The following is a 57,671-nucleotide window of genomic DNA, read 5'->3' on the forward strand; positions in this document are numbered from 1 at the left end:
TTGATAATAATTAATATATATCTTTTTTTACAATTAAAATTTTATGGATTTATATAACACACTAAAAATGTAATATTATTTAATAATTAGAGATAAAAATAGGCGATAAATATAAATTTTATCGCCCACTTTCTAAAATCAAAATATAAGAGAAAGAAACTTAATAGCCACTATCCATATCAACCACACCAAAAGGAGTCTCTCCTTTTTCAATTCGTTGAATATTTTCAACTATAGTATCCATTGCAATATTTGGAATGGTAAAGGCCGCGATATGTGGTGTAATAGAAACTCGAGGATGAGTCCAGAATGGATGCATACCTGCTAAAGGCTCTTGAGCAAAAACATCAAGAGTTGCATCAGCAATGTATCCTTGGTCTATCGCTTCTAATAAATCTTGATCAACTAAATGTGCACCACGAGCAAGGTTAATTAAATAGGATGAAGGTTTAAGTTGTTCAAAAAGAGAAAAATTTAAAATACCATGAGTTTCCGGTGTATAAGGTAATAAGTTAATCAGTAAATTACTCTCTTTAAGGAAGTCATTAAGTTGCTCTTTACCATAAAAACTTTCAACATTCTTAATTTGCTTTTCACTACGGCTCCAGCAACGCACTTTAAAACCTAGTTCAGCGAGTTTAGTCGCGACACTCCCGCCTAAAGCACCAGCACCTAAAACACCAATCACAAAATCATCATAAGAGTGAGAAGGAAGCTGTTTCCATAAACGTTGTGATTGTTGGCGTTTATAATCATCCATACGACGAAAATAATACATTACTTTCGCAATCGCATATTCTTGCATTTGAAGCCCCATTCCGGTGTCTTCCAAACGCATAACAGGAACACCTGTTGGTAATGTGCCAGGCTTTTGTTGTTCTTGTTTTAAAATAGCATCAACACCCGCTCCTAATGCAAAAATACCTTTAAGGTGATTGCGACTTGCAAGCATTTCATAAGGAGGAAGCCAAACCATAGCATAATCAGCAGGTTGATTATCGCCTGGTTCCCAAATGCGTATATTGGCATTCGGCAAACGCGCCTTCATACCGTTGATCCATGTCTCTGCGTCAAAAAAAGGATGATAATAAATAATATTCATTGTGCCTTCCTCCAGCATTTTTATCATAGGGTGCGAGGGTTACGTTCTGATTTCAAGTCTCTTTGAATAAGTTGTTAATAAAAATGTTGAGAATGTTAACCAGTTAACGAAAATCTCAATTCTTTTTTCAATACGCTAACCTATTGCGTGAATTGGTTTACTACATAATTTGTCTAGCATTTGTGCATATTGTTTTTTATTTGACTGCTTGATACAAAAGTTAAAAGAAAAATGCATTTAGCTGTTGACGCTTATGCTCCTTTTCCCTATAGTAGCGCCCCGTTGAGAGATGTTAAGTACATATCCAACAACAATACGGTGAGATGTCCGAGAGGCTGAAGGAGCACGCCTGGAAAGTGTGTATACGGCAACGTATCGAGGGTTCGAATCCCTCTCTCACCGCCATATTCTAAGATAGAGCCTAGTTTTTTAATTAGGCTCTATTTTTTTGTAGAAAAAATATCAACTTTCATTCTAGTTATTTTTTCTCGCTTCCATCTATAGCCCATTTAAACTCATTTTTCGATACTATTTCTTTAGTATACAACACCCACTTATTTTATTTTGGCTTAATCGTTTTATTTAATAATTTTTTATCAGTTAACAATCTCTAATAATTAATTTTTAATGATCAAAAATAGCTTATCTAGTTGCTATTTAACTCTATTCGTATTTTTATGACAGAAAACGACTTTTATTATCTCTCTATAAATGACATTTATTCTAAAATAAAACGCTTTTTATAATTTTAAAATAAATTTAAACTTTATTTTCAAGCAAGCAACAGAATAAATACAATAAGATACATTGTATTATCTCTTTACGTTAACTTATTAGTTTAATTGATTTAATTTTCACTAAGCTTTAAGATATACATTAATAATTTGATGTATCACATTATTATCAGCGAATAAAAGCGATATCCTCTCTTTTCCTTATCGCCGTTATTCGGCATCTGACTTCTTATTTTGGTTTAAGCCTAAATGAAAACTCATAAAGTTAACCGGGTTCGCCCCTTTAGTGCATTTATTGATGCATGTGTAAAAGAGCCTTACTCTTTTGCACGTTTATTAAAAGATATTATTGCAGGGATCACCGTCGGAATTATCGCGATACCATTAGCCATGGCACTGGCAATTGGTAGCGGTGTTCCTCCGCAATACGGTCTTTATACCGCAGCTATTGCCGGTATAGTCATTGCTGTTTCTGGTGGCTCTCGCTACAGTGTTTCAGGCCCCACAGCAGCTTTCGTTGTAATACTTTATCCGGTATCTCAGCAATTTGGTTTAAGTGGTTTATTGATTGCCACATTAATGTCTGGCGTTATTTTAGTTGTTATGGGATTAGCCCGCTTTGGTAAACTCATTGAGTATATTCCTGTTTCTGTAACACTGGGATTTACCTCAGGGATTGCTATCACCATTGCGACCATGCAAATAAAAGACTTTTTTGGTCTTGAGATGGCGCATGTACCAGAAACTTATATCGATAAAATTATTGCCTTAGGTTCTGCATTACCTACCATTCACCTTGGTGATACGCTTATCGGCTTAACAACACTGTTTGTTTTAATCTACTGGCCAAAATTAAATTTACGCTTACCAGGGCATTTACCCGCTTTAATCGCGGGTACTGCAGTAATGGGTATTGTGAATATGTTCGGCCATGAAGTTGCAACGATTGGCTCGCAGTTTAGTTATCTACTTCCAGATGGATCAACTGGACAAGGTATTCCACCGATACTGCCTCAGTTTGTTTTACCTTGGAATTTACCAAGCACTGGGGCATCTCTTGAATTAAATTGGAGTACAGTTTCTGCTTTGTTACCGGCGGCTTTTTCAATGGCAATGTTAGGTGCAATCGAATCGTTACTGTGTGCCGTTGTGCTTGATGGCATGACAGGTAAAAAGCACCACTCTAATGGTGAATTACTAGGACAAGGTGTCGGTAATATTGTCGCCCCTTTCTTTGGTGGTATAACAGCAACTGCAGCGATTGCACGTTCAGCAGCTAACGTCCGCGCAGGTGCAACATCACCAGTTTCAGCGATTGTTCACTCATTGTTAGTGTTATTAACTTTACTGGTATTAGCCCCATTTCTTTCATATTTACCTTTAGCCGCAATGTCAGCACTACTGTTAATTGTTGCATGGAATATGAGTGAAGCGCGTAAAGTTATTGATCTCATTCGTCACGCTCCTAAAGATGATATTATTGTCTTAGTATTATGTTTATCACTCACCGTTCTCTTTGATATGGTCATTGCCATTACTATCGGTATTGTATTAGCTTCACTGTTATTTATGCGTCGTATTGCCAATATGACCAAAATAACTGAATCTCCTTATACCGATGATGATAAACAATTATTAGTTGTGCGTGTTAATGGCCCGCTATTCTTTGCAGCTGCTGAGCGTATTTTTAATGAATTACGTGAGCGTAGCAAAGGTTATAAAACCGTTATTATGCAATGGGATGCTGTGCCAGTCTTAGATGCAGGGGGCTTACATGCCTTCCAACATTTCGTAACTGATGTCAAACATGATACTCATGTGATTGTGTGTGATATTCCCTTCCAACCTTTAAAAACGTTGGCAAGAGCAAGGGTCACGCCTATTGAAGGAGAACTTAATTTTTATCCTTCATTACAAAAAGCACTGGATGATTTGGAATTAATTCAGTAGTTATTTAAATTTTTCAGATAAAAAACCAACGCCTTTAATTAATATTAAATAAAGATTAAAGGCGTTTTTTATTATGATTAATTATAAGATTTAATTTGAGAAATTATTAGTTTCAACATTTATTCTTAATATAAGAAATAATTTACTTAATAAGGAATAAACCCATTACCAATCCCACTTCCTTGCACACCTTTTTTTAATAAATCTTGATAAAGCGCATTCATACCCAGCCAGTGATTTTCACACCATTCAGGGGCAAGTAAGGTCGGTTTTCTCGCGCTGGCACAAACGCGGTGATAGATAATTTCACAGGGAGTATGGCGGATCATCTCACCCGCTGTATAAACATATTGTTCTTGCGTCAATGCATTAATACGCCCTGCTTTCCATGCCTTAGCTATCGTACTACCTTCAACAATATGCAAAGGATGTAATTTAAGCCCGTCAGTACCCGTTTCAACCACTCGTTCTAATGTCTGCATATTAAGCAGATGATCTTCTCGTGGTAACCCGACAATAAGGTGCGTACACACTTTTAAACCACGACGACGAGCCTCTCGCGTTGTCGCTTGATAACACTGAAAATCATGCCCACGATTAATGTGTTTCAATGTTTTATCATGAGCTGTTTGTAAACCCAGCTCTAACCACACTTCATAACCTTGATCGCGATAACCTTGCAATAAATCCAATACACTAACAGGAACACAATCTGGCCGAGTTCCTACACATAACCCTACTATATCAGCTTGTAATAGCGCGGTTTCATATAAAGTACGTAAGTATTCTACTTCGGCATAAGTGCTGGTATAAGCTTGGAAATAAGCTAGGTAACGATGTGCTCGGTTAATATTTTTGGCTTGTAACGCTATTTGTTCTTCTATCGAATGATATTGCGTTTGTTCATCAGCAAAAGAAGAGACATTACAGAAAGTACAGCCACCTCGTCCTAATGTGCCATCTCGATTAGGACAGTTGAAACCGCCATGGAGGGTGATTTTATGGATCTTTTCGTGATAACGGCGCTGAAGATCAGCGCCGAACATATTCACTACCGTATGCAGTTGCATAACAATTTTATTTGCTGGTATCTAACTCAGGGAAATTTTTTACTAAGTCATCAATGGCTTTAATTTGCGCTAAGAATGGCTCTAATTTTGCTAATGGTAAAGCAGATGGGCCGTCGCAACGTGCATTATCTGGATCTGGGTGAGCTTCAAGAAATAATCCTGCAAGACCTACCGCCATACCTGCGCGTGCTAATTCAGCGACTTGCGCACGACGGCCACCCGATGCAGCACCAAATGGGTCACGACATTGTAATGAATGCGTTACGTCAAAAATAACAGGTGCGCCCTGAGAAGCTTGCATCATGACATGAAAACCTAACATATCTACAACCAAGTTATCATAGCCAAAGTTACTACCACGATCACATAAAATAACTTGGTCGTTACCGCCTTCTTTAAACTTATCGACGATATTTCCCATTTGGCCTGGGCTAACAAACTGAGGTTTTTTTACGTTAATCACAGCACCTGTTTTTGCCATTGCTTCAACAAGATCGGTTTGACGCGCTAAAAATGCAGGTAACTGAATAACGTCAACGACTTCTGATACAGGTTGAGCTTGCGCTGATTCATGAACATCCGTAATAATTTTGACACCAAAAGTCTCTTTTAACTCTTGGAAAATCTTCATTCCTTCTTCTAAACCTGGACCACGATAAGAGTGGATAGAAGAACGGTTTGCTTTATCAAAAGAAGCTTTGAATACATAAGGAATATTCAGCTTTTGAGTCACAGTGACGTAGTGCTCACAAATACGCATGGCTAAATCGCGCGATTCTAATACATTCATGCCACCAAAAAGCACAAATGGTAGGTCGTTTGCTACCTTGATATCACCAATATTCACCACTTTATGTTGCATATTTATCCCTATACTGTTTGTAATGTACTGTGTTAATCAAGTACGTTGCGTAAACTTTTAATGTAGAACAACTGGATTTTGCTCTATCGAATGAATTTGAATTTTGATCATTTCTGAAATTGGATCTTCGGGACATTGCTCAACAAAATAGTTTAAGTCGGAAATGGCCACATGATGACACTCTAACTGAGCAAAAATCAGTCCACGATCACGTATCTCATAGGGATCTTCAGGATCAAACATTAATACCGTTTCACTGGCTTTTAACGCTTGTTCCATATTCTTTTCTTCCATTAAAGACACTTTCAAGGTATCTAGCAGCTTGCGAATAATGGAGCTGTATTCTGATTCTTCTAAATCGGCCTCTAGTAACACCGAATTATTTCCTACATTCCCTTTTAACCAAACTTCTAAGGTATGTTGTGATAGATATTCGCCATTTATTGGGTTTAAAAATAACGTTTTTTCATTGGGAATATCTATTCTGATGATAAGTTGTGTAGGAAAAATAACAGGAGCTAACGGCAGGTTTAACGCTTGTGCGATATAAATAAGAATCGAACCTAGTGAAACAGGAGAACCCACATGTGTCGCTAATACTTTATCTAACCATAAAGTATCGGAAAGACAATATTTACCACTTGCACCACTAAAGTGCCACTGCTTATAAAACAGTTTTAGTAATGCTTCTATTTGTTCTTTGATGTTTCCTTGCTTAGGAATTTCAGCTTCTGCTTGCTCAACAAGTTGTGCTAGTTGATAACCAACAGAAGTGGTCGGAAAATCAGGTCGAATAGCCTGAGAGATAAGGATCATGCCCTTCACTAAAGGGGCTTTATTAAATTCGTAATCAGCTATGGTTTCTATCATAATTCCAACGACCTACTGTCACTCGCTCATTACCGCCATAATCACGGAAAGTTTCCACACAGCAGTAACCCTTATCAGTAAAAATTTTGCGAACACCCTCACCTTGCTGCCAACCGTGTTCCAGTAATACCCAGCCATTATCAGTTAAAAACTGACGGGCGGTTTCGATGATAATTTCGATATCAGCAAAACCGTTATTACCAGCGACTAACGCGGTTAAAGGTTCAAAACGAACATCCCCCTGATGAATATGCTCATCATTTTCATCTATGTAAGGAGGATTACTAATTATCATACCAAATTGATACCCAGAGAGTGAACTAAACCAGCAACTTTCCATAAATTCTGTGTTGTTTAATGCTAAGCGGGTCGCATTCTCTTGCGCTAACGCCACGGCTTCGGCTTGAAAATCCACACCAATAATATGGCAATCAGGGCGCTCTGATGCCATAGCAAGTGCAATAGCCCCCGTTCCCGTTCCTAAATCAAGAATAGTTGTTGGCACTGTTGGCAGTTTTTCTAACGCTTGTTCAACAAGACATTCGGTATCAGGTCGAGGAATTAATGTTGCAGGTGAGACTTTTAAAGGCAGTGACCAAAATTCTCTTTCGCCTACTAAATAAGCGATAGGTTCACCTTTAATACGTCGAGTAAGTAGTTGCGATAATTGTGTTAATTCATCTTGTGAAAGCAACGTTTCATTAAAAGCCATTAAGTACGTTCGAGCACGTTGTGTTACGTGCCCAAGTAGAATTTCAGCATCACGTTTAGGGCTGTCACTTTCAATTAATTGCAAGGCTGCTTGACGCAGCCATTGTTCATAATTCATTAATTTAACTCAGAAAGTGCAGAAAGTTGGTCCGCTTGATACTCAGTGACAATAGGCTGAATTAGAGGATCTAATTTTCCTTCCATCACTTCATCTAAACGATAAAATGTGAGGTTGATACGGTGATCTGTAACTCGCCCTTGTGGGAAGTTATACGTTCTAATACGGTCAGAACGATCACCAGAGCCTAATAAGTTACGACGTTCAGACGCTTCTGCTTCTTGACGTTTTTGCATTTCAGCAGCACGAATACGCGCACCTAATACAGACATCGCTTTGGCTTTGTTTTTGTGCTGTGAACGCTCATCCTGACATTCCACCACAATACCCGTTGGAATATGCGTGATACGAATTGCAGAATCAGTGGTGTTAACGTGCTGACCACCCGCACCTGACGAACGGAATGTATCAATACGCAAATCGCTTGGACTAATATCAGGTAATTCAGCTTCTGGCACTTCAGCTAATACTGCAACCGTACAAGCCGAGGTATGAATACGACCTTGAGATTCGGTTTCTGGTACACGTTGAACACGGTGACCGCCTGATTCAAATTTCAATACCCCATAAGCGCCATCACCCACTACTTTTGCAATGACTTCTTTATAGCCACCATGCTCACCTTCGTTAGCATTCATGACTTCAATACGCCAGCGACGTGATTCTGCATAACGGCTATACATACGGAATAAATCACCCGCAAATAATGCGGCTTCATCCCCTCCTGTTCCTGCTCGAATTTCAAGGAAACAGTTAAATTCATCATCAGGATCTTTAGGCAATAACAGCACTTGTAACTGTTGCTCTAAATCATCGTTTAGTGCTTGCGCTTCTTTCAGCTCTTCTTGCGCCATCTCTTTCATTTCAGGATCATCAAGCATCATTTCTGCTGCTTCGATGTCGTCTTGCACTTTCCGCCATTGACTAAAACAAGCCGTGACGTCGGTTAATTGAGAGTATTCTTTTGAAAGCGCACGAAAACGCTCCTGAGAGGCAATCACATCGGCTTCTGACAGAAGTGCCTGAATTTCTTCATAACGCTCTTGTAGAGCTTCCAACTTAGCGACAATAGAAGGCTTCATTCGTAGATTAAGATCCTGTTAGACAAAGTTAATTATGGGTAATACCCAAACTTTCACGTAATAGATTCAGGCGTTCAATATCACCATCACTGGCAGCCTGTTGAAGAGATTTCGTTGGTGTGTGAATTAGACGATTCATCAATTGATGTGAGAGTTGCTGAATAACTTTTTCTGCATCTGCTCCATTTTGTATCAATGTGATGGCTTTTTCTGTCATTTCTGCACGTAACATTTCAGCGCTATCTCGATATTCTCGAATCGCACCCACGGCACCTTGCGCTCGTAGCCAATCCATAAATTGTCCACTTTCTTGTTGAACAATATGTTCGGCTTGAATAGCAGCCGCTTGGCGTTGTTCGCGGTTATGTTGAATAATCGCTTCTAAATCATCGACACTATAAAGGTAGACATTATTGAGTTTTTCAACATCTTGCTCAATATCTCGTGGAACCGCAATATCCACCAGCAACATAGGTTGATTGCGACGTTTTTTAAGCGCCCTTTCAACCATCCCTTTACCAATAATAGGCAAAGGACTTGCAGTAGAACTAATAACAATATCAGCTTGTGATAGACATTCATCAATCTCTGATAATGTAATAACATCCGCATCGACTTCATTGGCTAAACGCTGAGCACGCTCTTTAGTTCGGTTAGCAATAATGATTTTTTCAACTTGATGCTCACGAAGATGACGAGCGACTAATTCTATAGTTTCGCCCGCGCCGACCAATAAAATAGTCAAAGAGGATAACGATTCGAAGATTTGACGCGCTAAAGTACAAGCGGCAAAAGCAACAGAAACGGCATTGGCACCGATTTGTGTCTCTGTTCTCACTCTTTTCGCAACTGAAAAAGACTTCTGAAACAAACGTTCCAGCTCTGAAGAGAGCGAGTCATAATTTTGGGAATCGGCAAAGGCTTTTTTAACTTGCCCTAAAATTTGAGGTTCACCTAATACAAGAGAATCTAAACCACTTGCCACTCGCATTAGGTGGCTGACAGCTTGATTATCTTGATGCCAATAAACACTATTTTTCAGCTCACTTGGCTCTATTTGGTGATATTGACATAACCAGCGAATAAGCTGTTCATGGCTATTTTCTTTGTCTTCCATACTTAAATAAAGCTCAGTACGGTTACAAGTGGACAGCACAACACCACCTCTGACAGCAGGTTGCTGTAAAAGGTTATTTAAGGCATCACCCATGGTATCGGGAGAAAAAGAAACTTTCTCACGTAAAGCAACGGGGGCTGTTTTATGATTAATACCTAATGCTAATAACGTCATATCAACTATATCGAGTTATGAATAAATACCGCCTCGCGACTTGACTTAGTGTAAACCTAAAACAGCGCATTTAGTATGGACTCTTCATTTCCGCCATTCTACTTGATGAACAGATTCAATAAAAGAGCTTACTTGAGTGATAGGAGATTTCTATACACAATTTAACGAAATATCGTTATATCATAAGGTTTATGATACTCTTTTTTTTAACTAATAACGAATTAAAGGAATGTCTCAGCTATGCGTTCACGCTTTTTTTCAACCAAACAACTCCTGCGTATCATCCCGCTTACGGCGTTGTTGCTGAGTGCCTGTAATCTAAATCAGATAAAGACACAAGGCTCTGCGTCTGATAACGATGTGCAATGGCAAGCTCGCCAACAAGCATTAAAGAAAATTTCACAATATGAAACTCGAGGTGCTTTTGCTTATATCGAAGATACAAACAAAACCTATGCCCGATTCTATTGGCAAGACAAAGCAGATGAGCGTTATCGCTTATTGCTTACCAATCCTTTAGGCACAACAGAACTCGATTTAAATGTCATGCCAGGTGTCATTGAAGTTACTGACAATAAAGGTAAAAAGTATTATAGCGATAACCCAGCGGAGATGATTTATCAACTTACTGGCATGGTTATTCCACTGAAAAATCTACGTGCTTGGCTTGTTGGTTTACCCGGTGATGCAACTAATTTTGAGTTAGATGCAAATCACTTATTAAAATCTGTCACATTACCCGCCGCCGAAGGTGATTGGCTTGTGACTTACCAAGCTTATGATTCAAGCATTACCCCTAACCTGCCACAACGTCTTGAGTTAAAACAAGGCGAACGCATTATCAAATTAAAAATGGATAACTGGGATATACAGCAATGACACTAAGTTGGCCTTCTCCTGCCAAATTAAACCTTTTTCTCTATATCACAGGGAAACGTTCGGATGGTTATCATAATCTACAAACGTTATTCCAGTTTTTAGATTATGGCGATACATTAACGATTACTCCTCGTGATGATACCCAGTTAACTATCTTAACGCCAATTGATGGCGTAGAAGATAAAGATAATTTAATTATTAAAGCTGCTAAACTACTGCGTGATTATTGCCAACAACATCATATTCCTTTGAAGTATCACGGTGCAGATATCAGTATTGATAAAAAACTTCCTATGGGAGGTGGCTTAGGTGGAGGTTCATCTAACGCCGCAACCACATTAATTGCACTTAATTACCACTGGCAAGCGGGTTTAAGTGATGAAACATTAGCCGAATTAGGGGTAAATTTAGGGGCTGATGTTCCTGTTTTTGTAAAAGGTCATGCTGCGTTTGCCGAAGGCGTTGGTGAAATTTTGACCCCAGCGGAGCCAAAAGAGCAATGGTATTTGGTCGCACACCCCGGAATTTCCATTCCAACCCCGACAATCTTCACAGATCCAGAATTAAAACGTAATTCTCCTATTCGCTCTCTTGGCGCATTATTAAAGGCTCCGTTCGAAAATGACTGTGAAATGATCGCAAGAAAACGTTTTCGTGAGGTTGAATATCTGCTTTCGTGGCTGTTAGAATATGCACCGTCACGCTTAACTGGGACAGGTGCCTGTGTGTTCGGTGAGTTCGGATCACAAGTTGCCGCTAGTGAAGTGTTAATTAACGCCCCTGAGTGGGTGCATGGGTTTGTAGCGCAAGGCGTCAACATTTCTCCTCTGCATTTATTCCGCTCAAGGATACCTGTGTTATTGCACCCGTAAGATGATGTTTACAAACCCTATGTTCATAAACACGTTCTTTACAGGTCAACAATATCTCTCTCTGGACGCAAGCCTGAGGTTTTTCTCGTGCCCGATATGAAGCTTTTTGCTGGTAACGCAACCCCGGAACTGGCTCAACGTGTTGCCAACCGACTCTACACTAGCCTAGGAGACGCGGCTGTAGGTCGTTTTAGCGACGGTGAAGTCAGTGTGCAAATCAACGAAAACGTACGTGGTGGTGATGTATTTATCATTCAATCAACCTGTGCACCTACTAATGATAATTTAATGGAATTAGTGGTCATGGTTGACGCATTACGTCGAGCTTCCGCTGGTCGTATCACTGCTGTTATTCCTTACTTCGGTTATGCCCGTCAGGATCGCCGTGTTCGTTCAGCCCGTGTTCCTATTACGGCAAAAGTTGTTGCGGATTTCTTATCTAGTGTAGGCGTAGACCGTGTTTTAACCTGTGACTTACACGCAGAACAAATCCAAGGGTTCTTTGATGTACCGGTTGACAATGTCTTCGGCAGCCCAATTCTTTTAGAAGATATGCTTCAAAAAGATTTGGACAACCCTATTGTTGTTTCTCCAGATATTGGCGGTGTTGTTCGCGCTCGTGCTATCGCTAAACTGCTAAACGACACTGATATGGCTATCATTGATAAACGTCGCCCTCGTGCTAACGTTTCTCAAGTTATGCATATTATCGGTGATGTTGCTAACCGCGACTGTATCCTTGTTGACGATATGATCGACACAGGTGGTACATTGTGTAAAGCAGCTGAAGCGTTGAAAGAACGTGGTGCTAAACGCGTATTTGCTTACGCAACTCACCCAATCTTTTCTGGTAATGCTGTTGAGAACATCAAAAGCTCTGTTATTGATGAAGTGGTTGTCTGCGATACAATTCCATTGTCAGCAGAAATCAAAGCATTAAATAAAGTCCGTTCATTGACTCTTTCAGGCATGCTGGCAGAAGCAATTCGCCGTATTAGCAATGAAGAGTCAATCTCTGCGATGTTTGAACATTAATTTGTTATAACATTCATTGCAATTTGAGATAACTAAACCCGCTATAGCGTTTGTTATAGCGGGTTTTTTGTTAATGTTTTCCAAAAACAAGGTAGTTTAGGCAATAAAAAAACCCGCCATAATATCAACGGGTCTATTGGTGTGTATTACATTCATAATGATAGCGGTTATTCACTTAATACCAGTTTATCTTAAACTTAGTTATTATTTTTTATCTATTCTGATATTAATTGCATTAACAATATTATGGATAACGGTGATTATCATGGCGACGATAACGCTCATCATGATTACGTAACCACCAATATCTTTCTGCTATTGTTTCTCTACCACCGATACGGGCACCAGCTAGCCAAACCAGAGCACCAATAAAAATCCCCATTAAAGAGATATCTGCTAAAAATTCAGGCAATCCTAATGGGAATATATGACTAAGAAGCGTATAACCAAGACTACCGAGCATCACGACCATCCCCGTAGCCATACATAAATTACCAACTGCAAATGCATGTTTATATTTCATGTTGCACCTCCAAGCGCGTCGTCAGACGATTCAACAACAAAATACATCGAATAACTTTTATTCATTGTGGTTATTATAGCCATAAATCCTAAAAAGGTATTGTCGAAGCGATCACATCGTTCTGATATTTATTGACAAATCTTCACAAAAAATGTGTTTTTTTCTTTTCAATGTAGAAAATAACACTGTTTTTATCGTTTTCGCTCTTTTTGTTAAATTAAAATAAGGGTATTTCCTTGCCCCTGCATTTCTAAAAAACATTCTATGCAATCTATTTTGTGCTTCTGTGCTTAGACAGGTAAACTATGGGCTTTCTTTTAAGACGATAACAGTGAAAGGCTATTGTGAGTAAAATTAAACTTATCGTCGGGTTAGCAAACCCCGGTGCAGATTATGCCCAGACTCGCCATAATGCGGGTGCTTGGTATGTGGATTTATTGGCTCAACGTCATCAGCAATCTCTAAAAGAAGAGAGCAAATTCTTTGGTTACACCGCACGCATTAATTTAAACGGTAATGATGTTCGCTTATTGGTTCCGACCACTTTTATGAATTTAAGTGGTAAAGCGGTACAAGCAATGGCGAACTTTTATCGCATTGAACTTGATGAAATTTTAGTTGCACATGATGAACTCGATTTACCGCCCGGTGTTGTCAAAATGAAATTAGGTGGTGGTAATGGTGGCCATAACGGATTAAAAGATATTCAAAGTAAATTTAGCAATAATCCAAATTTCTATCGTTTACGCATTGGTATTGGTCACCCTGGTGATAAAAATAAAGTTGTTGGCTTTGTATTAGGCAAACCACCAATGAGTGAACAAAAATTAATTGATGACGCTATCGATGAAGCCCTTTCGTGCACAGATATTTTAATGCGTGATGGTTATGAGAAAGCAATAAATCGCTTACATAGTTTTAAAGCATAATCATTGCATTGATAAATTAAGTAATTTCAATATTCAGAGGGTAAAATGCCCTCTTCTTTTGTGCGATTAATTCCTGATGATTTAATCAAACAGGGATTTGCTCTATAATAGCGCCAAATTTTTTTTAACAGCACACAACAGGAATACTCCCTCCTGTTGTTTTTATGTGACAAGGTGAACGTTTATGGGATTTAAATGTGGTATCGTCGGTCTGCCTAACGTAGGGAAATCTACACTGTTTAATGCCTTAACTAAGGCAGGTATTGAGGCAGCCAACTTCCCATTCTGTACTATCGAACCAAACACAGGTGTTGTTCCAATGCCTGATCCTCGCTTAGATAAACTGGCTGAAATTGTTAAGCCACAGCGTATTTTACCGACAACAATGGAATTTGTTGATATTGCAGGCTTAGTAAAAGGCGCATCTAAAGGTGAAGGTTTAGGTAACCAATTCCTAACGAATATCCGTGAAACTGAAGCGATTGGTCATGTAGTTCGTTGTTTTGAAAATGACAATATCATTCATGTTGCGGGTAAAGTTGATCCTGCTGAAGATATCGAAACTATTAATACTGAATTAGCGCTTTCTGACTTAGATACCTGTGAACGTGCAATGCACCGTAATCAGAAAAAAGCAAAAGGTGGCGATAAAATTGCTAAAGCAGAAATGGAAGTGTTAGAAAAATGCTTACCGCATTTAGAAAATGCTGGCATGTTACGTGCTTTAGATTTAACGGAAGAAGAAAAAGCAACAATTCGTTATTTAAGCTTCTTAACGTTAAAACCAACAATGTATATTGCAAACGTTAATGAAGATGGTTTTGAAAACAACCCATATCTTGAAACTGTTCGCAAAATCGCAGAAGCAGAAGGCTCTGTGGTTGTTCCTGTTTGTGCCGCTATCGAAGCAGATATTGCTGAGTTAGAAGATGCAGAACGCGAAGAATTTATGCAAGATTTAGGCATTGAAGAGCCTGGCTTAAACCGTGTTATTCGCGCGGGTTACTCATTATTGAACTTACAAACTTACTTCACTGCTGGCGTTAAAGAAGTACGTGCATGGACAATCCCTGTAGGTGCAACAGCGCCACAAGCCGCAGGTAAAATCCACACTGACTTTGAAAAAGGTTTTATCCGTGCTCAAACTATCGCTTATAACGATTTTATCACTTACGGTGGTGAACAAGGCGCTAAAGAAGCTGGTAAAATGCGTGCAGAAGGTAAAGAATATATCGTTCAAGACGGCGATGTAATGAACTTCTTATTTAACGTGTAAGTTCTTCTATCTTTCATAATGCCAAACCACGTAAATTGAGAAAAACTCAAATACGTGGTTTTTTATTAATTACCTATGAACAAGATAAAATATATTTTTTATTTTTCAAAAAAACACTTATTCTTATTACTTTATCCAATGTAAAGGTATTATTTTACGATAAACCTGTTCAAAATATTTATTTGCGTATTTTTTTATTTTAGATAAAAACAATTTAAGTTCATTATTTTACGAAGATAAATTAGACAGTGTATTTTCCCATATTGTAAACTTTCGCCCCATTAGCTCTGGATTTAATTCATTTGCTTTATTCATCAATGTACAAGCATATTTCAATGGCATTTGATAGTAATCATTATCAATATTGAACATATATTTATCTACGTAGTTGATAATTAAGATAGCAATGCTCATTATTAAGTGAGATTTTCTTTTCTCTATCGTCTGGAATTACTAATATCTGCTCAAATATCGTTGATAAATTTTTATATTTATCTATACCAACTAATTTATCCTTAGCTGTAATAGGTACATCTACCCACGCTGACTGGAATAAATTTTGATACATACCAAGATTAATTGATGATAAAAAACCATCTATTTTAATTTTATTAATTGATGTATTACGATTATTTCTAAATTAAATATTAATTATTTACATTTTAATAAAGTAATCACTAATAATACATCCCCCTTCTCAAGAATAAAATAAAACATCAAATTATTTTAATCACTAAATCTTATTAATTAAATAAAAAACAATTATCTGTATTTAATTTATAAATACACAACTATCACGCACTATTCAATAACAATTAAAACATTTGAAATACTTATTAATTGGAGTAATACTTAATTTGATGCTCGATTAATGATCGATACTTATTAAATAAAGGAATAGTTTTACCATGAATACTAATTTTCAACCTAACATGCGAGATAATAGTGATATAAAACACAATAAAAATCATCATTGCCAATGTGGACAAGAAATAATAACTAACTTAAATAATTATATTACTAAACATCCCGAATGTACTATTTATCAAAATTCATTAATGAGTAGTTTAATTGCGGGTATATATGATAGTGATGTCACTATTGCTGATTTATTAAAGCATGGTGATTTTGGTTTAGGAACTTTTGAACAACTTGATGGCGAGCTAGTTGCATTCAACAATAATGTTTTTCAATTACGCTCTGATGGTAGCGCACGTAAGGCATTAAATTCTCAAAAATCTCCTTTTGCTGTAATGACATTTTTCAATTGTGATATTGAACATCACTTTTCTTATGGTGCATCGCAAAAAGAAATACACAATGTAATTAATCAGTATGTTCCTTCCGACAATCTATTTTGTGCGATCAGAATTGAAGGCGAATTTGAATTAGTTAAAACACGCACAGTTCCTCGTCAAGAACCTCCCTACCGCCCAATGTTAGAAGCTATCGAAAATCAGCCTATTTTCACTTTTCACAATGAAACAGGAACTATTGCAGGTTTTCGATCACCACAATTTACCCAAGGCATAAATGTTGCAGGATTTCATGAACATTATATTAATCAACAACGCCAAGGTGGTGGACATGTTCTTGATTACTACTTAAAAAAAGGCACATTACAAATCGGCATCATTTCTCGCCTTACCATTGATTTACCCAGCCAGTCAGCTTTCCTACAAGCTAACTTAATGCCAGATAATCTTCATCAAGCAATAGAACAAGCCGAAAATTAATTCAAAAGACCGCTTCACTTTATTCTAAATCCAATTTTTTATTCACTTGCAAAATTAAAGAAGGTTATATGAATACTCCTCATTGGAAATGTGGTGCAGATTTAGTTGTCAAACAATTAGAACAACATGGCATTAAACAAGTATTTGGTATTCCGGGTGCAAAAATTGATCGTGTATTTGATTCTCTTGTTGATTCCAGAATTAAAACAGTAGTTGTTCGCCATGAAGCTAATGCCGCATTTATGGCTGCCGCGGTTGGTCGTTTAACGGGTAAAGCGGGAGTGGCTATCGCAACATCAGGTCCGGGATGCTCTAATCTTGCGACAGGCATTGCAACAGCAACATCTGAAGGTGATCCATTAGTTGCGTTGGGAGGATCAGTAAAATCCTCTGATAGATTAAAACTGGTTCATCAAAGCATGGATACCGTGACCATGTTTAATCCTATTACTAAATTTTGCGCAGAAATTGATTCCTCAAAATCAATTTCCGAAACTATGGCTAATGCCTTTCGCCATGCAGAATCAGGAAGACCAGGCTCCGCTTTTTTAACTTTTCCAATGGATATTTTAAATAATGAAGTTAATAGCCCAATATTAATTCCCAAATCAAAATCCAATATTGGTAGTGCAAATAATGATGCCATCCAAGAAGCCGTTAAATTACTGCTGAATGCAAAAAATCCCGTTATTTTATTAGGGCTACAAGCTAGTTACCCTGAAAATGCATTAGCATTACAAAAGCTACTTGATATTTGCCCGCTACCGATTGTTGGCACTTATCAGTCGGCTGGTGCGATTGCTCAACGCCATTTTTCTTTATTTGCTGGTCGTATTGGTTTATTTAATAATCAACCGGGTGATGAGTTATTATCTCACGCTGATTTAGTAATTACTCTAGGTTATAGCCCTATCGAATATGAGCCGTCATTATGGAATCACAATAATGCCAATATTATTCATATAGACGAGATCCCCGCTGAAATTGATTTAGCTTACTGCCCTGATTTAGAATTAACAGGTAATATCAAATTAACAATTAATAATTTAACTCACTATTTTACTAAGCAATCTACATCTCAAATTACACTCTCAAATAATACTCGTCAGATTTTAGAGAAAATTCGTCACCAAAGAGAAATTCTGCAACAAAATAGTTATTTTCGACATGGTTCTCCTATTCACCCTTTAACCATCATCCATGAGATGCAAAATATTATTGATAGCGATGTAACACTCTGCATTGATATGGGAAGTTTTCATATATGGCTCGCTCGTTATCTTTATAGTTTTAGAGCAAGACAAATGCTAATTTCTAATGGGCAACAAACAATGGGTGTTGCATTACCTTGGGGGATTGGCGCTTCTTTTGTTCGACCTTCTGATAAAATTATCTCTATTTCTGGCGATGGGGGTTTTATGCAATCGTCTATGGAGCTAGAAACCGCAGTTCGGTTAAATACTAATATCTTGCATATTATCTGGGTGGACAATGCTTATAATATGGTCGAAATGCAAGAACAAGAAAAATATGGCCGTTATTCTGGTGTAAAATTTGGAGCTATTGATTTTAAACGTTACGCTGAGTCCTTTGGCGCTAAAGGGTTTTCTGTTGAATGTGCTTCTCAATTACGTTCCGTTTTACATGAAGCAATAGCTGTTGATGGCCCCGCGGTACTTGCTATTCCTGTCGATTATCGAGATAACGCTAAACTAATGGAACATATTGATTATAATTTGATTATTTAGTGTATTCTACACTCATCATATAAAAGCCCTCAATAGTATAAAACACTACTGAGGACTTTATAATATGGTACTACTGTTTATTTTGATTTAAATACTCAGCGACACGAGTTTCAATATTTTTACGCTCACTCTCTGATAAAGAATAGAATATAGCAATATTATTGACATCTACATTCAGTAATAAACCGTAATAATAAGCATTTTTCACATCACCTTTAAACAGAAATGCTTCATAGAGTTTTGAGAAAGAAGGCTCTGCAAAACTCATTTTTCCTAATCGAGTATGCATATCTGTCATATAGTCATTATTATTTTTCAGCGCAGAAATATACATATTTACTGCAGGATTTTGATTTACGCTCTCCATTCCATTGGAGTATATTTTATTTAGTTCAGTGTATATATGACTATCTATACCGAATGGATAATCTAAAGATAATTGATACCATTCAATGGCTTTATCTAAGTTTTTCTCAACTAAACAAGGCGCTTCTAAATAATAGTTGCCAATTATTCTAGCGCTATTATAGGTAAACTCGTTACTATAAGGTTTTTCTGTTTCTATCCACTCTTTAAAATAGTTCGCTGCTTTATTGATATTATCTTTATTTTTACAAATATTTTCCACATAGTAATTATAAAGATATTGGCTCGCTTTTTTGTTTCCTAAATTATACGATCCCTCTGCATAAATAAAACTTTTATCAATATCTTCACTAGAATAATACTTTGCTAATAACAATAAATTTTCTTGACTCTTATCTTCATGAATTAAAGAATTATATTTTTGTTGCACATATTCAAAATTACTTTTCTCTATAGAATATAATTCCAAATCAGTACTATTTAAAGGGACAGTGATGTGACTTTCATATTCTTTTGCTTTTTCAGAGTCTTTCTCAACTCCATCCTTTCCATATTTATAAATTAATGATAAGTCTTTCAAGCAAATATTATTACCCAAATCAGCACATTTATTACGCCAGAAAGAGCGTTCTTCCTTGGTGATATTTGTTAATCTATCAAAATTATAGTCATAAAAAATTCCATCTTGCATTAATTCATCATGATATATCCTTGTGACAATAAAATTCATTGCATCAACATACCCAGAATCAGCGAGTTTTATAATTTCTTGATAATATTCAATCAGTTTAGCCTCATCTATATTTTCAGAGTAAGATTCATGCTCAATATTCTTTATTATATATTTAAAATGGATTTCTTTATTTTCACTTAATAAAGATCTAATAATTAATTTAATCGAATCATCAAATAAAGATCTCTCTATAAAAAAATCACTAACCTCAGTATAATTAATTCCATATTTAAATAAAATATCATATACCTCCCGTCTTTTGGATGAACTTATTTTGCTATAAGTCGAATCACATTGTAGCCCTTTAACAAGGTTAGTTAAAATATCCTCATTCATTATTTTTTTATATTTCGTCATCGCAACCAATTGAAAAACATAACTACTGCAACCGTTACCTCTTCCTTGTTCATATAATGAAAAAGCATATTCATCATTATTAAAGGCATCTTGCTCCAAAAGAATGTCGGCATAATAATGGGCTAAGCGATAATCTATATCATAGGTGTTATCTCTATTAACACTATCTTTTAACATCTCAATAATATTTTCTTTTTCTATATATTCTGAAATATCAAAATGAAAATAAAGGCTGATAATTAAATATCTACTTTCTTTCAAAAATTGATCATTAGTAATAGTTTCCTTTAATAAATCAACTGCTTTTTTTAAATCTTTTTTTACACCAATACCATAAGCATATTTTTCAGCCAGATAAAATTTAACCTCAGCTGATGGCTGTATATCATAAGCTTTAAGCATTAATTCAAAAGCTTTTTTGGGATTATAAAATTCACTTTCCACATGCGAGTAAACTTTAGCAGCAGTGATAGTTGCTTGATAAGAATTAGGATATTTTTCTAATAATTTGATCACATATTTTTCAGGCGATTCAATAGAAGATTGTGTTCGTTCGCTATAGCCAATTAATAAACTTTCTATTTTCTTAATTAACCCATCATGATGATCTAAATCCGCTGATAGCTGTAAATAAACCTCAGCTGATCTTGTATCACTCTTCAAATTCTTAACTTCTTTATCACCGTTATACACTTGATAGAGAAAATAAACTGCATCAGGGTAATTAGCATTTGCTGAGTCTATAAGGAGACGAACATCCTGTGTAATTAATGTATATTTTAAGTACATAAACTTGGGATCTTTACTCTCAATAAAAGGATCTAAATAACCCTCTGTTTTGATAGATCTTTTTGATGAATTTGCATTATTTAAATATTGATATATTGCTTCTTTATTACCACCTTCAGCTAATTTTTCTAACTCTCTAAGTGTTGCTCTTTTTTCAAACCATGTTTGTTCACCATAAATTGGTAATAATCTACTTTCTAATTTTCCCGATTGGCTAGATTCAATTTCATTTAAAAATATTTTCGCCTCAGAAGAGCCTAAATCCACTGCCTTTGATAGAGAAGAAAAACCATGAATATCTTCAGGAGTACTCTCGATTAATTCATGATAGCGTAAATATCCTAAATTATAGAGAGCATCCCTATTTTCTAAATTTGCTGATTTAATTAACCACTTTCGAGCAATAAGGCGATCTTCTGGTACTGCAATTCCTTCCCAATACATGACAGACAAGCTAAAAGCGGCTTGAGAGTCATTTTCTGCATGTCGTGTAAAATAGTCTAAAGCTTCCTTATACTCCCCTTTTTGATAATAATTATATCCTTCTTGTAAAGGTGAATTTTCATTTCCTTTAAAATAAAAAAACAACCCCGCCATTAATAATATTATAAATATAGTTTTTATTTTTATCGACATAATCATCCTTTAATGTGTATATCTTTTAAAATCGCATGTAGTCAGTTCTAAATGAAGTTAATTTAACCTTTCTATCAGAAGTTAGATATCATCTAATTTTATAAAACTTACTAATCATTTATATTATCATTAATATTCTTTTATTTTTACTTTGCATGTAATTTAATTTACATTAAACAAAGTCAGCTTTAATTAATAAGTATCAATGAGAAATTAACATGTCATTAACTCGTTCTTTTGTTCTCATTTAATATTTACAAAGATAAATTTATCATTAGGCGATTTTTTACATTGTTAACACTTTTTTGTTTAAAAATCATTTACTGTCTATTCCCTATCTACTCTTTTCCATGAATAATAATAAAAATTACTTTGATACTTCGCTGATACTGATTAATGTCAACTTTCACTTATCAAATTGACTATTTTGATAGATGATATCGTTCCCCTGTTATATTGATATTTAGGACAAAACGCCCATGTCTCACACCTCATTATTTTCTTCTCATGCCCGATTTATTGCACTTCGCCTTCTCCCTAACGAGGATGTGATTATGGCATTACGACAGATTATAAAAGAACAAAACCTAAAATCAGCATTTATTGCAGGTTGTGTGGGAAGTTTAACAGATGTGGTATTACGCTTTGCAGGACGCGAAGAAAATCGCTATCTTACAGGTAAATTTGAGATTGTTTCATTAATTGGAACATTAGATAGTCAAGGTGAACATTTGCATTTAGCAATCTCAGATGAAAATGGATTAATGTGTGGTGGACATATGATGCCAGGTTGTACAGTGCGCACGACGCTAGAGCTCGTTATTGGTGAGTTAGAGCAAGTGACTTTTAGCCGTCAGCCTTGTGAACACTCTGGTTATGAGGAGTTGGTCATCACACCGCGTAAATAGCTTTTTTATAAAAAATAGCTATGTATGCAAAACAATAAAACCAATAGTCACTATCCTTTGTAAAGGTTTTTAAACTATGTCTACAACTCCTCAAATTTCGAGTCGTACACTCGTACTCATTGTTGTATCTATTGCAATAAATATGATCGGCGGCCAAATTACCTCAATGGTAAAACTCCCTATCTTTTTAGATTCTATCGGTACACTGATTTGTGCCTTATTAGGTGGCCCATGGGTCGCATTATTCACTGGATTATTAACCAATCTATTATGGGGATTAATTAGTGGTCCAATGGCGGCTGCATTTGCTCCAGTAGCCATGATGATAGGATTAAGTGCAGGTTTATTGGCTCGTGCAGGTGGTTTTCGTTCTTTAATTCGCGTTATTGGTTCGGGAATTGTCATTACTTTAGCGTTAATGATTGTCGCCGTTCCAATTCGTACTTATTTATTTGGTGGCGCAACAGGTAGTGGTGCTGATTTCTTTGTTGCTTATTTTCATGCTGTGGGTGAAGGGCTTATTGAGTCTGTTGCCATTACTGTATTAGGTGCAAATCTCGCAGATAAAATATTATCAGCGATTGTCGCTTGGTTATTAGTGCGTCAATTACCACAACGAACACAACGTAATTTTCCTTCGATTGCCAAGGTTCGCTAATAATGCATCCATTTACCTCATTGGCATTATGGCTTTGGCTAAGTGCTAGTGTACTTTTTTTATCATTAGGCTTACCACTGCTGATAATCAGCAGTGGTATTTTTATTAGCTTATTGATTTGGAAAGCATCTCGCTGGCGTTGGCGTTTTATTGCTTGGTTAATGATCCCAATGGCAATCGGATTATGGTTAGTCCATAGTGGTTGGTTAGCTTATTGGTTAGTAGGTGGATCTTTAGATACTAGTAAACAAACTATGGCAATAACGCTATGGTTAAGATTATTAGCAATAATAAGTGGTGCTCAATTGTGGTTACAACACTCATCAACAGAGCAATTTATTAGAGCGCTATTTGCTAGCCGTTTACCTATGAGCCTTTCCTATTTATTAGCAGGGCCTTTGCTACTTGTAGAACAATTACGCCAACAATTACACAATATAAGAGAGGCGCAATTAGCGCGAGGTGTTCCTCTTGATGGATCATTTTGGCAACGATTCATCACATTACCAGCGATTATTTTGCCTCTTATTAGTCACGTATTAAGTGATTTAACGATTAGAAGTGCAGCATTAGATATGCGAGGATTTCGTATTATTAAAAAACGAACAACCTTATACCCACCAACGGATACATCACTTCAAACAATGCTTCGCTACTTGATTTTATTGCTTATTTTGGTTGAAGGAGGTATTTGGCTATGGTACTAAATCTTCAGCAATTGAGTTTTACCCCCAAAGGTGACGAAAAATCTATTCTTGGCCCTATTGATTTACAGTTAAAACAAGGGGAATGGCTTGTGATTTTAGGGGGCAATGGCAGCGGAAAAAGCCTTCTTGCGCAATTACTAGCCGGTTGGTACCCCGATTTATTAACAGGTTCAGTGCAAGGCATGGGAATTGTACAAAACATTGCCCTCGATAAAAGCCGATTAGTATCGCTAGCACCCGGACGACAGCTCGTTCAACAATCGCCACAATTACAACTTTCAGGATGTGCATTCACTGTAGAGCAAGAAATTGCCTTTGGCCCTGAAAATTTGGGGTTGAGCGATAATGAAATTCGATTTCGAGTAAAAGAAGCTATGGCATTAACACAATGTGAATACTTGCGTTTTCGTCACCCTTCAACCCTTTCTGGTGGTGAGGCTCAACGTGTTGTCATAGCTAGTGCGCTTGCTATGCACCCAAAATTATTATTACTTGATGAAGCTTTTAGTCGCTTAACGCCCTATGCAACCCAACAATTACACCAACGCATAAAACATTATGCAAAAGAGCATAAATGCAGTGTAGTTATTTTTGAACGCAATTTATTACCTGCAATAAGTCTGAGTGGGCAATTTTTATTATTGGAAGCAGGAAAAATGAAGGCAAAAGGTACTTTAGACTCTATTTTTCCGTTCTTATTTTCAACAATTAATGCTCCTGATGCATGGCAAGCTTTACATTGGTTAATTGAAAACCATCATTGGAATAAGAATATTGTGAATAATGATAAAGCCTTACTTAATGCTTTTAAGGAATTTTATGTTACAGCTCAATAATGTGACTTATCGCTGGAGTGATGATGTTCCGCCTTGTATCTCTCAATTATCCTTAACGTTAAATCAAGGAGAATGGATAAGCTTAGTCGGCGATAATGGCGCTGGTAAATCTACTTTATTGCGATTAATTGCAGGACTATTAACTCCCAACGAAGGTGATATAACACTCAATAATCAGTCACTTGTTCAACTAAAAGCACAGCAACGCGCTCATTATATTGGGGTATTATTTCAAGAGCCTGAACGACAAATTTTTCATAATACTGTTGAGAAAGAGATCACGTTTGGTTTAAAGCAACGTAAATTTCCGAAAGAAGAAATTAAAAAATGTTTAGATGAAACACTGTCGCTTTGTGGTTTAAATGATGTTGCAGATGTTCATCCTTTAGATTTACATGCTGGCCAACGTAGAATGGTTGCTGTTGCGAGCTTAAGTATTTTATCACCTCAAATATTATTACTTGATGAACCCACCCGTGATTTTGATGCATATTGGTTAAGCTGTTTTGAGAATTGGCTTCAGGTACAAAAAACATTAGGTACAACGGTATTGGCTATTAGTCATGATCTTGATTTTACTGCTCGTCATTTTCAGCGTGTTATCCATTTATCCTCAGGTAAATTAATTGCTGATGGTTCCCCTGATAAAGTGCTAATGAATTCAACACTGCAATCCCTTTCTGATATTCCTGCGCCTACGCTATACTCATTAAGTCAGAAACTGAAATTGCCAATTAAAAATACACCTATTGAATGGGCGACAATGTTAGTTGAAATGAATAAAAATTCTAAAATAACCTCATAATAATCTTAATATTTATCACTATTATTATGTTTATTTATAAGTAGTTGGAGATAATTAAATGGAAATTATTCACACTTTATTCGACTCCTTGAGTCACTTGTCTCCTATTACCCTATTCTTATCTATTATTTTAATCACAGCAGGCAAATCAACCATTGGTATTTCTTCATTTTTGCCCCCTGCTTCTTTAATGTTGATCTTTATCTTTGGTGCTTGTTTACCACTTTATTCTCCAATCTTTCTTTGGCTAGCCACCAGTTGTGGTGCTCTATTAGGATCAATTTTAAGCTATGAGTTAGGGCGCTCTATCTATCGTTTTCCTCGCCTTAAAATATGGGTTAATCGCTATCAGTCAAAAATTAATCGCACTCAACAATTATTAAAAAATAAAACTCACTATATTTTGTTTATTTCTCGATTCTTAGCTGTCTTTCGCTACTTAACTCCCTTTAGTGCTGGCTTATTAAAACTACCTGCATATGGTGTTTATATCACCAGCGCTATTTCTGCTTTAGTTTGGTCTGCAATGTTTGTTTTAATCGCAACAGGTGTACTTACTTTTGCTTTATAAGTGGCGAATTAACACTTAATTTTAATCTTTCTATTAATACTAAAAGTGGCCTATTTTCTTTTTACATAATCATATTGTTTAAATATTTTCTGCCCCCTCTTTTTTTCATTTTATTTTTAATTATCGATAAATAGACTATTTTTTAGCTTCTTTTATCTTTTCTTCCATGCTTTATTGATATTTTCTTTCGCATTTTGTGCCTATCACCATAATTATGATTAAAATTTGCATAATTACTATATCGATCACAATTTGTTATCTTCTTGTTTTAATTTCATTACGCCACGTCACAATTTCTTAACATTCCTTATTTCTATAAAAGTTGTCATGTTGTATACAAGTTGGTGTGAAACATTCACCTGCGTTTTTATGTACAGGAACAACATCATGAGAATAAGAAAAACAAAGCTTGCCATCGGTATTGTTGCTGTTATTGCGGTTGTCTCATTAGCAATAGCTGGCAAAAAAGAGAATGCGAATAAACAATTTCTCTCTGTAGCAACCGCTTCAACAGGAGGAACGTATTATCCGATGGGAGTGGGATTAGCAAACGTATGGAGTACACACCTTAAGGATAGAGGCGTTCAAGTAACAGGCCAATCTTCGGCAGGATCGATAGAAAACATCTATTTAATGCAAAAAAATGAAGCTCAGCTCTCTATTTTGCAAAGTCTTTTAGCTGTAGAAGCTTATGAAGGTGTGCGCAATTTTGAAGGTAAACCAGAAAAAAATCTGCGCTCAATTTCTATGTTGTGGCCCAATGTTGAACACTTTGTTTTAATGAATGACAAAGTAAAAACCGGCACATTAGATGATATTCGTGCGACAAGTTTTTCTGTTGGCCCTCAAGCTAGCGGTACAGAACAATCCACAATTATCATTCTTAAAGGTGTTAATTTAACTAAAAAAGATATTACCCCTGAATATCTTGGATATGGAGACACTGTTTCTGCCATGCGAGACGGCCGTCTTGACGGTGGCGCCTTACCTGCTGGCGTTCCAGCTTCAGCCGTCACCGACATGTATGCTAGTGGTGTCAGCGCAAAACTACTCGAAGTCACAGATAAACAACTTGATGATATCAATCATGTGGCAAATTCATGGTTTCGTTTTGAAATACCCGCGAATACCTATCCTCGTCAAACTGAAATAGTCAATACAATAGCTCAACCTAATATTTTAATGGCCACAACCAGTATTGATAATGACTTAGTTTATGAGCTAACAAAAACTATGTTTGAGAACCTTCCTGAGGTTCATCAAGTTCATAGCGCAGCTAAATACATCACCACAGAAAATGCATTAAAAGGTGTTTCTGTGCCATTACATTTAGGGGCTTACCGCTACTACAAAGAAATCGGGTTAGAGATCCCTGATTATCTTATTCCACCAGAAGCTCAAACGCAGATTAATAATAAATAACAGGAGTGAGTTATGACTAATAATGACCACCTAACTCCGGTAGAGCCACCTGCATTAGATAAAGAAGCAAGCTCTGGCAATCGCCAACTTGCTGGCATTTACCTGAAAATTACCACGACTCTTGCAATATTAATTTCACTTTATGCGATTTACTCAAACGCATTATCAAATACTCAAGAGTTTTACCGCAATACTATTTTTCTTAGTGGTATTTTAATTTTAGGCTTTATTTTATTCCCATTCTCTAAGCGTTTTTCCACACCTAAATTTAATGGATGGGATTATCTTTTTATTGCTTTAACATTAATCAGTTATGGCTATTTCTTCTTTAATTATGTTGATCTTCATGTAGTAAGAAAAAGTATTCCAAATACTACTGATTATGTCATGGCTATATTAGGGATTATCGTACTGTTTGAAGCAGCAAGAAGAACTACTGGTTATTTCATTCCAGGGCTTGCAACTTTTGCCATTATCTATGCTTTATTTGGTCAGTATTTTATGGGTATTTTCGGTCATGCAGGATTTTCTGTAGAAAGATTGTTATACCGTTTATTTATGACCAGTGAAGGGATTTTTGGTATTACTCTTTCAACGGCCTCCACCGCTATTGTGGTCTTTATTCTCTTTGGTTCATTCTTGAGTGTCAGTGGTGCTACTGCTTTATTTAATGATTTAGCGCTGGCTATCGCAGGTCGTCGTCGTGGAGGGCCTGCCCAAGTTGCGGTTATTTCATCTGCATTAACAGGCTCTTTAAGCGGAAGTGCTGTTGCTAACGTAGCAACAACGGGTACTTTCACCATTCCTTTAATGAAAAGTATTGGGTTAACTCCGCGTTTTGCTGGGGCTGTAGAAGCAACTGCATCAACGGGTGGTATGATCATGCCTCCGATTATGGGTGCAGCTGCATTTATTATGGCAGGCTTTTTAGGAATTTCGTATACCACCATTGTTATTGCAGCCATTATTCCAGCACTGTTGTATTACGCCGCATTAATTATGGCCATTGACATTGAAGCCAAGAAACAAGGGTTAAAAGGGCTAAGCAAAGAAAATATTCCACAAGTTAAAGCCGTATTAAAAGCCCGTGGCTTACTGTTATTACCATTGGTTATTGTAATTGGAACCTTATTAGTAGGTAAAACACCTATTTATGCTGGCTTCTTAGGTATTCTAACCATTATTGTTGCAAGTTGGATAACACCTGACAAAACTGTTCGTATGACTTTAACGAAAGTGGCTGATGCCTTAGCTGAAGCGGCTCGCGGTTCAGTTCAAGTAACTGTTGCTTGTGCGGCTATTGGCGTGATTATCTGTGTAGTTACAATGACGGGTATCGGGGCAACATTAGCCTTTAATATCGTCTCAATGACGGATAATACACTATGGATGATCTTATTAGTTGTTATGCTAGTGTGTATTGTATTAAGTATGGGGCTACCTTCAACGGCTTTATATATTGTCGTTGCCGTTACAGTGTCACCAATCTTAATTAAAGCGGGTGTTATGCCTTTAGCTGCTCATTTCTTTGTATTCTGGTTTGGGGCACTATCCAATATTACACCTCCTGTTGCCTTAGCCAGTTATACTGCCGCAAGTATTGCAAGAGCAGATCCGATGCAAACATCATGGGATGCAGTTCGTTTAGCCCTTCCCGGCTTTATTATTCCGTTTATTTTAGTCTATAACCCTGCTTTACTGATGCAAGGTGATAATTTAGGTGTACTTTCTATTGGATTAATGATTATTACTGCATTAGTCGGAATTTATGCACTAAGTATCGCAACAGCAAACTTTTGGATGATTAAAACAACGTGGTTTGAACGAATTGCATTTGCAGCAGCGGCAATTCTAATGATTAAACCGGGCTTATATACCGATCTTTTAGGTGTTGCCTTGATCCTATTAACTGGTGCATTCCATCTATTACGGTCTAAAAAACAGTTAGCTAATATGGAGCATGCATCTGGAGAAAACTAGATGATACAAAAGATCTCACGCAAAAAAGCGTCGCATCAAATTCTTGAGCAAATAAAGCAAAATATTAGTAACGGAACATACCCTATTGGTGAAAAGTTACCTTCTGAAAATGTACTCGCTGATGCCTTTGGCGTCAGTCGAGTCCCGATCAGAGAAGCATTAGGTGTTTTAGAAGCCAGTGGCATTGTGACTTCACGCCAAGGAGGCGGTCGCCGTGTCATTGACCATTCTATACTCAGTAAATATGAACCATTAGTCATGGAAATTGCTTGCCCTGAAGAGATTGATTCACTGCTTGAGATGCGAGAGGTCATTGAACATGAAGCGGCAGCTATTGCCGCTTTACGTCGAACACCAGAAGAATTACGCGCTATCGAAAATGCCCACGATGCCTTTGTTTTAGCAACAAGACAGAATAAAAGTATTGGTCATGAAGAAGACTATCAATTTCATCGTTCTATTATGGTTGCTGCACACAATCCTTTTTTTGTCAGGATTTTAGATAATATGCATGAGCTTTATCTTGGTGTCTTAATGTATTCATTAAGTCAAAATAAAGGGCGAGAAACAGAAACAGAGCGTGTTATCGCAGAGCATGAAGCAATTGTTGAAGCAATACGCCAACAAGATCACGATGAAACAAGCCATAAAATGCGCCTTCACTTAACTAATGTACGTGGCAAATTAAAGCGCTTACAACAAGAACCTTGTTAATTTAAAATTTATAAAATGGATAAGATTATGACGTATGACGTGATTATTATTGGTGCGGGATTAGTCGGATTAGGGGTTGCAAGTGCGCTACAAGAAAGTCAACCTGAACTAAAACTACTAGTGATTGATAAAGAATCTGGCCCTGCGGCTCATCAAAGTGGACATAACAGTAATGTTGTTCATTCTGGTATTTATTATACTCCAGGGAGCCTTAAAGCAAGGCTGGCTAAACAAGGGAATATCACCACTTATGCGTTTTGCCAACAACATAATCTTTATTACGATCGTTGTGGCAAAGTGATTGTCGCTACCAATGAAAAAGAGCTAAATGCGTTAGAAAACATTTATCAACGTGGCATTGATAATGGGCTTGAAGTTATCAAAATGACTGAAAGTGAGCTTAAAGTTAGAGAGCCTTATGTCAATGGTATTGCTGCCTTATTAGTTCCTGATGCAGGTATTGTGAATTACTCTGAAATTGCAGCAAAACACGTTGAAATTATTCAATCTCGTGGCGGTGAATTTATATTTGGACAAGCGGTTACAGCAATTAATGAAACCGATGATAGTGTCACTGTAACGACATCCAATGAACGATTTACAGGCAAATGGTTGATTAATTGTGCAGGGTTATTTAGTGATCGTATTGCTAAAATGGCAGGTTATGACACTGGTATGAAGATAGTCCCATTCCGTGGTGAATACTTTATGCTTAATGCCAATAAAAACTACTTAGTCAACCATCTAATTTATCCCGTTCCTAACCCTGATTTTCCATTCTTAGGTGTACACTTCACGCGCATGTATAACGGACATCGCGATGTTGGGCCTAATGCGGTATTAGCGTTTAAACGCGAAGGTTATAAAAAAAGCGATATTAACTTAAAAGATCTCGCTGAAGTGCTCACTTATAAGGGCTTTTGGAAAATTGCAGGTAATTATTTAGGCGAAGGAATGGCAGAGCTTCGTCGTTCATATTCCCGCAAATTATTTACTGCGAATGCACAAAAATTAATTCCTGATTTACGTGAAGCAGATATTCATCCGGGTCCTGCGGGAGTTCGAGCTCAAGCATTAACTCGTGAAGGAAAACTAGTAGATGATTTCCATTTTGTAAAAGGTAAACGTTCATTACATGTGTGTAATGCTCCATCACCTGCAGCAACAGCATCTATTGAAATAGGCAGAGAAATCGTTAGAGAACATTTTTCTTTGTAATTAAAAAATATACGACGAGTAAAAAATAATAAATAGCACTGACATTAATCAGTGCTATTTATTTTATATCACTTACTACACTCTTTTAGCGCTTCATTCATTAACCATTGCTGAAATATTTCCATTGATGCGGTCATTGGTTTTGATTTTAAATACGTTAACCAATACTTACCCATTTCAACTTCTATTTTAAAAGGTTGTATTAGTTGACCACTTTCTATTTCTCTTGAAAACATCTTTGCAGGCGCTAATGCAACTCCGTCTTCATAAATCGCGCTTTCTACCATTAAACGTGAAGAATCAAAAATAGAACCTGTTATTTTTATTGGTGGCATATCTGCTTTTTCAAACCATTGTGACCATTCATCTTCTCGATAAGAACGATATAAATTTTCATTTATTAAGTCAGTTGGATAATGTAGTCGTTTTGCTGTTGTTGGTGAGCACAAGACCGTTAATGGTGCAGAAAATAAGGCTTTATTATGAGTTAAAGGCCATAACCCTTCGCCAAATCGAATGGCAAAATCAAGTCCTTCGGTTGCCAAATTAACTACATTATTATTTGTTCTTAAATTCACTTCTATTCTTGGATATTGTTGCTTAAATTCAGCCAATCGAGGTAATAACCAGCCAACAGCAAATGTTCCCACAGTGGCAATCGAAACAACGTCACGGTATTCACCTCGCTCGAACTGTTTAAATACTCGTTCGATATCACTAAACGCGGTTGTTAATACCGAAAATAAGATCTGTGCATCATCTGTTATCTCCAAACCACGGGGTAAACGCTTAAACAGCATCACGCCCAAACGTTCTTCTAGCATTCTCACTTGTTGACTCACCGCGCCTTGAGTCACATAGAGTTCTAATGCAGCTTTGGTGAAATTAAGGTGTCTTGCGGATGCTTCAAAAGCGCGTAGTGCATTGAGAGGAAGATGTGTTCGCATAATATTATGAGCCATTAGATTTTCTATAGGCTAAGGCGATTTATTATCGATTGTCAATAAATCAATTAAATAGGATATTGCACCTAGTAAATAAATAGCATTATCTCTTGTCGATAACCATCTATTTATATTGAACTTTCTTTATTAAATTAATATGAGCATCAATTTCTATGTTTAAAACAACATACCGTCAAATTGCAGTGATCGCAGTTTCATTAATATCTCTACTGGCTTCACCAATGCTATGGGCTAAAACAAATAGCACTATTGAAGAACAATTAACAATACTTGAAAAAAATAGCCAAGGCCGTTTAGGCGTTGCGTTAATTAATACTAAAGATAACTCACAAATAACTTATCGTGGTGATGAGCGCTTTGCCATGGCTAGTACCAGCAAAGTTATGGCTGTAGCCGCCGTTTTAAAAGAGAGTGAAAAACAAGCAGGATTGCTTAATAACTATATAACCATCAAAAAAGCCGATTTAGTCCCATATAGCCCAATTACAGAAAAACATTTAGCAACTGGAATGACATTGGCTCAATTAAGTGCGGCTACCTTGCAATATAGCGATAATACGGCAATGAATAAAATCCTAGATTATTTAGGAGGACCTTCCAGTGTTACTCAATTTGCACGTTCAATTAATGATGTAACTTATCGCCTAGATCGCAAAGAGCCTGAATTAAATACAGCCATTCATGGTGATCCTCGTGATACCACCTCTCCAATTGCGATGGCTAAAAGCCTTCAAGCATTAACATTAGGTGACGCATTAGGTCAATCTCAACGCCAACAACTTGTTACTTGGTTAAAAGGTAATACAACAGGCGATCACAGTATTAAAGCGGGTTTACCAAAGCATTGGATTGTTGGAGATAAAACCGGTAGTGGTGATTATGGCACAACTAATGATATAGCCGTTATTTGGCCTGAAAACCATGCACCATTAATTTTAGTCGTCTATTTCACACAACAAGAACAGAATGCGAAATACCGTAAAGATATTATTGTTAAAGCAACTGAAATTGTAACAAAAGAATTTTCCAATTTATCTCAAACAAAATAAGTTTCTTTATTGATAATCTAAACAAGAAATCAAATATAGTAATAGAGCTATTTATTGGCTCTATTACTATAAGTACACAAAAAATAATATAAATAACTTGCAGATAAACAATTAGATTATAATAAACAAGCACAATATACTGATTTCAATTAAATGGATTTATTTTAAGGAAGAAAAATGGCCGATCTTTTTGAATTAATTGGTGAATTATTATCATGCGCGGGTCAAATCACGCTCACTCAGATCAGGCTTTGTATCGTTATTCTTACCATATTAATGCTAATTATTGTCTCTTTATGTACTTGGTCGTTTTATCTCTATTTTATTGGTGCCTCATTATTTTTCTGTATGTTACTTTATACACCAGAGATATATCGGTTTATTAAAAGCTGGATAGTTTAACTTATACCAATAAAAAAGCCTCTGTTAAGATTTAACTTGAGGCTTTCTCTATTAAATATGTCTGTGATAATTAAAAATAAAATAATTCTAAATATTTAGAAAATTAAAGTGGTAAAGCAAAACTCACTTTTACCGTTTCCATTGGTACTTCTGTTTTTATACTTTGGATGCTTGGAATTTGTGTTAAATAATCGGCATGAAAACGACGATATGTTGCTAAATCTTTAGTCACTATCCGAATTAACGCATCACACTCGCCGGCCATTAAATGGCACTCAACCACTTCAGGTAACACCTTAATGGCCGTTACAAATTCTTCTATGGTTTCTGCATCCTGTGCTCTAAACCAGATCCTTGCGAATAAAGATAAACCTGCATCAACCATACTACCATCTAATACAGCAACATAACGCGTGATCACTCCCGACTCTTCAAGTAAACGCACTCGGCGAAGACAAGGTGACGGTGAGAGCCCAACTTCTTTTGCTAGCTCAATATTTTGGATTTTGCCATCACGTTGAAGCACCTGCAAAATATGTTTATCTATCTTATCTAATTTTATTGACATCAAAGATTAACCTTAATTCTATTTGTGGAATTTTATTGCCAATTAATTCTTTTTGTTAGCAACAAAGCAACCCGATTTTTTCGAAAACATCATATAATCTTTCCGCTAAATTTCACAGCAAAAACGATGTTTCTCTTAATCTATCTCTATCAGGTGAAAAGATGGAATTTAACACTTTATTATTATTCGCACTGACTGTTCTACCGCTTATCTGTACACCTGGGCCTGATATTCTTTTTATCTCATCCCAAGGGTTATCAGGGGGAATGAAATCAGCATGGATTGCGAATTTAGGCGTGATATCCGGTTATTTAACCCATGCGTTATTGAGTGCCTTAGGGCTTGCCGCCTTAGTATCTACATCTCCCATTATATTTCACTTACTCAAATGGGTCGGTGTTGCCTATATCAGTTATCTTGCCATTAAAATGTTGATATCAGCCTGCAAAAAAGGAAAGTTAGTCCTTAATGCCACTAAAACTTCATCTCTATTTCGTAAAGGTTTTTTAACCAGTTTCCTTAATCCTAAAGGCTTATTAGTTTATCTCGCTATTTTACCAAACTTTATTGATAATCATAATGATGTCGCAACACAATCATTGCTGTTATCTGGGATATTTATCACGACTTGCTTAATTATTTATGGTCTTCTTGGTAGCTTCTTTGCTTATATCGGCTTAAAAGGCGGTTTAAGTGATAAACGTCGTCGTTATAACGATGGTATTGCCGGTGGATTACTCACTTTTGCCGCCGTTAATCTGGCTTTTAATTAGCCATAATCCTAAGCATCATTTATTATTTCAGTCAGTATTTGACCACAAAAAATACCTTTATTTTAGTGGTCGAATATCTGCCCATAATAATTGGCAATTTGCGGTTAACGGCCTTATCTCACCTTCTCGAATATCAGGTAACCACCATGCACCTTGCCCTTTTGATAAATGCTGACAAGTAGCGCCAGTTAAAGTCCATTCACCTTGCGTTATATAAATAAGTCCCGCATGAGAACTTGGTAATATTAGTGGTTGCGTTACTAATGTGGTTTCTGCTTTCCAGCATGTTCTGCGTACCATAATATTTAAACATTTTACGCCTCCTTTAATCAGCTCTGATTTAACATGAATATCACCTGAAAAATCAAAAGGTTGATAAGGATCAGTGACAGAGTGACTCAGGAATCCCGCGCTATTTAAATTAAGTCCATTGCCTTCTAATAGCACCATTTGCCGTTCTATATCAGGAAACTGCCCTAATGAGCCATTATCTTCGATAGATGTTAAACACGCTCGCCATGAAAAATCATTATTCACTGGCCAACACACAATTTCTTGGGTTGTGCCTTTTTGATTACTCCATGGAATAAACGGTAACTCTTGTTGATCAAAACAACGTAGCTTCATTGTGTCCTCCTGCAATATCTGGCTAGTCAGTCTGATAATGAGGTTAAGAATTAATCATTGGAGATTACCGTTCATAAATCAATATATAACTTTTAAAAATGTGCGCTAACGTCCGCTATTTACGTCGTAATTTTCTACATCCTTCACCGATAATTTCCATTCCTTTTTCTGTCCTGCTATTCCATTGAAAAGAAGAATTTAAACGAAAGGCATGGTTAAATTGAGAGCTGGTGGAAAACATAGAACCCGGTGCAATACTGACCCCTCTTTCCAATGCAAAGTGATACAGTTTATTTGCATCAAATGTTGATTCAAATTCTAGCCAGAGAAAATATCCGCCTGTCGGAATATTCACTTTTACATCTTCAGGTAAATGTGACTGTATGGCTTGTAACATACGATAACGCCTTTGTTCTAATAATAATCTTAATCGACGAAGATGCGTATCATAGCCTCCTTGAGATAGGTAGTCCGCAATGGCTTGCTGTGTCGGCATACTCGCAGAAACTGTACTCATCATTTGTAGCTGTTGTATTTTTGTTGCGTGTTTTCCTGCAGCAACCCAACCTACGCGAAAGCCTGGAGCCAAACATTTAGAAAAAGAAGCACAATGTAATACGCTATTCGTTTTATCAAAGCCTTTTACTGGCATTGGTGCCTTTTGACTGTTATAGAGTTCTCCATAGACATCATCTTCAATTAACGTTATCTGTTTTTTCGCTAATATCTCCACCAGCCTTATTTTATTTTCATCAGGCATTGTTCCACCTAATGGGTTTTGGCAATGACTCATCAACCAACACGCTTTTATATCGTATTGATCCACTACTTTTTCGAGTTCATCTAAACAAATTCCTGTTACAGGATCTGTTCGAATCGCAATGGCTTTTAAACGTAAACGTTCAATAGCTTGTAACGCGCCATAAAATGCGGGTGATTCAATCACAACCCAATCACCTGGTTCGGTTACAGCCTGTAAACTAAAGCTCAATGATTCCATTGCACCCGCAGTAATAACAATGTCATCTGGAGAGACGTGAATGCCTTGCAATGCATAGCGTTGTGCAATGTTACGGCGTAACTTTTCATTTCCTGGTGGTAAATTAATTACTGAACTTTGAGGTGCTAAATGCCTTGCTGCCGATGCTAATGCACTGCTGAGTTTAGGTTGGATAAATAAACTAGGATCGGGAAATGCTGAACCAAAAGGAATAATCTCAGGATCTTTACATGCTTGGAGCACATTAAAAATGGAGGTACTAATCTCAACATTTTCACTCATGTGTAGTCCTTTACTGGCTGTCACTTGACCAAAGCGTGTATTACGATGCGCAACGTAATAACCTGATTGTGGTCGCGCGGTTATCCATCCTTGGCTTTCTAATAACTGATACGATTGTAAAACAGTCATTAAACTTAAACCTGATTGTTTTACCGTATCCCGCAATGAAGGTAAACGGTCGCCAGATTGCCAGATATTATCTTCAATCTGCTGGCGTATTTGCGCTGCAAGCTGTTCATATCGAGTCATATAAAACTGTTCACCTCAAAACTGTTATAGTCATTTTTAAACTTATTGTCACTATTATAGCTTACTGTCATATGGTCTACTAATCCACACGATTTACCTGCAATTTACATATCAATAAAACGAGGTTTTTATGCTTGGGTTAAGTGCCTTCGATTTGGCGCGTATCCAATTTGCGTTCACAGTTTCTTTTCATATTATCTTCCCCGCAATTACTATCGGACTGGCTAGTTTTTTAGCTGTATTGGAAGGTTTATGGTTAAAAACTCGCAATAAGGATTATTTAGCGTTATTTCATTTCTGGTCAAAAATATTCGCTGTTAACTTTGCTATGGGTGTTGTCTCTGGTTTGGTTATGGCCTATCAATTTGGAACCAACTGGAGCTTTTTTTCTGACTTTGCCGGCTCAATTACAGGCCCTTTGCTGACTTATGAAGTGCTTACCGCTTTCTTCCTAGAAGCGGGTTTTTTGGGTGTAATGCTATTTGGTTGGAATAAAGTGGGTGAAAAACTTCACTTTTTCGCAACCTGTATGGTGGCATTAGGCACATTGATGTCAACGTTTTGGATCTTGGCATCAAATAGCTGGATGCAGACACCACAAGGATTCGAAATCATTAATAACCAAGTTGTACCCGTAGATTGGATTGCGGTTATTTTTAACCCCTCTTTCCCTTATCGTCTCGCTCATATGGGTGTTGCCGCATTCCTTGCTTCTGCTTTCTTTATTGCAGCTTCTGCAGCGTGGCATCTCCTTAAAGGCAATAAAACATCAGCAATGAAAAAGATGCTTTCAATGTCTTTGTGGATGATTTTAATTTTAGCACCAATTCAAGCACTCATTGGTGATGTCCATGGTTTAAATACCTTAAAACATCAGCCTGCAAAAATTGCTGCTATTGAAGGCCATTGGGAAAATAAACCGGGTGAAGCAACACCGTTAATTCTTTTTGGTATGCCTGATATGGATGCTGAAGAAACGAAATATAAGATAGAAATCCCTTATCTTGGCAGCATGATCTTAACTCACAGCTTAGAAAAACAAGTTCCGGCATTAAAAGAATTCCCTAAAGAAGACCGACCTAATTCACTTATCGTTTTCTGGTCTTTCCGCATTATGGTTGGCCTAGGGATGTTAATGATTTTAGTGGGTGTTTGGGGAACTTGGCTGCGATATAAAAAGAGACTTTATGAATCTAAGACCTTCTTACGTTTAACATTTTTAATGGCGCCATCAGGTCTTATCGCTATTCTTGCAGGTTGGTTTACAACAGAAGTAGGTCGTCAGCCTTGGGTTGTTTATGGCATACAGCGAACACGAGACGCCGTCTCTGCTCATGGTGAAATGCATATGAGTATAAGCCTACTGATCTTCTTTGTTGTTTATGGTTCTGTGTTCGGTGTTGGATATGCCTATATGTTAAGACTGATCCGTAAAGGTACTTCGGAGGTTCATCATGGGAATTGATTTACCCGTTATTTGGTTCATCATCATCGTATTTAGTACATTAATGTATATTGTAATGGATGGCTTCGATCTCGGTATCGGTATGCTCTATCCATTTATTAAAAGCGACCAAGATCGTGACTTAATGATGAATACCGTAGCCCCAGTGTGGGATGGTAACGAGACATGGTTAGTCTTGGGGGGAGCTGCATTATTTGGTGCATTTCCGCTTGCTTATGCTGTTATTCTTGATGCATTAGCAATGCCTTTAACTTTAATGCTTGTCGCGCTGATTTTCCGTGGTGTTGCCTTTGAATTTCGTTTTAAAGCAGATAACAGTCACAAAAGCTTTTGGGACAAATCCTTTATTTTCGGATCAATACTAGCAACCTTTATGCAAGGCGTTGTCGTTGGTAGCGTTGTTCAAGGTCTACCTGTTGTTAATCGTACATTTGCAGGTAGCTATTTTGATTGGCTGTCGCCTTTTGCACTCTTTTGTGGTTTTGGTTTAGTTATCGCCTACTCCTTATTAGGATGTGGCTGGCTAATTATGAAAACCGAAGGCCATTTACAGCAAAATTTATATAAAGTTGCTAAACCACTGACACTGGTAATGCTTGCTGTGATCGCTGTTGTTAGTGCATGGACGCCACTAGCACAACCTGCCATTGCTGAACGCTGGTTCACGTTACCTAACTTGTTCTTCTTTTTGCCCGTTCCACTTTTAGTGTTATACAGCTCATGGCTGATTTTGCGTTCGATAAAAAAACAAGGACATTATCTTCCTTTCTTTGGAGCATTGGCTTTAATTTTCTTAGGTTTTGCCGGATTAGGCATCAGTATTTGGCCTAACATTATTCCGCCTGCCGTGAGTTTTGTAGCAGCTTCTGCACCACCAGAAAGCCAAGGATTTATGCTAGTTGGCGCACTCTTTATTATTCCAATTATTCTCGTTTACACATTCTGGAGTTATTACGTTTTCAGAGGAAAAACCAATTATGAAGAAGGCTATCACTGATCCACAAATACAAAGCAAACCCTCATTATTAAAAAAATGGGGCTGGCTAATTACAATTTGGTTTTGTAGTGTTTTAGCTTTATTTGCGGTTTCTTCTCTTTTTCGATTCTTAATGACGCTTGCGGGAATGAAAGTGAAGTAAAGGCAAAACACACACAGCAATATAAAACATAGTACCGCACAACGGTAAAATAAACACAAAGGGCTGATATTATTTTAGCCCTTTCTTATTTCCCATAATTAACTAAAATTAAATCAAACGCATTGATAAAATAACTATAAATACATCATTTTTGATTAATAGTAAGGGATAAAATCTTTTTTATTCTGTTATGACGATAAATAAAGATATAAAAAATCCTATAAAAAGCCATCTTCACTAGAAATAAAATAGAGTACTTGTTGAATTCAATTTCTAAAGTAATTATGATACCCGCCGCTTAGCACTCCACACCTGTATTAGTTTATAAAGACGTATATTGTGCATCATTTAGATATTACCTATTTGATTAACTTAAAAATTAAGCTTATATCCCTATGAAATAGAGGGAATGACCATAATGTCTTTTTAAAAAATATATTTTGATAATTTAGAATTATCTTAATTGCTAAGAAAGATCACCTAAACTAGGCTTACGTATTGTTGCTACTAAATTAAGGATGAAGTCATGAATTGGTATTTGGAAGTCATTAAAAATAATTACGCTAACTTTTCAGGTCGTGCTCGCAGAAAAGAATATTGGATGTTTACTCTGGTAAATACCATTATCATTACTGTTCTATATGCTATTTTAATGTCATCAATAGACATGAACACTGGTGAAACGAGTTCATTAGGTTCGATTGTAGGTATTATTATCGGTATTTATTCTTTAGCTATTATCGTACCTAGCCTTGCTGTAACTATTCGTCGTTTCCACGACCAAGATAAATCAGGTTGGATGTTCTTACTTGCATTTATTCCTGCTGTTGGTGGATTAATTGTTTTTGTCTTTATGTGCCTAGAAGGAACTAAAGGCGACAACAGATTTGGCCCAGATCCTAAAGCTTAATCTATTACTGGCGTCATATAAAAATACAGTGAGTATACTATTTTAAGTTTACTCACTGTATTAATTGATTTTTCTGCCTTTATTTCAACTATCTAAAACTATTTCTTTCTTCAAATAAAATAATACCAGCCCCCGCCTACCACATTGTATTTTAGTGTTTTTATTTTCTTCTAATTTCTCTAATTAATGCCTCTGAATTATTACCACAAGCTTATTACATTGATTTTTAAGTTTTTTTCTTTATCGTAATTTGAGCCTAATCACACAATGATAAGTAAAACATACACCTCACTTTACTAAATCAAAGTTAATGTTGATAATGACTATCATTATTAATTGAAAATGATAATATCTACATCGAAAAAACAATTAAATGAGTCAGGTAAAAAAACGTGAGTAACCAAAAAACACCTCAAGAAAAAAACATTTATAAACCAGCGCCTCCTCGCCTAGTTCAAGTAAAACGTATTACTGATGTCACGCCAGGAATGCGCTGTATTACCTTTACTAGTGATGATTTAGATACTTACCCTGCTGATACAGCGGGCGCACATCTAAAAATATTTTTACCATTAGAAGGTCAAGTGAAGCCTACAGTACCGGGTTTTTCTGAAAAAGGCCCTAAATGGCCTGAAGGCGAACCAAGATCGATTGTACGAACTTATAGTGTTCGTGCTATTCGCCCAGAGCAAAAAGAGTTAGACATTGAATTTGCCGTTCATGACGATGTTGGCCCAGCTATTCATTTTGCACTAAATGCTAAGCAAGGCGACTACATTGGGATCACTAATCCAGGTGGCCCTGATCCCCTTTTAGCCCCTGCGTCACATTACTATATGGCAGCCGATCCAAGTTCATTACCTGCTTTAATGGCTTTAATTGAAACCATGCAGCCTAATGTTCAAGGAAAAGTCGTTATCCGAGTAGAAGACGAAACGCATCGTCAAGAAATTAAACGTCCTAATGGATTAGAAATAATCTGGCTGATTGGCTCAGTTGAAGAACAAACTGAAAACTTAATTAATGAATTTATGTCATGGGAATTACCTGCTGAAGATGTGGCATTTTGGATTGCAGGTGAAGACAAAATTATTCGTGCATTAAGACGTCATATTCGTCGTGATAACGGTTATGATCGTAGCTTAATTTATGCCATTCCTTATTGGCGTTTTGGTTATGACGAAGAAGGTTATCACGCTGAACGTCACCATGTTATGGATAATGAAGACGTAAGCTAAGCAATAAATTAAAGATTAAACGTTGGCTGTACAGGCTGCATATTAACTCCCTCAATAATATGCAGCCTTTTTTACTTTATAAAAAATTTCTTATGCCCAATTTAATCATTATAAGCAGCTAATACATGATGACATAATGTAGATCGCACACAATCTTCCTGCATAAACTTAATCACACCTACTCGACTATTAGCCTCAAATCGAATAAGAGCATCCGCTAATCCAGACGGTACACCAGAAGGTAAATCACACTGTGTAATATCTCCATTTACCACAACAGTGACATTCTCACCCATTCTAGTTAAGAATAGCTTCATTTGATTCACAGTAACATTCTGTGCTTCATCTAAAATAACAAATGCATTTTCAAAAGTACGACCTCGCATATAAGCAAAAGGTGCAATTTCAACCTTGCCAATTTCAGGACGTAAACAATACTGTAAGAATGAAGCGCCTAAACGTTTCACTAATACGTCGTAGACAGGACGAAAATAGGGTGCGAATTTTTCCGCAATATCACCAGGTAAAAACCCAAGATCTTCATCTGCCTGCAACACTGGTCGAGTAACAATAATACGTTCTATTTCTTTATTAATTAAGGCATCGGCAGCCATTGCAGTACTGAGAAAGGTTTTGCCACACCCAGCTTCCCCTGTAGCGAAAATAAGATCTTGATGTTTAATTGCATTCATATATTGGCGTTGTACTTCATTGCGAGGAGATAACAAGCGTTCATCACGCTTTTCTCTCGCCATACCAATGGTATCAATATCCCCAAATCCTGGTAAAACCATAACATTATCTCGATGCGCCCCATTACGTTGTTCTTTACGTGAGGTGCGTTTATTTTCTCGGCGTAAACGTGTTGCTGCTTTTTGTCTACTCATAGTGGTATTTACCCTTGTTAGTCTTCAAAAAGTCATCGACATCTCTATTTGTATTCCATTCGCTTACCGATGAGTCCCCTTCAGACTCTGTTTAGTCGCAGAAAACAAAAAAACCGGTCACAATCCTGAACATTAAACATCAATGAACGGTTGTTGCCGGTTTTCTGTGAGTAACGAGATATTTCCATTGCTTCTATCATTCATATTCCCCATCATGGAGTTAGAGTGAAAATTAACGAAGCTTTATGACAGTATAATGACAAAAGAAAAATATTTTCAATACTGAGTCGATCTATAACGAGATGAACTTAACATAAAAATAACAATAAATGTTATTTTAGGGGGAGTAAATGAATTTCTTACGATTACCTTTTATTTATTGGTTACTACTTAACCTAATTCCATTTATTGGTTTTGAACTTCATTCAGGCTCTCTGAATATGGGTTTCTTTTTTTATTTAGGTTTACTCACGATTACGACTTCTGGGATCTGGCTTTTTTATTGCCTCTCATTTTTTATTAAACAAAAAACATCTCCTAATCCCAATCACACACCTCGACAATTAGTGACAAGTGGCCCTTATAAAATTAGCCGTAATCCTATGTATCTCGGTTTTTTGGATATCAGTATTGGACTGTTTTTTATTTTTGGTAATTGGGGATTTTTGGGTGCTGCGATTGCGTTTTACTTTATTACTGATCGCTATACGATAGTACGTGAAGAAAAGATCTTAAGTGAGTTATTTCCACAAGCGTGGCAACAATATTGTCGCCACGTTCGTCGTTGGATGTAATCTCAATAATAACCCTTAAGGCTGTTTGCAATTATTTGCTAAACGATAACCAGCCTTAATAGCCTCATTTTCTGTTTTAAAGAAGACAGCATTTTTATCTGACATGGTTTTATAACCAGAGCAATGGGCAAAATGATAAATCTTGCTATTTATATTACCCTTAATACTTTCAGATTGTGCTGTACTTACTTGTTTAGGTGTTTCAGTTTTAGCTTTAGTGACAGGTGCATTATTTGTTGCAGATAATCCGGCACCACTATTTTTATGTCCTAATTGCCACTTCACTTCTCCCGTTACAAAAGGATTATGATATCCAACGACACGAGCAATGCGATTATCACGCTCTTTTTCCCATACCGTTGGTGGATAAGCCTTATCCCAAGCCATTAATAATTGTTGTTGCTGACGTGACATTGAGAGGTTATAGCGGTCATGTAAATAGAAATAGACCCTTGCTACTTGACCTTTCACTTCATTACGAGGCTCAAAGGTGCGTGAAGCAAAATCAACACGGCTACGACATTGGCCATATTGGTAAGACGCTTGAGCAGGTAATTGCCCAAAGCTGAAATTACTACGATCGCCATTAACTTCACCAATAGAAGGCGCTAAATTATGTAAATCAGCTTCGATCTTGCCAAACACAGGATCGTTTTTCACACAATTAGCTCTTCCTCCATTTTGCCAGCATTGACGCTGATGCCCAAACACCCATGCAGGAACAATATGTTCCCACTCAATACGTGCAGCTCTTGTTTGTTGTGTTCTTACTTGATAGCCACAACTAGCTAAATCAACACGACCACCTGATTTCCCTACCCATTCCCAATCACAGCCACAATAAATCGTTCCTTGTGATTTTTGATTTTGATCATAATAGATACGTTCTTTTGCTATCTCTTTTGCTTTTGTAAAATTTTCTGGCGCTTGTGCTTGAACATTTAATGTAAAAATAAATAAACCCAACACAACCGCAGTATAGTGTAATATTTTTCTCAAAGTGGTATCTGCCTTACGCTTTATTTTATTAAACCCAATAAGAATTATCTTTAATAACCAACTGATAATCTTATTTTTATTTTTCTTTATTTTACCTTTTTTAAATTTATTTTGGGCAATCTTTCTTACTATTTTTTATGTAAAAAATAAAACAATAAGCGTGAATGGGAATAGAAAAAGCCGTTATTCTCGACATTAACGCAAAAGGGATTTGCTATGGTTTAGTCCATCAATGATTTGGAGAAATTTAAAAATGAATGAGAATATGCTGAATTTGATGGATGAATTAGTCGAGATCACAAAAAAGCATGCGAATAACGAAGATGTTAAAGCGCATGCAAGTTTGGAGTCTGAAAACAAATTACGAATTCAAATTATTATTTCTGACAAAAATGAACTGGATATTACATTAAATTCACTACAACACGCGATGTAAGAAATTATACACTCGGACGCTTGCGATATAACCATAATCCCGGCAAGGATAGCCCGATAGAGAGCGCACCGACAATAAATGAAGCTTTAAGGAAATTAGTAACTAAAGCTTCAAAAATCTCCTCGCTATAACCGATTTGTGTTAATTTCACCACAGAGATCATCGCGATATAAGCATTAATTCCGGGGAACATTGGAATAACAGCCGCGACAGTGAAAACTTTAGGATGCGCAAGCCACCAACGTGACCATTGAATGCCAATACAACCGACTAAAATTGCAGCACAGAAACTTGCCCATTCAATATTCATTCCACTCATAATCAGTACAGTACGTGAGCCATGCCCTATTGCCCCTAATAACGCGCAATATTTTAAAGCACGTAAAGGTACATTAAATACCATTGCGAAACCCACCGCAGGAATGGCTGCTAAAATCATATCTTCAATAAGGGTAAGAATAATCGTTATTATGCCCAATCTCTTAACTCCCATACTGCCATGGCTAAAATAACCCCTAAACAGGTTGCCAATGTTAACATTGTTGCCATTGCCCAACGCGCTAAGCCCGTATTAACATGACCTTTAAACATATCAGCAACAGCATTAATTAAAGGAAATCCGGGAACCAGTAATAAAACACTGGCGGCCATTGAAATAGTTGCGGTTGTTTGAAAATAAGAGAGTTTTAATAATAAACCTGAAACAGATGTGGCAACAAAAGCGGTAATACAGAAATTAATTAGTGGATTCATTTGGCGATGCGTTAATACTTGGCGTACAAACATACCAAGACCGCCACCAATAGCTGAAACTAAAAAACCATCCCAATTGCCACCATTTAATTTAGAGAAACAGCCACAAGATAAGGCAACCATAAAAATAATCGCCCAACGTGGATAACGTAATGGTTTTATATGCTCAAAGCGTTTTCTTGCTTCATGGATATCTGCAAGGTGATGTTCAACTAAAATAACAATATGCTGAACTTCTGTCACAACATGCATATTAATGCCACGATCAACTATCTTTCGTGTTGATGTCTGGCAATGTCCATTAACTATCGTCGTTAATACAACGGCATTAGCAGAAATTGCACTTTCGACTTGATGTACACCTAAAGCTAAACCTAAACGGGTTGAAAGCTGTTCAACCAGCATACTTTCTGCGCCATGTTGCAATAGCAATAACGCAGTTTGAATACATAACTTGGTAATTTCACGCTGTTTATCTTGTGAAATGGCAGTGCAGTCCGCCATTATCTCATTATCCATACCATGCCTTAGTTTTAATCACAAACGAGCCATTGCTAATATAAAGTTTATCAGCATAGCTCATTTTTCGCTCTATTATCTTTCAATACTATTATGAACAAATAAAATATTTAAGGCAGTAGGTAGATCAATCTTTATTTACTCACTCGCTCATTCGTAGATTTCTTCTTTAGAAAAAACCATTAAATAATATGTGATCTAAATCATTCTAGGTATAGCTAGCCAATAAGTAGCGCTTTTAGGATACGAGCAATGGTATATAACTTGCGCTAATAGACGCCGTCGTCTATAACGCTGTAATTTGAAGTATGACGAGTATATAAAATAATAAAGGTGCCAAAATCGCTGGCACCTCAAATAGCTTTTTCGTCATTTTATAATGAAGTTTAATTACGCAACCAACTCATTAGCTTTAACATACGACTCATCCAGAGTTTCTGCAACAAATACGGGAACACCATAAACAGCTGAAATAACAGAAGAGAGTTGTACCAGTTGCTCTTTATCATTTTTTTGTGGATCAGCAGTCATTATCATACCAGCACAATATTCACTAAGAAGTGCCTTACCCTCTTTTAGCCAGCGTCTTACTGCTTTCATCCCTTCCATATCTTCTTTTTTATGCTCTTTCTCTTTTTTATTAATGGACGGATATACCAAAACAAATTTTTTCTTTTCGTTTAGTACTACATCCATTTCAGCTGTCCAATTGTTGGCATCTTCCAAAGTTTCTGGGAATATTTTCATAGTAACAACAGGAAATTGTCCAACATCCATGACAACAAAATTTTGGTTATTCAACATAATACTCATCTCTCATTAAAAAATAACAGTCTCTACTTTAGAATGCCTATCATTCTCAATCAATGAAGTTCCTTATGTTTGCATAAAAACCGCATTAATAAACAATTGCGCCCTATCTATATTTTTTATCTAGTATTGAAGTGAAAATGTATATCCAAAATAATAAATAATTTTTTATAAACTAAAGCAAAAAAGCCCCTAAATAAATAATTTAGGAGCTTTTACTATTTTTACTTTTATGAGAAATTTTAGCGGACAACTAAAACAGATTGCTTAGCATAAGCAACGATACCTGACGCATTTGAACCTAATAAGTGTGTTGAAATACTTGGACGACGTGAACCAATCACAATCAAATCAGCATTAATTTTTTCAGCTAGCTCTAAAACTTTATCTCTTGCAGAGCCAAATACGGCTGAATACTCAACTCGTTCATTAGGCAAATCGATACTATTAGCTAATTCTTGCAGTTGTTCTTGTACACGTTCAAGTGCTTTGTTGGCAAAAGAACTTAACATGTCATAGTGATAGCTATAGCTAATAGAAAAACGTGAAATATCAGGAATAGCATGAAAAAGATGCAGTTTCGCCCCTTCTAGTTTGGCAATATAAACTGCGTGTTGTAAGGCTTTTGTTGTTAACTCATCTTCTGAAATATCAACAGGTACTAGAATTGTCTTGTACATAGCAACTCCTCATTATCAGATTATTGTCTGTTTATTATTGTAGCGTTAAACCCACAGCTTGCTTATTTAATCTTCCTCAAGATGCCATTTATGCAATTGTCGATGAATAAACGGTGTGACAACCAGCCCAATTGATAAAATAAAAACACACTGAAGAAACAATCCATAAATTGCAATAAAAAAGCGCCCTGTTGGGGTTGCAGGTGCTGGCTCTACAGGTTGTCCACTCAGCATAGAAATTGCATTTAATGCGGACTCCATAAAGCTATGCCCTTCAATTAAATAGAATCCTAATACACCGGGTAATAACCCTAAAAAAAAGAAAATAGAGCCTATTACATAATAGCGTAAGATGCGTAGAATAAAATGATCGAGCCTTAAAAGTTCTTGGGTAAATTTTTCCATTCTTATTCACTCTATAGAGTGTCGATTCAATAAATGGCTTATTAAATAAATAAGATAAACTACGCAAAATAAGAATATGCTACGAGGAATACTCATAGCATATTAATGAATATATTAACGAACAACTAGCACTGAAATTTCCGCGTAACGAACTACGCCTGCAGCTGTAGAGCCTAATAAATGAGTGCTAATATTAGGTCTACGTGAGCCAATGACAATTAAGTCGGCTTGAATATCTTTTGCTGTAACTAAAATCTCATCACGAGGTGAGCCAAAAGTAACCGTATAAGCGACCTTTTCAGCAGGTAAATCCACCGAATCTACCAACATTTGCATATCATTTTCTGCTTTCACTGTCGCTTTATCTTTAATTTCTGGATAACCCAGTGAATAAGCATTAATGATTGCCGAAGAGATAGGAAGAACATGAATTAAATGTAAGTTAGCTCCCGTTTCTTTTGCTAAATACACTGCATGTCGTACTGCTTTACTGGTTAACTCTTCTTCTACAATATCAATAGGCACTAAAATCGTTTTATACATAATAACTCCTCTCAACTCTCCATTTACCTTAATCCTACCGCAATAACCCAAAGATTACTGTGAGTGAATTAACTAAAAACAATCTAATCTTAATATAAACCTACTTTAATTATTAATACGTTATACGAAAAAACAAAAGATCTTATTCAAAATAATCGGCATTATGTTTTTGTGTTCTCGCCCATATTTGATTACGAACATCGCGGACAGTATCAATCAATTCTGAAGCTGTTAAGCCTATTGGTCCAATACCTTTTTCAACTAAAATATCGGCAGCTATACCATGTATCCAAACCGCACTTTTAACTGCATCAGACATTACCATTCCTTGCGCTAAAAAACTCCCCATGATACCAGTTAATACATCCCCACTTCCTGCTGTTGATAATCCACTGTTACCTGTTCTATTAATTATTATCTCCCCTGTAGGAGAAGTAATAACTGTATGTTGTCCTTTGATTATTGCCCAACAGTGGTAAAGTTTTGCCACTTCTTTGGCTGCTTGTTCTCGGTTATTTTGAATATCACTCAATGTACAATTAAGTAAAATAGCGGCTTCTTTGGGATGTGGCGTTAATACACAATGTTGATTAAGTGAGATTTGTGATTTTAATTTTGCCATCAACACTAGCGCATCTGCATCAAAAACATAAGGCTGATTTTCATTCCGCTGAGCTAATACATTTAATAAAATATTTTCAGAATTTGCTGACAACCCCAACCCACAACCAACCGCCCAAGCAGAAATATCTTGCCTATCCACTAACTCAGACGCTGTTTTTAGCATGAGTTCTGGTGCACTATCAATAAAAGGAAGAGGAAGTTGTAACTGTGCGAAACCAAGAAAAATTTTTCCACAGCCCGCTTTTAATGCACTTTTACCAGCCAAGACAATGGCACCACTCATTCCTTCAGCGCTACCAATAATACCAATTGTTCCAAATGTACCTTTATGTGTATTTCCTGTTTTACGCTGATAAAGTGCAGGGTAATGTGTTATTGCATGTAATAGTTGCTCTTTTTTCATCTTATTCTCCTCCACCATTTCCTGCATTTTTTCTTATTATTAATCGCAATAGATATACAAACTCTCCTTCACGATTGATATTCAAAGTATAGCGTGATTTTAGTAAGTAAATGTGTGAGCTTACTATTTTGCCTAATTGTCACTCTAACGATCCCAATCTGATAAAATGCTTAAGGCTATACTATTCATCCCTCATCAAGACTTTGCTATTCTATCGGCCTAATTTGATATCATTGGCCAATTAAACACAAAGGAAGTAGATAATGAACGAAAAATTTAAAACACAAGCAGATGTTGAAACATTGGCAGAAGAAGTGGCTTGCTTAAAAACTCTTGTCACTTATATGTTAAAAGCATTAGGCCAAGCAGATGCAGGACGTATTATTTTAAATATTGAACGCGCGATTGCAGAAGTTGATGACGAAAAACAAGCAGAGACATTCCGTAATACTATTAGCCAAATTAAAACTGTTTATCGCCAATAATTTATTTATTTTGGATTGGGTACTAGTACATATTTTTATTCTATTTTCTGAACTTTTTGTGCTGCACAAATAAACAAAAATTAGTTTTAAATTTCTATATACTTAATCTCGAAATAAACCATTCTTTATTCATTTAGCTACCCCTCTATCTTTATAGAGGGGATTTTTTTCTCTTTCATCCCCATTTTTTAACTCTCCCATTAAAAAATTTTTCATATTTTATAAATGATAATTATTTTGTTTATTCATTATTTTAGCTAATAATCTGAATAATAGATTCTTTTTGTTAAGAATTTTTAATGTTATTTGAATTAGAGAAAAAGATAAAAAATCTTATACCTTTAGTGTGGTGATTACAAATTAACCTATAGAATACAGTAAATTAAGTTTAACTTAGTATTATAGGTTATCATTTTATCCTTATTTTTATATTTAATTCTCTATTTTTTATTATTAACGTAAATAAAAATCAACATCATAAAATGTAAATAAAGATAAATCCTAATATTATTAAATTTATGTTATTTTATTTATTGTTAATTATAATTTTCCTTTGAAAATAAAAAGCTAGCTTATTGTCCTTAAACACAATTATAGCTATGAAATTAGATTCAATCGGATTAAAAAAATTAACGTTTTATATTTTTTACACTTATTCTGATTTATCGTCATCCCTGTTTATATGTTACACTCAATGAGTACGTACCAAAAAATAAACATGAGGCTAAAATGAAACCACTTCTCTTATCTCTGCTATTATTGCCCGCAGTTGCTTTCGCTAACCCAACAAAAATGGCTGATGATTACTGCGATACTTTTAAAGATATCTCAATTAAAGCTTATGATACAAAAGAGCCAGCAGAGAAAATTGCCAAAGATGCAGTAGCCTCTTTAAATGCAAAGAAATTTGATTTTGCAAAATTAGAAGCAACTGAAGCACAATTTACTGAAGGCACTATCGAAGTTGTTAACTCTTTACGTGATGCAAAAGCTGAAATTGGTTCTCGAGCAGAATTCCAAGAAGGCCTAACTCAAATTGTTGCAGCTTGTAAAATTCAAATGATCTCTGCATTAGAAGAGCAAAAAAAATAATCTTCTCATTAAGAAATGAGTAGTAATCAATTTAAAGAGTAGAAATTATCCTGCTCTTTTTTATTTCGCCCTCTCCATCACTTATTCTTCTTACCTTTTGCTTTTCCCTTGCTTTTTTCTCTTTCTCTATAACTAACTCTCTATACTCTAAATAATTCGAGGAATCACTAGGAGCATACAATACGAATGGATCCAGTCACAACGCTACGGCTTGAAGTATGACGAGTATCAATTATAGAGTATCTATCTATCAATATTAAGGTTTATAATACCTCGGTAAATACTTGTTAGTACTGGCCATAAAAAGGAGATATTGTGAGCAACGAACAATCCATCCAGCGTTTAAGAAGACTACGCCAGTCAGAAAACCTGCGCGCTCTCTTTCAAGAAACAACCTTAACTAAAAATGATCTCGCTCTGCCTATTTTTGTTGAAGAAGGGCTTGATGATTATCAGCCTATTAAAAGTATGCCGGGTGTGGTTCGTATTCCTGAAAAGCGTCTTGCTTATGAAATTGAACGCATTGCCAAAGCTGGCATTAAAACTGTCATGACTTTTGGGGTATCCCATCATCTTGATGAAACTGGGAGTGATGCTTGGAAAAGTGATGGCTTAGTTTCTCGTATGTCTCGTATTTGTAAAGATGCAGTCCCAGAAATGATTGTGATGTCTGATACTTGTTTTTGTGAATACACTTCACATGGTCACTGTGGCGTTTTACATGGTGAACATGTTGATAATGATGAAACTATCTATAATTTAGGTCTTCAAGCTGTTGCAGCCGCGCAAGCTGGTGCAGATTTTATCGCTCCATCTGCAGCAATGGATGGACAAGTCGCCGCCATTCGTGCAGCACTTGATAAAGCAGGCTTTAGTGATACAGGCATTGTCTCTTATTCAACTAAATTCGCTTCCGCCTTATATGGTCCTTTCCGTGATGCAGCAGGCTCTCGTTTAATTGGTGATCGCAAAACTTATCAAATGAATCCAATGAATCGCCGTGAAGCTATCCGTGAATCATTAATTGATGAACAAGAAGGCGCTGATATGCTGATGGTAAAACCTGCAGGCGCTTATTTAGATATTATTCGCGATGTGCGTGAACGTACGTTATTACCTTTAGCTGCTTATCAAATCAGTGGTGAGTATGCCCAAATTAAATTTGCGGCATTAGCTGGTGCAATCGATGAAGATCGTGTGGTCATGGAAACTTTAGGTTCAATTAAACGTGCAGGAGCAGATTTAATTCTGTCTTACTTTGCACTTGATTTAGCTGAAAGAAACCTACTTTAATCATCTTATGCTCAAAATGATCTAAGGTGTATAAGGTACAGCTATACACAATGTTTCATTTGTGTACATACAGTAAAGAACTTGTTGAAGATGCTCTAAATAATTCAAGGTGTAGCTAGGCAACAACGCTACACTTTGAAATATGACGAGTAATTTTATTATGGGGCTACTATGGATAACTGTATTTTCTGTCAAATCGTAGCGGGAAAAGCACCTTGCCATAAAATTTGGGAAGATGATCACCACCTCGCTTTTCTCTCTATATTTCCTAATACCAAAGGCTTTACTGTTGTTATCCCTAAAAAACACTATCCAAGTTATGCGTTTGATTTAAGCGATGAAGCCTTAGCCTTACTCGTTATTGCGACCAAAAAAGTTGCTAAAATCTTGGATAAAACATTCCCTGATGTGTCTCGTTCAGGAATGTTTTTTGAAGGCTTTGGTGTTGATCATGTTCATAGTAAACTTAGTCCAATGCATGGTACTGGTGATATGACTAAATGGGCACCTATTGAAAATAAGCAGAAGATTTTCTTTGATAAATATCCGGGTTATCTTTCATCTCACGATTTTGAACGTGCGAGTGATGAAGAGCTTGCACAATTAGCAGCCTTGATCAGAAAAAACAATAAATAAATAAATACAACAAATAAAAATTTGACTTATTTTTTATACTCAAAGCTTTCAAATATAAAAAAACGCTCAGCCTTATATTTTAAGTTGAGCGTTTTTGATCAAGATAAATAAATTATTTAGTTGAAAGCTTTGCTTCCATCGGTAAATAAGGCTGAACTTTCTGTTCAAGGAGTTCAATTAATGCCGGATCATTAAAGCAATAATTATCAGGTATTCCCAATACATGGGCTTTTTTATAGCGCATGATTGCAGGAAAATGTGCAGATAAACGATTTAAATGTTTAGATTCCATGACAAGCACTAAATCAGCCCATTTTAGCAATTCATTATCAACAACACATTGTGCATCTTTGCGCGTACCTGCTGAAAGTGTATTAATTCCTTCTCTATCTGCAAACAATAGTTCAGCGGTTGGGCTTCGCCATTGGTTTTTACTGCAAATAAATAAGATATTCATTATTACTCACTATCAGATAATGCATTTAATCGACGCTGACTACGAGAAATTCTTGGATATTCAATTCCTAGTTGTGCAGCTCTGGTCATTTTGAGTGATCGAGTATATAAATTAGACCATTTTTTTTCTGGTTTAAACATCACTCGTGAACACCCCATTTCTTGATGTTTATTTTTGCGGTTAACACATTGGCGCCAACCACGATCTCTTTGTGTAGACATAAAAACCTCTCAGATTAAAGGGATAGCAGCCGCAGTAATACGGAGAGGGTCTAACCATATGTATAATACATGATAAAAATAAAATTCTAAACTTAATAATAAAAGATATCTTTTGTCTCTATACGCAATTATCCTTAATAATTAAATTATATTATTTAAAAATAGAAAAACAAAATATTATACTGAACATTTAATATAAAAAGAGAATAATGAACACAGTAACCATGGTGTTAAATAACTAACTGGTTTAATCTATTATCATTGAATAAATTTAACTCGAGAATAAAAAATGAAAAAAATAGTATTCTTCTTTTTCAGCTTATTAATTTTAAGTACCACTGGATGTGTAACAGGTGCTGTTTGGTATAGTAATCCTGTCGTAGGTTCAGAATACAAAAAACAGGCCAGTGTAAATGATAATATAGTAGGTGCTTTTGAATATAAAAATCTCAGAGTTAAATATAATCAAAATAATGAAAATCTAGCGCCCATTCAATTACCAGGATCTGGGTATGGGTTCTTAGGTGAAAATTATATTTATATACTAACTCAAGGTGCTGATGAACTAATGCAATTAAATGAAATCATTAAAACAATCCCATTGAAAGCATTTGATAATTCTGAAGGTATCATTAGACTAAAACTTACCAAAAAAAATGATAATGTCATTGAATTTAAAGAAAATTACCATGTTTATATCAGTAAAAAATTCACATTAACTGACAAACAAACAGAAGTATTAAAAAATTTAGGATTTAAAGAAACACGTAATTCTGATGACAGTTCATGGGTGAAAACAATACCTATCAAAGGATATGTATTCCAGAAAGACGTTATGGAAATGCCTGCGACATTGAAAGACAAATTAAACGAAAATTATAAAGTCGAACTGTATACTTATGAAAAGAGCAACTCATTTAAACCAGGTAATTTAGCTAGTAATATTATCATTACCCCACTCACGCTTGTGGCAGATGTGATCGCTACCCCTGTGATTATGTTGGCCTTTTCGGATTATATTTGGCGATAAAAAATTTGGTGATAATGGATCAGTTATTATTTACTGATCCATTATTAAGATAAATTAAAAATTACTTGTAAGTAATTCGAGTTGGCTTATCTAACATAATTTCTGTTTTTGCTGGCTCTGTTTGTGCAATAACTTTACCTTGGCGAATAGAATAACGCACAGGTACTTGACGACGTAAAGCATCAAATCCGTTATCTGCTGGCAGAATAATAAAGTTTGCACTATTTCCTACTTCAACACCATAATCCGTTAACGCCAATGTTTTAGCACTATTATGACTAATCAACTGTAATCCATTATCAATTTGGCCATAGCCCATTAATTGGCAAACATGCAATCCCATATGTAAGACTTGGAGCATATTTGCCGTACCTAATGGATACCAAGGATCAAAGACATCATCATGACCAAAACAGACATTAATATTACTTTCTAGCATCTCTTTTACGCGAGTAATACCACGACGTTTTGGATAAGTATCAAAGCGTCCTTGCAAGTGAATATTAACCAAAGGATTAGCCACAAAGTTAATGCCAGACATTCTTAATAGTCGGAATAAACGTGAAGTATAAGCCCCATTATAAGAATGCATTGCGGTTGTATGACTTGCAGTCACTCTTGAACCCATATTTTCTTTATGGGCTAAAGCCGCAACAGTTTCAACAAAGCGCGATTGTTCATCATCAATTTCATCGCAATGAACATCTATTAAACGATCATACTTTTGTGCTAAAGCGAAGGTTTTATGCAGAGATTCAACACCATATTCACGCGTAAATTCAAAGTGAGGGATCGCACCGACAACATCTGCGCCTAGCTTTAATGCTTCTTCTAATAAAGCTTCGCCATTAGGGTAAGATAAAATACCTTCTTGAGGAAAAGCGACTATTTGTAAATCAACCCAAGGTTTTATTTCTTCTTTTACTTCCAACATTGCTTTTAATGCTGTAAGTGAAGCATCTGAAACATCCACATGTGTTCTAACATGCTGAATACCATTAGCAATTTGCCATTGCAATGTTTGCCATGCACGTTGTTTAACATCATCATGTGTTAACAATGCTTTTCGCTCTGCCCAACGCTCGATACCTTCAAATAACGTACCTGATTGATTCCAGTTCGGTTGCCCTGCAGTTTGTGTAGTATCTAAATGAATATGAGGTTCAACAAAAGGCGCATGAACCAATCCGCCTTGAGCATCTAAGGCATCAGGATGAAAATCATTTTCAGGTTGAGATGCAATGGCTTCAATTTTGTTATTTTTTAGCGTAATGCGCCATAAACCTTCTTTTCCAACTAGACGAGCATGGTTAATTTGTTCGATATTTTTACCCAGCATGACTTATCTCCGCTTGTCGAGCTGTACGACGATTTAATATTGGATTTAACACAGCGTAACTTATTGCTCCCCCCAACACGGCATTAACAGGCACGATACCTGGTAACCAATGCCCTGCCATAATGCCAATGGCAACAGCGAGTAGCGCCACCCAGTTAACCGATTGCATTGTAGCAACATTAAAGGAGTTATAGCGTGCTTTATTCATCAGATAATCTGCAATAATAACACCTCCTACTGGTGGAATTGCTGCAGATAAAAAGGTAAGCCAACCAACAAAGTTATTATAAAGCCATAATGCACACAGCGTACCAATGATACCGTTTATTACTGAAAGTTTTTTGCTTGATAAACCAGTGATATTGGCAAAACCTAATCCTGATGCATATAACGCGTTGTCATTCGTTGTCCAGATATTTAAACCTAGCACCACGATAGCCGGAAGTAATAATCCTTGCGCAATCATCACATCAGAAATATCTGCCATTCCCAGTGAAGCCGCACCAGCCGCACCAAAGACAAACATCAAGGTATTTCCTAAGAAGAAAGCAATAATGGCGACAATGACAGCAACTTTAGGGTTTCGTCCAAAACGGACAAAATCAGCAGTCAGTGTACCCGCACTAATAAACGATCCAACAACCATTGCTAACGCTAAATTAAAATCTAATGGCTGAGCCGGTTTTATCGCCATTAGTGTCGAAAGTCCCCCCATATCATGTACCGCAAGATAAACAGAGTAACTTCCGAGAATAGCGATAGCAGGAACTGCGATGATAGAGAGAATAGTGAGAGCAGAAATACCGAAGAATACTGTGATGGTCATTAAAATGCCGGAAATGGCGATAAGAAGATTGATATCAATACCAGTGGCTTTTCCTACCGGAATGGCAAACATTGCCACCCCCACACCAAACCAACCAACTTGAGTACCACCGAGTAAAAATGAGGGAAGCCAAGAACCTTTAATACCGAAAGAGTAACGCGCGAGGAGATGAGTAGTAAGACCTGTTTTTGAACCAATGAAACCAAGAAATGCGGTGTAGATACCAAGAAGAAGATTACCAATTAGAACTGCGAGGAAGAAATCATTAAAGGAAAGACCAGTAC

At 36.4% G+C, this 57,671-nt stretch carries 59 protein-coding genes and 1 tRNA gene (1 of these 60 running past the window's edge); 33 read left to right on the forward strand and 27 right to left on the reverse strand.

Going from position 1 to position 57,671, the window contains the following annotated elements:
- Nucleotides 1–160: 160 nt before the first annotated feature.
- Nucleotides 161–1,102, reverse strand: coding sequence for a glyoxylate/hydroxypyruvate reductase GhrA (gene ghrA, locus GWI68_RS08440; protein ID WP_166539993.1), 942 nt, complete (start codon nt 1,100–1,102; stop codon nt 161–163).
- Between the two features lie 317 nt (nt 1,103–1,419).
- Between ghrA and GWI68_RS08445 the strand changes: the two genes are divergently transcribed.
- Nucleotides 1,420–1,507 (forward strand) — tRNA-Ser (locus tag GWI68_RS08445).
- Nucleotides 1,508–2,085: 578 nt separating this feature from the next.
- Nucleotides 2,086–3,786, forward strand: coding sequence for a C4-dicarboxylic acid transporter DauA (dauA, locus tag GWI68_RS08450; protein WP_072068232.1), 1,701 nt, complete (start codon nt 2,086–2,088; stop codon nt 3,784–3,786).
- Between the two features lie 146 nt (nt 3,787–3,932).
- On the opposite strand, the gene GWI68_RS08455 is transcribed toward dauA, so the two are convergent.
- From GWI68_RS08455 to hemA, 6 genes are read right to left on the reverse strand one after another with little or no spacing between them, the layout of a single operon-like run.
- Nucleotides 3,933–4,856 carry a TIGR01212 family radical SAM protein gene (locus GWI68_RS08455; protein WP_166539994.1) on the reverse strand — a complete coding sequence of 308 codons (924 nt, stop codon included), beginning with the start codon at nt 4,854–4,856 and terminating at the stop codon, nt 3,933–3,935.
- A 7-nt stretch (nt 4,857–4,863) separates the two neighbouring features.
- Nucleotides 4,864–5,718 (reverse strand): 3-deoxy-8-phosphooctulonate synthase, encoded by an 855-nt coding sequence (gene kdsA / locus GWI68_RS08460; protein WP_166539995.1) that lies wholly within the window; start codon nt 5,716–5,718, stop codon nt 4,864–4,866.
- 57 nt (nt 5,719–5,775) lie between these two features.
- Nucleotides 5,776–6,585, reverse strand: a complete 810-nt coding sequence (gene sirB1 / locus GWI68_RS08465; RefSeq protein WP_166540030.1) for an invasion regulator SirB1 — start codon at nt 6,583–6,585, stop codon at nt 5,776–5,778.
- A complete protein-coding gene (prmC, locus tag GWI68_RS08470) occupies nt 6,569–7,417 on the reverse strand; it encodes a peptide chain release factor N(5)-glutamine methyltransferase (protein ID WP_166539996.1) in 849 nt (282 codons plus the stop codon). Before prmC ends, sirB1 begins: the two co-directional genes overlap by 17 nt.
- A complete protein-coding gene (gene prfA, locus GWI68_RS08475; RefSeq protein ID WP_072064034.1) occupies nt 7,417–8,499 on the reverse strand; it encodes a peptide chain release factor 1 in 1,083 nt (360 codons plus the stop codon). The genes prmC and prfA overlap by 1 nt, the downstream gene beginning before the upstream one ends.
- Before the next feature lie 28 nt (nt 8,500–8,527).
- On the reverse strand, nt 8,528–9,790 hold the full coding sequence (hemA, locus tag GWI68_RS08480; protein ID WP_166539997.1) for a glutamyl-tRNA reductase: 1,263 nt from the start codon (nt 9,788–9,790) through the stop codon (nt 8,528–8,530).
- Nucleotides 9,791–10,030: 240 nt separating this feature from the next.
- Here hemA and lolB point away from each other — a divergent pair, with 240 nt between their 5' ends.
- The 3 genes from lolB (at nt 10,031) to prs (ending at nt 12,576) form a co-directional block, all read left to right on the forward strand.
- On the forward strand, nt 10,031–10,669 hold the full coding sequence (lolB, locus tag GWI68_RS08485; RefSeq protein ID WP_166539998.1) for a lipoprotein insertase outer membrane protein LolB: 639 nt from the start codon (nt 10,031–10,033) through the stop codon (nt 10,667–10,669).
- Nucleotides 10,666–11,541 (forward strand): 4-(cytidine 5'-diphospho)-2-C-methyl-D-erythritol kinase, encoded by an 876-nt coding sequence (ispE, locus tag GWI68_RS08490; protein WP_166539999.1) that lies wholly within the window; start codon nt 10,666–10,668, stop codon nt 11,539–11,541. Before lolB ends, ispE begins: the two co-directional genes overlap by 4 nt.
- Before the next feature lie 87 nt (nt 11,542–11,628).
- Nucleotides 11,629–12,576 carry a ribose-phosphate diphosphokinase gene (gene prs, locus GWI68_RS08495; RefSeq protein ID WP_036912921.1) on the forward strand — a complete coding sequence of 316 codons (948 nt, stop codon included), beginning with the start codon at nt 11,629–11,631 and terminating at the stop codon, nt 12,574–12,576.
- A 244-nt stretch (nt 12,577–12,820) separates the two neighbouring features.
- Here prs and ychH read toward each other — a convergent pair whose 3' ends face one another.
- Entirely contained in the window at nt 12,821–13,099 is a 279-nt protein-coding gene (gene ychH, locus GWI68_RS08500; RefSeq protein ID WP_072068239.1) for a stress-induced protein YchH, read from the reverse strand.
- Nucleotides 13,100–13,443: 344 nt separating this feature from the next.
- On the opposite strand from ychH, the gene pth reads away from it, so the two are divergent.
- Nucleotides 13,444–14,028, forward strand: coding sequence for an aminoacyl-tRNA hydrolase (gene pth, locus GWI68_RS08505; RefSeq protein ID WP_072068240.1), 585 nt, complete (start codon nt 13,444–13,446; stop codon nt 14,026–14,028).
- A 184-nt stretch (nt 14,029–14,212) separates the two neighbouring features.
- Nucleotides 14,213–15,304 (forward strand): redox-regulated ATPase YchF, encoded by a 1,092-nt coding sequence (gene ychF / locus GWI68_RS08510; RefSeq protein ID WP_072064039.1) that lies wholly within the window; start codon nt 14,213–14,215, stop codon nt 15,302–15,304.
- 228 nt (nt 15,305–15,532) lie between these two features.
- Here ychF and GWI68_RS08515 read toward each other — a convergent pair whose 3' ends face one another.
- On the reverse strand, nt 15,533–15,718 hold the full coding sequence (locus GWI68_RS08515) for a hypothetical protein (RefSeq protein ID WP_166540000.1): 186 nt from the start codon (nt 15,716–15,718) through the stop codon (nt 15,533–15,535).
- Nucleotides 15,719–16,212: 494 nt separating this feature from the next.
- Between GWI68_RS08515 and budA the strand changes: the two genes are divergently transcribed.
- Both budA and alsS read left to right on the forward strand, forming a co-directional pair.
- Nucleotides 16,213–17,040: an acetolactate decarboxylase gene (gene budA, locus GWI68_RS08520; protein WP_166540001.1), complete on the forward strand. Its 828-nt coding sequence runs from the start codon at nt 16,213–16,215 to the stop codon at nt 17,038–17,040.
- A gap of 68 nt (nt 17,041–17,108) precedes the next feature.
- Complete coding sequence (alsS, locus tag GWI68_RS08525) at nt 17,109–18,788, forward strand: acetolactate synthase AlsS (RefSeq protein WP_166540002.1); 1,680 nt, start codon at nt 17,109–17,111, stop codon at nt 18,786–18,788.
- A 70-nt stretch (nt 18,789–18,858) separates the two neighbouring features.
- On the opposite strand, the gene GWI68_RS08530 is transcribed toward alsS, so the two are convergent.
- The gene (locus tag GWI68_RS08530; protein ID WP_166540003.1) at nt 18,859–21,669 is read right to left on the reverse strand and encodes an SEL1-like repeat protein; all 2,811 of its coding nucleotides are present in this window, start codon (nt 21,667–21,669) and stop codon (nt 18,859–18,861) included.
- A gap of 479 nt (nt 21,670–22,148) precedes the next feature.
- Between GWI68_RS08530 and GWI68_RS08535 the strand changes: the two genes are divergently transcribed.
- The 10 genes from GWI68_RS08535 to lhgO all read left to right on the forward strand — a co-directional run bounded on the left by GWI68_RS08535 (nt 22,149) and on the right by lhgO (nt 31,488).
- Nucleotides 22,149–22,577: a PPC domain-containing DNA-binding protein gene (locus GWI68_RS08535; RefSeq protein WP_109407588.1), complete on the forward strand. Its 429-nt coding sequence runs from the start codon at nt 22,149–22,151 to the stop codon at nt 22,575–22,577.
- Nucleotides 22,578–22,653: 76 nt separating this feature from the next.
- On the forward strand, nt 22,654–23,235 hold the full coding sequence (locus GWI68_RS08540; protein ID WP_166540004.1) for an ECF transporter S component: 582 nt from the start codon (nt 22,654–22,656) through the stop codon (nt 23,233–23,235).
- Between the two features lie 2 nt (nt 23,236–23,237).
- Nucleotides 23,238–23,942 carry an energy-coupling factor transporter transmembrane component T gene (locus tag GWI68_RS08545; protein ID WP_166540005.1) on the forward strand — a complete coding sequence of 235 codons (705 nt, stop codon included), beginning with the start codon at nt 23,238–23,240 and terminating at the stop codon, nt 23,940–23,942.
- On the forward strand, nt 23,933–24,778 hold the full coding sequence (locus tag GWI68_RS08550; protein ID WP_166540006.1) for an energy-coupling factor ABC transporter ATP-binding protein: 846 nt from the start codon (nt 23,933–23,935) through the stop codon (nt 24,776–24,778). Before GWI68_RS08545 ends, GWI68_RS08550 begins: the two co-directional genes overlap by 10 nt.
- Nucleotides 24,762–25,583, forward strand: a complete 822-nt coding sequence (locus tag GWI68_RS08555; protein WP_166540007.1) for an ATP-binding cassette domain-containing protein — start codon at nt 24,762–24,764, stop codon at nt 25,581–25,583. Before GWI68_RS08550 ends, GWI68_RS08555 begins: the two co-directional genes overlap by 17 nt.
- A gap of 58 nt (nt 25,584–25,641) precedes the next feature.
- Nucleotides 25,642–26,154, forward strand: coding sequence for a VTT domain-containing protein (locus GWI68_RS08560; RefSeq protein WP_166540008.1), 513 nt, complete (start codon nt 25,642–25,644; stop codon nt 26,152–26,154).
- A 387-nt stretch (nt 26,155–26,541) separates the two neighbouring features.
- Entirely contained in the window at nt 26,542–27,576 is a 1,035-nt protein-coding gene (locus GWI68_RS08565) for a TAXI family TRAP transporter solute-binding subunit (protein ID WP_166540009.1), read from the forward strand.
- Between the two features lie 12 nt (nt 27,577–27,588).
- Nucleotides 27,589–29,556, forward strand: a complete 1,968-nt coding sequence (locus GWI68_RS08570) for a TRAP transporter permease (RefSeq protein ID WP_166540010.1) — start codon at nt 27,589–27,591, stop codon at nt 29,554–29,556.
- Complete coding sequence (locus GWI68_RS08575) at nt 29,557–30,270, forward strand: FadR/GntR family transcriptional regulator (protein WP_166540011.1); 714 nt, start codon at nt 29,557–29,559, stop codon at nt 30,268–30,270.
- A gap of 15 nt (nt 30,271–30,285) precedes the next feature.
- Nucleotides 30,286–31,488, forward strand: coding sequence for an L-2-hydroxyglutarate oxidase (gene lhgO, locus GWI68_RS08580; RefSeq protein ID WP_166540012.1), 1,203 nt, complete (start codon nt 30,286–30,288; stop codon nt 31,486–31,488).
- Nucleotides 31,489–31,556: 68 nt separating this feature from the next.
- On the opposite strand, the gene GWI68_RS08585 is transcribed toward lhgO, so the two are convergent.
- On the reverse strand, nt 31,557–32,435 hold the full coding sequence (locus tag GWI68_RS08585; RefSeq protein ID WP_166540031.1) for a LysR family transcriptional regulator: 879 nt from the start codon (nt 32,433–32,435) through the stop codon (nt 31,557–31,559).
- Between the two features lie 170 nt (nt 32,436–32,605).
- Here GWI68_RS08585 and bla point away from each other — a divergent pair, with 170 nt between their 5' ends.
- The gene (gene bla / locus GWI68_RS08590; protein ID WP_166540013.1) at nt 32,606–33,502 is read left to right on the forward strand and encodes a class A beta-lactamase; all 897 of its coding nucleotides are present in this window, start codon (nt 32,606–32,608) and stop codon (nt 33,500–33,502) included.
- 505 nt (nt 33,503–34,007) lie between these two features.
- Here the strand turns inward: bla and GWI68_RS08595 are convergent.
- A complete protein-coding gene (locus GWI68_RS08595; RefSeq protein ID WP_166540014.1) occupies nt 34,008–34,472 on the reverse strand; it encodes an Lrp/AsnC family transcriptional regulator in 465 nt (154 codons plus the stop codon).
- A gap of 161 nt (nt 34,473–34,633) precedes the next feature.
- Here GWI68_RS08595 and GWI68_RS08600 point away from each other — a divergent pair, with 161 nt between their 5' ends.
- The gene (locus GWI68_RS08600; RefSeq protein WP_109407598.1) at nt 34,634–35,245 is read left to right on the forward strand and encodes a LysE family translocator; all 612 of its coding nucleotides are present in this window, start codon (nt 34,634–34,636) and stop codon (nt 35,243–35,245) included.
- A gap of 57 nt (nt 35,246–35,302) precedes the next feature.
- Here the strand turns inward: GWI68_RS08600 and GWI68_RS08605 are convergent, their stop codons facing one another.
- Together GWI68_RS08605 and GWI68_RS08610 are read right to left on the reverse strand one after the other, a co-directional pair.
- Nucleotides 35,303–35,872 carry a HutD family protein gene (locus GWI68_RS08605; RefSeq protein WP_166540015.1) on the reverse strand — a complete coding sequence of 190 codons (570 nt, stop codon included), beginning with the start codon at nt 35,870–35,872 and terminating at the stop codon, nt 35,303–35,305.
- Between the two features lie 115 nt (nt 35,873–35,987).
- A complete protein-coding gene (locus GWI68_RS08610) occupies nt 35,988–37,403 on the reverse strand; it encodes a PLP-dependent aminotransferase family protein (protein ID WP_109407600.1) in 1,416 nt (471 codons plus the stop codon).
- 130 nt (nt 37,404–37,533) lie between these two features.
- Between GWI68_RS08610 and GWI68_RS08615 the strand changes: the two genes are divergently transcribed.
- From GWI68_RS08615 to GWI68_RS08635, 5 genes are all read left to right on the forward strand, one after another.
- Nucleotides 37,534–38,868 (forward strand): cytochrome ubiquinol oxidase subunit I, encoded by a 1,335-nt coding sequence (locus GWI68_RS08615; protein WP_166540016.1) that lies wholly within the window; start codon nt 37,534–37,536, stop codon nt 38,866–38,868.
- Complete coding sequence (gene cydB, locus GWI68_RS08620) at nt 38,858–39,865, forward strand: cytochrome d ubiquinol oxidase subunit II (RefSeq protein ID WP_109407602.1); 1,008 nt, start codon at nt 38,858–38,860, stop codon at nt 39,863–39,865. Before GWI68_RS08615 ends, cydB begins: the two co-directional genes overlap by 11 nt.
- Entirely contained in the window at nt 39,846–40,007 is a 162-nt protein-coding gene (locus tag GWI68_RS08625; RefSeq protein ID WP_072068259.1) for a DUF2474 domain-containing protein, read from the forward strand. Before cydB ends, GWI68_RS08625 begins: the two co-directional genes overlap by 20 nt.
- A gap of 526 nt (nt 40,008–40,533) precedes the next feature.
- Nucleotides 40,534–40,917 (forward strand): DUF805 domain-containing protein, encoded by a 384-nt coding sequence (locus tag GWI68_RS08630; RefSeq protein ID WP_088495407.1) that lies wholly within the window; start codon nt 40,534–40,536, stop codon nt 40,915–40,917.
- Nucleotides 40,918–41,309: 392 nt separating this feature from the next.
- On the forward strand, nt 41,310–42,155 hold the full coding sequence (locus tag GWI68_RS08635; protein WP_109407603.1) for a siderophore-interacting protein: 846 nt from the start codon (nt 41,310–41,312) through the stop codon (nt 42,153–42,155).
- A gap of 101 nt (nt 42,156–42,256) precedes the next feature.
- On the opposite strand, the gene phoH is transcribed toward GWI68_RS08635, so the two are convergent.
- The gene (gene phoH, locus GWI68_RS08640; RefSeq protein WP_109407604.1) at nt 42,257–43,042 is read right to left on the reverse strand and encodes a phosphate starvation-inducible protein PhoH; all 786 of its coding nucleotides are present in this window, start codon (nt 43,040–43,042) and stop codon (nt 42,257–42,259) included.
- A gap of 350 nt (nt 43,043–43,392) precedes the next feature.
- Here phoH and GWI68_RS08645 point away from each other — a divergent pair, with 350 nt between their 5' ends.
- Nucleotides 43,393–43,836, forward strand: a complete 444-nt coding sequence (locus GWI68_RS08645; RefSeq protein WP_109407605.1) for an isoprenylcysteine carboxylmethyltransferase family protein — start codon at nt 43,393–43,395, stop codon at nt 43,834–43,836.
- A 15-nt stretch (nt 43,837–43,851) separates the two neighbouring features.
- On the opposite strand, the gene GWI68_RS08650 is transcribed toward GWI68_RS08645, so the two are convergent.
- Nucleotides 43,852–44,835 (reverse strand): endonuclease, encoded by a 984-nt coding sequence (locus tag GWI68_RS08650; protein ID WP_166540017.1) that lies wholly within the window; start codon nt 44,833–44,835, stop codon nt 43,852–43,854.
- Between the two features lie 253 nt (nt 44,836–45,088).
- On the opposite strand from GWI68_RS08650, the gene GWI68_RS08655 reads away from it, so the two are divergent.
- Nucleotides 45,089–45,271 (forward strand): hypothetical protein, encoded by a 183-nt coding sequence (locus tag GWI68_RS08655; RefSeq protein WP_036912881.1) that lies wholly within the window; start codon nt 45,089–45,091, stop codon nt 45,269–45,271.
- 4 nt (nt 45,272–45,275) lie between these two features.
- On the opposite strand, the gene GWI68_RS08660 is transcribed toward GWI68_RS08655, so the two are convergent.
- The 7 genes from GWI68_RS08660 to GWI68_RS08690 form a co-directional block, all read right to left on the reverse strand.
- A complete protein-coding gene (locus tag GWI68_RS08660) occupies nt 45,276–45,749 on the reverse strand; it encodes a threonine/serine exporter (protein ID WP_176694679.1) in 474 nt (157 codons plus the stop codon).
- Nucleotides 45,740–46,543: a threonine/serine exporter ThrE family protein gene (locus tag GWI68_RS08665; RefSeq protein WP_109407607.1), complete on the reverse strand. Its 804-nt coding sequence runs from the start codon at nt 46,541–46,543 to the stop codon at nt 45,740–45,742. The genes GWI68_RS08660 and GWI68_RS08665 overlap by 10 nt, the downstream gene beginning before the upstream one ends.
- Nucleotides 46,544–46,933: 390 nt before the next feature.
- Entirely contained in the window at nt 46,934–47,347 is a 414-nt protein-coding gene (locus tag GWI68_RS08670) for a hypothetical protein (protein ID WP_166540018.1), read from the reverse strand.
- A gap of 248 nt (nt 47,348–47,595) precedes the next feature.
- Nucleotides 47,596–48,033 (reverse strand): universal stress protein, encoded by a 438-nt coding sequence (locus GWI68_RS08675; protein WP_109407609.1) that lies wholly within the window; start codon nt 48,031–48,033, stop codon nt 47,596–47,598.
- A 66-nt stretch (nt 48,034–48,099) separates the two neighbouring features.
- Nucleotides 48,100–48,438 carry a hypothetical protein gene (locus GWI68_RS08680; RefSeq protein ID WP_109407610.1) on the reverse strand — a complete coding sequence of 113 codons (339 nt, stop codon included), beginning with the start codon at nt 48,436–48,438 and terminating at the stop codon, nt 48,100–48,102.
- Between the two features lie 114 nt (nt 48,439–48,552).
- Complete coding sequence (locus tag GWI68_RS08685; RefSeq protein ID WP_036912874.1) at nt 48,553–48,981, reverse strand: universal stress protein; 429 nt, start codon at nt 48,979–48,981, stop codon at nt 48,553–48,555.
- A gap of 142 nt (nt 48,982–49,123) precedes the next feature.
- The gene (locus GWI68_RS08690) at nt 49,124–50,008 is read right to left on the reverse strand and encodes an NAD(P)H-hydrate dehydratase (RefSeq protein WP_166540019.1); all 885 of its coding nucleotides are present in this window, start codon (nt 50,006–50,008) and stop codon (nt 49,124–49,126) included.
- Nucleotides 50,009–50,268: 260 nt separating this feature from the next.
- On the opposite strand from GWI68_RS08690, the gene GWI68_RS08695 reads away from it, so the two are divergent.
- From GWI68_RS08695 to GWI68_RS08710, 4 genes are all read left to right on the forward strand, one after another.
- On the forward strand, nt 50,269–50,493 hold the full coding sequence (locus GWI68_RS08695; RefSeq protein ID WP_269150440.1) for a DUF2594 family protein: 225 nt from the start codon (nt 50,269–50,271) through the stop codon (nt 50,491–50,493).
- Between the two features lie 729 nt (nt 50,494–51,222).
- Nucleotides 51,223–51,585, forward strand: a complete 363-nt coding sequence (locus tag GWI68_RS08700) for a hypothetical protein (RefSeq protein ID WP_006536483.1) — start codon at nt 51,223–51,225, stop codon at nt 51,583–51,585.
- A 315-nt stretch (nt 51,586–51,900) separates the two neighbouring features.
- Nucleotides 51,901–52,878, forward strand: coding sequence for a porphobilinogen synthase (gene hemB, locus GWI68_RS08705; RefSeq protein WP_072064069.1), 978 nt, complete (start codon nt 51,901–51,903; stop codon nt 52,876–52,878).
- 171 nt (nt 52,879–53,049) lie between these two features.
- Nucleotides 53,050–53,514: an HIT family protein gene (locus GWI68_RS08710; RefSeq protein WP_109407612.1), complete on the forward strand. Its 465-nt coding sequence runs from the start codon at nt 53,050–53,052 to the stop codon at nt 53,512–53,514.
- A gap of 112 nt (nt 53,515–53,626) precedes the next feature.
- On the opposite strand, the gene GWI68_RS08715 is transcribed toward GWI68_RS08710, so the two are convergent.
- Both GWI68_RS08715 and GWI68_RS08720 read right to left on the reverse strand, forming a co-directional pair.
- Entirely contained in the window at nt 53,627–53,971 is a 345-nt protein-coding gene (locus tag GWI68_RS08715; protein WP_166540020.1) for a phosphotyrosine protein phosphatase, read from the reverse strand.
- Between the two features lie 2 nt (nt 53,972–53,973).
- Nucleotides 53,974–54,192: a hypothetical protein gene (locus tag GWI68_RS08720; RefSeq protein ID WP_036912865.1), complete on the reverse strand. Its 219-nt coding sequence runs from the start codon at nt 54,190–54,192 to the stop codon at nt 53,974–53,976.
- Between the two features lie 289 nt (nt 54,193–54,481).
- Between GWI68_RS08720 and GWI68_RS08725 the strand changes: the two genes are divergently transcribed.
- Nucleotides 54,482–55,222 (forward strand): hypothetical protein, encoded by a 741-nt coding sequence (locus tag GWI68_RS08725; RefSeq protein WP_166540021.1) that lies wholly within the window; start codon nt 54,482–54,484, stop codon nt 55,220–55,222.
- Nucleotides 55,223–55,283: 61 nt separating this feature from the next.
- Here GWI68_RS08725 and GWI68_RS08730 read toward each other — a convergent pair whose 3' ends face one another.
- Both GWI68_RS08730 and codB read right to left on the reverse strand, forming a co-directional pair.
- On the reverse strand, nt 55,284–56,561 hold the full coding sequence (locus GWI68_RS08730; protein WP_166540022.1) for a cytosine deaminase: 1,278 nt from the start codon (nt 56,559–56,561) through the stop codon (nt 55,284–55,286).
- Nucleotides 56,551–57,671 carry the 3' portion of a cytosine permease gene (gene codB, locus GWI68_RS08735; RefSeq protein WP_166540023.1) on the reverse strand. The gene runs 130 nt beyond the window's last position, so 1,121 of the gene's 1,251 nt are visible here — the last part of the coding sequence; its start codon lies beyond the right edge, outside the window; the stop codon is at nt 56,551–56,553. The genes GWI68_RS08730 and codB overlap by 11 nt, the downstream gene beginning before the upstream one ends.

It is taken from the genome of Proteus sp. G2669 (genome assembly GCF_009915245.1).
In the GTDB taxonomy this organism is placed as follows: Bacteria; Pseudomonadota; Gammaproteobacteria; order Enterobacterales; family Enterobacteriaceae; genus Proteus.

Excerpts from the sequence above, each read along its gene's own strand:
- ghrA (WP_166539993.1), bottom strand. The coding sequence starts at position 1,102 with ATGAATATTATTTATTATCATCCTTTTTTTGACGCAGAGACATGGATC.
- dauA (WP_072068232.1), top strand. The coding sequence starts at position 2,086 with ATGAAAACTCATAAAGTTAACCGGGTTCGCCCCTTTAGTGCATTTATT.
- GWI68_RS08455 (WP_166539994.1), bottom strand. The coding sequence starts at position 4,856 with ATGCAACTGCATACGGTAGTGAATATGTTCGGCGCTGATCTTCAGCGC.
- kdsA (WP_166539995.1), bottom strand. The coding sequence starts at position 5,718 with ATGCAACATAAAGTGGTGAATATTGGTGATATCAAGGTAGCAAACGAC.
- prmC (WP_166539996.1), bottom strand. The coding sequence starts at position 7,417 with ATGAATTATGAACAATGGCTGCGTCAAGCAGCCTTGCAATTAATTGAA.
- prfA (WP_072064034.1), bottom strand. The coding sequence starts at position 8,499 with ATGAAGCCTTCTATTGTCGCTAAGTTGGAAGCTCTACAAGAGCGTTAT.
- hemA (WP_166539997.1), bottom strand. The coding sequence starts at position 9,790 with ATGACGTTATTAGCATTAGGTATTAATCATAAAACAGCCCCCGTTGCT.
- lolB (WP_166539998.1), top strand. The coding sequence starts at position 10,031 with ATGCGTTCACGCTTTTTTTCAACCAAACAACTCCTGCGTATCATCCCG.
- ispE (WP_166539999.1), top strand. The coding sequence starts at position 10,666 with ATGACACTAAGTTGGCCTTCTCCTGCCAAATTAAACCTTTTTCTCTAT.
- ychH (WP_072068239.1), bottom strand. The coding sequence starts at position 13,099 with ATGAAATATAAACATGCATTTGCAGTTGGTAATTTATGTATGGCTACG.
- ychF (WP_072064039.1), top strand. The coding sequence starts at position 14,213 with ATGGGATTTAAATGTGGTATCGTCGGTCTGCCTAACGTAGGGAAATCT.
- GWI68_RS08515 (WP_166540000.1), bottom strand. The coding sequence starts at position 15,718 with ATGAGCATTGCTATCTTAATTATCAACTACGTAGATAAATATATGTTC.
- budA (WP_166540001.1), top strand. The coding sequence starts at position 16,213 with ATGAATACTAATTTTCAACCTAACATGCGAGATAATAGTGATATAAAA.
- alsS (WP_166540002.1), top strand. The coding sequence starts at position 17,109 with ATGAATACTCCTCATTGGAAATGTGGTGCAGATTTAGTTGTCAAACAA.
- GWI68_RS08530 (WP_166540003.1), bottom strand. The coding sequence starts at position 21,669 with ATGTCGATAAAAATAAAAACTATATTTATAATATTATTAATGGCGGGG.
- GWI68_RS08535 (WP_109407588.1), top strand. The coding sequence starts at position 22,149 with ATGTCTCACACCTCATTATTTTCTTCTCATGCCCGATTTATTGCACTT.
- GWI68_RS08540 (WP_166540004.1), top strand. The coding sequence starts at position 22,654 with ATGTCTACAACTCCTCAAATTTCGAGTCGTACACTCGTACTCATTGTT.
- GWI68_RS08545 (WP_166540005.1), top strand. The coding sequence starts at position 23,238 with ATGCATCCATTTACCTCATTGGCATTATGGCTTTGGCTAAGTGCTAGT.
- GWI68_RS08550 (WP_166540006.1), top strand. The coding sequence starts at position 23,933 with ATGGTACTAAATCTTCAGCAATTGAGTTTTACCCCCAAAGGTGACGAA.
- GWI68_RS08555 (WP_166540007.1), top strand. The coding sequence starts at position 24,762 with ATGTTACAGCTCAATAATGTGACTTATCGCTGGAGTGATGATGTTCCG.
- GWI68_RS08560 (WP_166540008.1), top strand. The coding sequence starts at position 25,642 with ATGGAAATTATTCACACTTTATTCGACTCCTTGAGTCACTTGTCTCCT.
- GWI68_RS08565 (WP_166540009.1), top strand. The coding sequence starts at position 26,542 with ATGAGAATAAGAAAAACAAAGCTTGCCATCGGTATTGTTGCTGTTATT.
- GWI68_RS08570 (WP_166540010.1), top strand. The coding sequence starts at position 27,589 with ATGACTAATAATGACCACCTAACTCCGGTAGAGCCACCTGCATTAGAT.
- GWI68_RS08575 (WP_166540011.1), top strand. The coding sequence starts at position 29,557 with ATGATACAAAAGATCTCACGCAAAAAAGCGTCGCATCAAATTCTTGAG.
- lhgO (WP_166540012.1), top strand. The coding sequence starts at position 30,286 with ATGGATAAGATTATGACGTATGACGTGATTATTATTGGTGCGGGATTA.
- GWI68_RS08585 (WP_166540031.1), bottom strand. The coding sequence starts at position 32,435 with ATGCGAACACATCTTCCTCTCAATGCACTACGCGCTTTTGAAGCATCC.
- bla (WP_166540013.1), top strand. The coding sequence starts at position 32,606 with ATGTTTAAAACAACATACCGTCAAATTGCAGTGATCGCAGTTTCATTA.
- GWI68_RS08595 (WP_166540014.1), bottom strand. The coding sequence starts at position 34,472 with ATGTCAATAAAATTAGATAAGATAGATAAACATATTTTGCAGGTGCTT.
- GWI68_RS08600 (WP_109407598.1), top strand. The coding sequence starts at position 34,634 with ATGGAATTTAACACTTTATTATTATTCGCACTGACTGTTCTACCGCTT.
- GWI68_RS08605 (WP_166540015.1), bottom strand. The coding sequence starts at position 35,872 with ATGAAGCTACGTTGTTTTGATCAACAAGAGTTACCGTTTATTCCATGG.
- GWI68_RS08610 (WP_109407600.1), bottom strand. The coding sequence starts at position 37,403 with ATGACTCGATATGAACAGCTTGCAGCGCAAATACGCCAGCAGATTGAA.
- GWI68_RS08615 (WP_166540016.1), top strand. The coding sequence starts at position 37,534 with ATGCTTGGGTTAAGTGCCTTCGATTTGGCGCGTATCCAATTTGCGTTC.
- cydB (WP_109407602.1), top strand. The coding sequence starts at position 38,858 with ATGGGAATTGATTTACCCGTTATTTGGTTCATCATCATCGTATTTAGT.
- GWI68_RS08625 (WP_072068259.1), top strand. The coding sequence starts at position 39,846 with ATGAAGAAGGCTATCACTGATCCACAAATACAAAGCAAACCCTCATTA.
- GWI68_RS08630 (WP_088495407.1), top strand. The coding sequence starts at position 40,534 with ATGAATTGGTATTTGGAAGTCATTAAAAATAATTACGCTAACTTTTCA.
- phoH (WP_109407604.1), bottom strand. The coding sequence starts at position 43,042 with ATGAGTAGACAAAAAGCAGCAACACGTTTACGCCGAGAAAATAAACGC.
- GWI68_RS08645 (WP_109407605.1), top strand. The coding sequence starts at position 43,393 with ATGAATTTCTTACGATTACCTTTTATTTATTGGTTACTACTTAACCTA.
- GWI68_RS08655 (WP_036912881.1), top strand. The coding sequence starts at position 45,089 with ATGAATGAGAATATGCTGAATTTGATGGATGAATTAGTCGAGATCACA.
- GWI68_RS08665 (WP_109407607.1), bottom strand. The coding sequence starts at position 46,543 with ATGGATAATGAGATAATGGCGGACTGCACTGCCATTTCACAAGATAAA.
- GWI68_RS08670 (WP_166540018.1), bottom strand. The coding sequence starts at position 47,347 with ATGTTGAATAACCAAAATTTTGTTGTCATGGATGTTGGACAATTTCCT.
- GWI68_RS08675 (WP_109407609.1), bottom strand. The coding sequence starts at position 48,033 with ATGTACAAGACAATTCTAGTACCTGTTGATATTTCAGAAGATGAGTTA.
- GWI68_RS08680 (WP_109407610.1), bottom strand. The coding sequence starts at position 48,438 with ATGGAAAAATTTACCCAAGAACTTTTAAGGCTCGATCATTTTATTCTA.
- GWI68_RS08685 (WP_036912874.1), bottom strand. The coding sequence starts at position 48,981 with ATGTATAAAACGATTTTAGTGCCTATTGATATTGTAGAAGAAGAGTTA.
- GWI68_RS08690 (WP_166540019.1), bottom strand. The coding sequence starts at position 50,008 with ATGAAAAAAGAGCAACTATTACATGCAATAACACATTACCCTGCACTT.
- GWI68_RS08700 (WP_006536483.1), top strand. The coding sequence starts at position 51,223 with ATGAAACCACTTCTCTTATCTCTGCTATTATTGCCCGCAGTTGCTTTC.
- GWI68_RS08710 (WP_109407612.1), top strand. The coding sequence starts at position 53,050 with ATGGATAACTGTATTTTCTGTCAAATCGTAGCGGGAAAAGCACCTTGC.
- GWI68_RS08715 (WP_166540020.1), bottom strand. The coding sequence starts at position 53,971 with ATGAATATCTTATTTATTTGCAGTAAAAACCAATGGCGAAGCCCAACC.
- GWI68_RS08720 (WP_036912865.1), bottom strand. The coding sequence starts at position 54,192 with ATGTCTACACAAAGAGATCGTGGTTGGCGCCAATGTGTTAACCGCAAA.
- GWI68_RS08725 (WP_166540021.1), top strand. The coding sequence starts at position 54,482 with ATGAAAAAAATAGTATTCTTCTTTTTCAGCTTATTAATTTTAAGTACC.
- GWI68_RS08730 (WP_166540022.1), bottom strand. The coding sequence starts at position 56,561 with ATGCTGGGTAAAAATATCGAACAAATTAACCATGCTCGTCTAGTTGGA.